This window comes from Duganella rivi, assembly GCF_009857435.1.
Taxonomy (GTDB): domain Bacteria; phylum Pseudomonadota; class Gammaproteobacteria; order Burkholderiales; family Burkholderiaceae_D; genus Rugamonas; species Rugamonas rivi.
The window spans coordinates 401,400-455,055 of the sequence record NZ_WWCK01000003.1; the positions used below are offsets into that span (position 1 = coordinate 401,400).

The 53,656-nt window shown below is 62.7% G+C and carries 66 protein-coding genes (2 of these 66 only partly in view); 18 read left to right on the forward strand and 48 right to left on the reverse strand.

The annotated features are described in order from the left end of the window. Positions 1-154: the 5' portion of an L-aspartate oxidase gene (gene nadB, locus GTP45_RS10440; protein WP_161013804.1), read on the reverse strand. Its footprint begins 1,460 nt before the window's first position; the window shows 154 of its 1,614 coding nt (coding positions 1-154); its start codon is at positions 152-154; its stop codon lies off the left edge, out of view. Between the two features lie 196 nt (positions 155-350). Here nadB and GTP45_RS10445 point away from each other — a divergent pair, with 196 nt between their 5' ends. From GTP45_RS10445 to prsR, 3 genes are read left to right on the forward strand one after another with little or no spacing between them, the layout of a single operon-like run. Then, positions 351-1,655: a TIGR03013 family XrtA/PEP-CTERM system glycosyltransferase gene (locus GTP45_RS10445; RefSeq protein WP_166454584.1), complete on the forward strand. Its 1,305-nt coding sequence runs from the start codon at positions 351-353 to the stop codon at positions 1,653-1,655. Next, on the forward strand, positions 1,655-3,634 hold the full coding sequence (gene prsK, locus GTP45_RS10450; RefSeq protein WP_161013806.1) for an XrtA/PEP-CTERM system histidine kinase PrsK: 1,980 nt from the start codon (positions 1,655-1,657) through the stop codon (positions 3,632-3,634). The genes GTP45_RS10445 and prsK overlap by 1 nt, the downstream gene beginning before the upstream one ends. Then, a complete protein-coding gene (gene prsR, locus GTP45_RS10455; RefSeq protein ID WP_161013807.1) occupies positions 3,621-4,961 on the forward strand; it encodes a PEP-CTERM-box response regulator transcription factor in 1,341 nt (446 codons plus the stop codon). Before prsK ends, prsR begins: the two co-directional genes overlap by 14 nt. On the opposite strand, the gene GTP45_RS10460 is transcribed toward prsR, so the two are convergent. The 7 genes from GTP45_RS10460 to GTP45_RS28985 are packed head-to-tail and all read right to left on the reverse strand — an operon-like array spanning position 4,962 to position 9,535. Then, entirely contained in the window at positions 4,962-5,570 is a 609-nt protein-coding gene (locus tag GTP45_RS10460) for a tetratricopeptide repeat protein (protein ID WP_161013808.1), read from the reverse strand. Beyond that, complete coding sequence (locus tag GTP45_RS10465) at positions 5,567-6,799, reverse strand: glycosyltransferase (protein ID WP_161013809.1); 1,233 nt, start codon at positions 6,797-6,799, stop codon at positions 5,567-5,569. The genes GTP45_RS10460 and GTP45_RS10465 overlap by 4 nt, the downstream gene beginning before the upstream one ends. Further along, a complete protein-coding gene (locus tag GTP45_RS10470) occupies positions 6,793-7,620 on the reverse strand; it encodes a hydrolase 1, exosortase A system-associated (protein WP_166454585.1) in 828 nt (275 codons plus the stop codon). The genes GTP45_RS10465 and GTP45_RS10470 overlap by 7 nt, the downstream gene beginning before the upstream one ends. Continuing rightward, positions 7,620-8,450 (reverse strand): hydrolase 2, exosortase A system-associated, encoded by an 831-nt coding sequence (locus GTP45_RS10475; protein WP_371874431.1) that lies wholly within the window; start codon positions 8,448-8,450, stop codon positions 7,620-7,622. Before GTP45_RS10475 ends, GTP45_RS10470 begins: the two co-directional genes overlap by 1 nt. A gap of 2 nt (positions 8,451-8,452) precedes the next feature. Further along, a complete protein-coding gene (locus GTP45_RS10480) occupies positions 8,453-8,695 on the reverse strand; it encodes an acyl carrier protein (RefSeq protein ID WP_161013810.1) in 243 nt (80 codons plus the stop codon). Then, complete coding sequence (locus GTP45_RS10485; RefSeq protein ID WP_161013811.1) at positions 8,662-9,375, reverse strand: GNAT family N-acetyltransferase; 714 nt, start codon at positions 9,373-9,375, stop codon at positions 8,662-8,664. Before GTP45_RS10485 ends, GTP45_RS10480 begins: the two co-directional genes overlap by 34 nt. 31 nt (positions 9,376-9,406) lie before the next feature. After that, on the reverse strand, positions 9,407-9,535 hold the full coding sequence (locus tag GTP45_RS28985; protein WP_267876190.1) for a hypothetical protein: 129 nt from the start codon (positions 9,533-9,535) through the stop codon (positions 9,407-9,409). Here GTP45_RS28985 and GTP45_RS10490 point away from each other — a divergent pair. Genes GTP45_RS10490 through GTP45_RS10515 form a run of 6 tightly spaced genes read left to right on the forward strand, consistent with a single transcriptional unit; the run spans position 9,534 to position 15,855 of the window. Further along, positions 9,534-11,096 (forward strand): acyl-CoA ligase (AMP-forming), exosortase A system-associated, encoded by a 1,563-nt coding sequence (locus GTP45_RS10490; RefSeq protein ID WP_161013812.1) that lies wholly within the window; start codon positions 9,534-9,536, stop codon positions 11,094-11,096. The genes GTP45_RS28985 and GTP45_RS10490 overlap by 2 nt on opposite strands. After that, positions 11,093-12,319: a pyridoxal-dependent decarboxylase, exosortase A system-associated gene (locus GTP45_RS10495; RefSeq protein WP_161013813.1), complete on the forward strand. Its 1,227-nt coding sequence runs from the start codon at positions 11,093-11,095 to the stop codon at positions 12,317-12,319. Before GTP45_RS10490 ends, GTP45_RS10495 begins: the two co-directional genes overlap by 4 nt. Further along, positions 12,316-14,082, forward strand: a complete 1,767-nt coding sequence (locus GTP45_RS10500; RefSeq protein WP_161013814.1) for an asparagine synthetase B family protein — start codon at positions 12,316-12,318, stop codon at positions 14,080-14,082. Before GTP45_RS10495 ends, GTP45_RS10500 begins: the two co-directional genes overlap by 4 nt. A gap of 29 nt (positions 14,083-14,111) precedes the next feature. Continuing rightward, positions 14,112-14,402: a DUF1330 domain-containing protein gene (locus GTP45_RS10505; protein WP_161013815.1), complete on the forward strand. Its 291-nt coding sequence runs from the start codon at positions 14,112-14,114 to the stop codon at positions 14,400-14,402. A 14-nt stretch (positions 14,403-14,416) separates the two neighbouring features. Next, positions 14,417-15,091, forward strand: coding sequence for a type 1 glutamine amidotransferase domain-containing protein (locus GTP45_RS10510; protein WP_161013816.1), 675 nt, complete (start codon positions 14,417-14,419; stop codon positions 15,089-15,091). A gap of 26 nt (positions 15,092-15,117) precedes the next feature. Then, complete coding sequence (locus GTP45_RS10515) at positions 15,118-15,855, forward strand: alpha/beta fold hydrolase (RefSeq protein WP_161013817.1); 738 nt, start codon at positions 15,118-15,120, stop codon at positions 15,853-15,855. On the opposite strand, the gene GTP45_RS10520 is transcribed toward GTP45_RS10515, so the two are convergent. From GTP45_RS10520 to GTP45_RS29170, 14 genes are all read right to left on the reverse strand, one after another. After that, positions 15,852-17,585 carry an FAD-dependent oxidoreductase gene (locus tag GTP45_RS10520; RefSeq protein WP_161013818.1) on the reverse strand — a complete coding sequence of 578 codons (1,734 nt, stop codon included), beginning with the start codon at positions 17,583-17,585 and terminating at the stop codon, positions 15,852-15,854. The genes GTP45_RS10515 and GTP45_RS10520 overlap by 4 nt on opposite strands. 45 nt (positions 17,586-17,630) lie before the next feature. After that, positions 17,631-18,464: a polysaccharide deacetylase family protein gene (locus GTP45_RS10525; protein WP_161013819.1), complete on the reverse strand. Its 834-nt coding sequence runs from the start codon at positions 18,462-18,464 to the stop codon at positions 17,631-17,633. Then, positions 18,461-19,720, reverse strand: coding sequence for a putative O-glycosylation ligase, exosortase A system-associated (locus GTP45_RS10530; protein ID WP_161013820.1), 1,260 nt, complete (start codon positions 19,718-19,720; stop codon positions 18,461-18,463). Before GTP45_RS10530 ends, GTP45_RS10525 begins: the two co-directional genes overlap by 4 nt. 90 nt (positions 19,721-19,810) lie before the next feature. Then, entirely contained in the window at positions 19,811-20,641 is an 831-nt protein-coding gene (locus GTP45_RS10535) for a P-loop NTPase family protein (protein WP_229258406.1), read from the reverse strand. An 80-nt stretch (positions 20,642-20,721) separates the two neighbouring features. Beyond that, complete coding sequence (locus tag GTP45_RS10540; RefSeq protein ID WP_161013821.1) at positions 20,722-21,630, reverse strand: LysR family transcriptional regulator; 909 nt, start codon at positions 21,628-21,630, stop codon at positions 20,722-20,724. 9 nt (positions 21,631-21,639) lie between these two features. After that, positions 21,640-22,074, reverse strand: coding sequence for a hypothetical protein (locus GTP45_RS10545; RefSeq protein ID WP_161013822.1), 435 nt, complete (start codon positions 22,072-22,074; stop codon positions 21,640-21,642). Between the two features lie 298 nt (positions 22,075-22,372). Next, on the reverse strand, positions 22,373-22,768 hold the full coding sequence (locus GTP45_RS10550; protein WP_161013823.1) for an Hpt domain-containing protein: 396 nt from the start codon (positions 22,766-22,768) through the stop codon (positions 22,373-22,375). A gap of 59 nt (positions 22,769-22,827) precedes the next feature. Further along, positions 22,828-23,703 (reverse strand): proteasome-type protease, encoded by an 876-nt coding sequence (locus GTP45_RS10555; RefSeq protein ID WP_161013824.1) that lies wholly within the window; start codon positions 23,701-23,703, stop codon positions 22,828-22,830. 42 nt (positions 23,704-23,745) lie between these two features. Then, a complete protein-coding gene (locus GTP45_RS10560) occupies positions 23,746-24,549 on the reverse strand; it encodes a transglutaminase family protein (RefSeq protein ID WP_161013825.1) in 804 nt (267 codons plus the stop codon). A gap of 16 nt (positions 24,550-24,565) precedes the next feature. Continuing rightward, positions 24,566-25,513, reverse strand: coding sequence for an alpha-E domain-containing protein (locus GTP45_RS10565; RefSeq protein ID WP_161013826.1), 948 nt, complete (start codon positions 25,511-25,513; stop codon positions 24,566-24,568). Positions 25,514-25,522: 9 nt separating this feature from the next. Beyond that, on the reverse strand, positions 25,523-26,953 hold the full coding sequence (locus GTP45_RS10570) for a circularly permuted type 2 ATP-grasp protein (RefSeq protein WP_161013827.1): 1,431 nt from the start codon (positions 26,951-26,953) through the stop codon (positions 25,523-25,525). A gap of 61 nt (positions 26,954-27,014) precedes the next feature. Next, positions 27,015-27,758, reverse strand: a complete 744-nt coding sequence (locus tag GTP45_RS10575) for a hypothetical protein (RefSeq protein ID WP_161013828.1) — start codon at positions 27,756-27,758, stop codon at positions 27,015-27,017. A 138-nt stretch (positions 27,759-27,896) separates the two neighbouring features. Beyond that, entirely contained in the window at positions 27,897-28,406 is a 510-nt protein-coding gene (locus tag GTP45_RS10580; RefSeq protein WP_161013829.1) for a PRC-barrel domain-containing protein, read from the reverse strand. Positions 28,407-28,542: 136 nt separating this feature from the next. Continuing rightward, positions 28,543-30,663, reverse strand: coding sequence for a DUF4214 domain-containing protein (locus tag GTP45_RS29170; protein ID WP_161013830.1), 2,121 nt, complete (start codon positions 30,661-30,663; stop codon positions 28,543-28,545). 177 nt (positions 30,664-30,840) lie between these two features. Between GTP45_RS29170 and GTP45_RS10590 the strand changes: the two genes are divergently transcribed. Beyond that, the gene (locus GTP45_RS10590) at positions 30,841-31,644 is read left to right on the forward strand and encodes a ferritin-like domain-containing protein (protein ID WP_161013831.1); all 804 of its coding nucleotides are present in this window, start codon (positions 30,841-30,843) and stop codon (positions 31,642-31,644) included. Here the strand turns inward: GTP45_RS10590 and GTP45_RS10595 are convergent. Then, positions 31,641-32,798 (reverse strand): 2OG-Fe(II) oxygenase, encoded by a 1,158-nt coding sequence (locus GTP45_RS10595; protein WP_161013832.1) that lies wholly within the window; start codon positions 32,796-32,798, stop codon positions 31,641-31,643. The genes GTP45_RS10590 and GTP45_RS10595 overlap by 4 nt on opposite strands. 139 nt (positions 32,799-32,937) lie before the next feature. Between GTP45_RS10595 and GTP45_RS10600 the strand changes: the two genes are divergently transcribed. Together GTP45_RS10600 and GTP45_RS10605 are read left to right on the forward strand one after the other, a co-directional pair. Then, the gene (locus tag GTP45_RS10600) at positions 32,938-33,777 is read left to right on the forward strand and encodes a VOC family protein (RefSeq protein ID WP_161013833.1); all 840 of its coding nucleotides are present in this window, start codon (positions 32,938-32,940) and stop codon (positions 33,775-33,777) included. A 22-nt stretch (positions 33,778-33,799) separates the two neighbouring features. After that, entirely contained in the window at positions 33,800-34,207 is a 408-nt protein-coding gene (locus GTP45_RS10605) for a putative quinol monooxygenase (RefSeq protein WP_161013834.1), read from the forward strand. Positions 34,208-34,237: 30 nt separating this feature from the next. On the opposite strand, the gene GTP45_RS10610 is transcribed toward GTP45_RS10605, so the two are convergent. After that, positions 34,238-35,128: a glycine betaine ABC transporter substrate-binding protein gene (locus tag GTP45_RS10610; protein WP_161013835.1), complete on the reverse strand. Its 891-nt coding sequence runs from the start codon at positions 35,126-35,128 to the stop codon at positions 34,238-34,240. A 277-nt stretch (positions 35,129-35,405) separates the two neighbouring features. On the opposite strand from GTP45_RS10610, the gene GTP45_RS10615 reads away from it, so the two are divergent. Then, on the forward strand, positions 35,406-35,765 hold the full coding sequence (locus GTP45_RS10615) for a hypothetical protein (RefSeq protein WP_161013836.1): 360 nt from the start codon (positions 35,406-35,408) through the stop codon (positions 35,763-35,765). A gap of 130 nt (positions 35,766-35,895) precedes the next feature. Here GTP45_RS10615 and GTP45_RS10620 read toward each other — a convergent pair whose 3' ends face one another. The 22 genes from GTP45_RS10620 to GTP45_RS10720 all read right to left on the reverse strand — a co-directional run bounded on the left by GTP45_RS10620 (position 35,896) and on the right by GTP45_RS10720 (position 45,939). Continuing rightward, positions 35,896-36,054, reverse strand: a complete 159-nt coding sequence (locus tag GTP45_RS10620) for a hypothetical protein (RefSeq protein ID WP_161013837.1) — start codon at positions 36,052-36,054, stop codon at positions 35,896-35,898. Next, positions 36,054-36,224 carry a hypothetical protein gene (locus GTP45_RS10625; RefSeq protein ID WP_161013838.1) on the reverse strand — a complete coding sequence of 57 codons (171 nt, stop codon included), beginning with the start codon at positions 36,222-36,224 and terminating at the stop codon, positions 36,054-36,056. Before GTP45_RS10625 ends, GTP45_RS10620 begins: the two co-directional genes overlap by 1 nt. 15 nt (positions 36,225-36,239) lie before the next feature. Then, complete coding sequence (locus GTP45_RS27945; protein WP_174821650.1) at positions 36,240-36,413, reverse strand: hypothetical protein; 174 nt, start codon at positions 36,411-36,413, stop codon at positions 36,240-36,242. A gap of 3 nt (positions 36,414-36,416) precedes the next feature. Continuing rightward, on the reverse strand, positions 36,417-36,701 hold the full coding sequence (locus tag GTP45_RS10630; protein WP_161013839.1) for a hypothetical protein: 285 nt from the start codon (positions 36,699-36,701) through the stop codon (positions 36,417-36,419). Then, the gene (locus tag GTP45_RS10635; RefSeq protein WP_161013840.1) at positions 36,698-37,138 is read right to left on the reverse strand and encodes a hypothetical protein; all 441 of its coding nucleotides are present in this window, start codon (positions 37,136-37,138) and stop codon (positions 36,698-36,700) included. Before GTP45_RS10635 ends, GTP45_RS10630 begins: the two co-directional genes overlap by 4 nt. Further along, on the reverse strand, positions 37,135-37,782 hold the full coding sequence (locus GTP45_RS10640; protein WP_229258407.1) for a glycoside hydrolase family 24 protein: 648 nt from the start codon (positions 37,780-37,782) through the stop codon (positions 37,135-37,137). The genes GTP45_RS10635 and GTP45_RS10640 overlap by 4 nt, the downstream gene beginning before the upstream one ends. After that, on the reverse strand, positions 37,782-38,516 hold the full coding sequence (locus GTP45_RS10645) for a hypothetical protein (protein WP_161013841.1): 735 nt from the start codon (positions 38,514-38,516) through the stop codon (positions 37,782-37,784). The genes GTP45_RS10640 and GTP45_RS10645 overlap by 1 nt, the downstream gene beginning before the upstream one ends. Before the next feature lies 1 nt (position 38,517). Then, positions 38,518-39,054 carry a hypothetical protein gene (locus GTP45_RS10650; protein ID WP_161013842.1) on the reverse strand — a complete coding sequence of 179 codons (537 nt, stop codon included), beginning with the start codon at positions 39,052-39,054 and terminating at the stop codon, positions 38,518-38,520. 9 nt (positions 39,055-39,063) lie between these two features. Beyond that, complete coding sequence (locus tag GTP45_RS10655) at positions 39,064-39,354, reverse strand: hypothetical protein (protein WP_161013843.1); 291 nt, start codon at positions 39,352-39,354, stop codon at positions 39,064-39,066. After that, on the reverse strand, positions 39,354-39,647 hold the full coding sequence (locus GTP45_RS10660) for a hypothetical protein (protein ID WP_161013844.1): 294 nt from the start codon (positions 39,645-39,647) through the stop codon (positions 39,354-39,356). The genes GTP45_RS10655 and GTP45_RS10660 overlap by 1 nt, the downstream gene beginning before the upstream one ends. Before the next feature lie 9 nt (positions 39,648-39,656). Further along, entirely contained in the window at positions 39,657-40,481 is an 825-nt protein-coding gene (locus GTP45_RS10665; RefSeq protein WP_161013845.1) for a major capsid protein P2, read from the reverse strand. A gap of 10 nt (positions 40,482-40,491) precedes the next feature. Continuing rightward, positions 40,492-40,653 (reverse strand): hypothetical protein, encoded by a 162-nt coding sequence (locus tag GTP45_RS10670; RefSeq protein ID WP_161013846.1) that lies wholly within the window; start codon positions 40,651-40,653, stop codon positions 40,492-40,494. Between the two features lie 102 nt (positions 40,654-40,755). Then, positions 40,756-41,376, reverse strand: a complete 621-nt coding sequence (locus GTP45_RS10675; protein WP_161013847.1) for a hypothetical protein — start codon at positions 41,374-41,376, stop codon at positions 40,756-40,758. Then, positions 41,376-41,870 (reverse strand): hypothetical protein, encoded by a 495-nt coding sequence (locus tag GTP45_RS10680; protein ID WP_161013848.1) that lies wholly within the window; start codon positions 41,868-41,870, stop codon positions 41,376-41,378. The genes GTP45_RS10675 and GTP45_RS10680 overlap by 1 nt, the downstream gene beginning before the upstream one ends. A gap of 349 nt (positions 41,871-42,219) precedes the next feature. Further along, on the reverse strand, positions 42,220-42,414 hold the full coding sequence (locus GTP45_RS10685) for a hypothetical protein (RefSeq protein WP_161013849.1): 195 nt from the start codon (positions 42,412-42,414) through the stop codon (positions 42,220-42,222). 6 nt (positions 42,415-42,420) lie between these two features. Then, complete coding sequence (locus GTP45_RS10690) at positions 42,421-42,564, reverse strand: hypothetical protein (RefSeq protein WP_161013850.1); 144 nt, start codon at positions 42,562-42,564, stop codon at positions 42,421-42,423. A gap of 2 nt (positions 42,565-42,566) precedes the next feature. Further along, positions 42,567-44,372, reverse strand: coding sequence for a replication endonuclease (locus GTP45_RS10695; protein WP_161013851.1), 1,806 nt, complete (start codon positions 44,370-44,372; stop codon positions 42,567-42,569). Further along, on the reverse strand, positions 44,372-44,848 hold the full coding sequence (locus GTP45_RS10700; protein WP_161013852.1) for a hypothetical protein: 477 nt from the start codon (positions 44,846-44,848) through the stop codon (positions 44,372-44,374). The genes GTP45_RS10695 and GTP45_RS10700 overlap by 1 nt, the downstream gene beginning before the upstream one ends. Then, positions 44,845-45,075, reverse strand: a complete 231-nt coding sequence (locus GTP45_RS10705) for a hypothetical protein (protein WP_161013853.1) — start codon at positions 45,073-45,075, stop codon at positions 44,845-44,847. Before GTP45_RS10705 ends, GTP45_RS10700 begins: the two co-directional genes overlap by 4 nt. Positions 45,076-45,077: 2 nt before the next feature. Next, on the reverse strand, positions 45,078-45,332 hold the full coding sequence (locus GTP45_RS10710) for a hypothetical protein (protein ID WP_161013854.1): 255 nt from the start codon (positions 45,330-45,332) through the stop codon (positions 45,078-45,080). After that, the gene (locus GTP45_RS10715) at positions 45,329-45,526 is read right to left on the reverse strand and encodes a hypothetical protein (protein ID WP_161013855.1); all 198 of its coding nucleotides are present in this window, start codon (positions 45,524-45,526) and stop codon (positions 45,329-45,331) included. The genes GTP45_RS10710 and GTP45_RS10715 overlap by 4 nt, the downstream gene beginning before the upstream one ends. Positions 45,527-45,528: 2 nt before the next feature. After that, complete coding sequence (locus GTP45_RS10720; protein WP_161013856.1) at positions 45,529-45,939, reverse strand: hypothetical protein; 411 nt, start codon at positions 45,937-45,939, stop codon at positions 45,529-45,531. A 248-nt stretch (positions 45,940-46,187) separates the two neighbouring features. Between GTP45_RS10720 and GTP45_RS10725 the strand changes: the two genes are divergently transcribed. Continuing rightward, positions 46,188-46,499 (forward strand): hypothetical protein, encoded by a 312-nt coding sequence (locus GTP45_RS10725; RefSeq protein WP_161013857.1) that lies wholly within the window; start codon positions 46,188-46,190, stop codon positions 46,497-46,499. Between the two features lie 59 nt (positions 46,500-46,558). Here the strand turns inward: GTP45_RS10725 and GTP45_RS10730 are convergent, their stop codons facing one another. Then, on the reverse strand, positions 46,559-47,734 hold the full coding sequence (locus GTP45_RS10730; RefSeq protein ID WP_161013858.1) for a tyrosine-type recombinase/integrase: 1,176 nt from the start codon (positions 47,732-47,734) through the stop codon (positions 46,559-46,561). A gap of 293 nt (positions 47,735-48,027) precedes the next feature. Between GTP45_RS10730 and GTP45_RS10735 the strand changes: the two genes are divergently transcribed. Genes GTP45_RS10735 through GTP45_RS10745 form a run of 3 tightly spaced genes read left to right on the forward strand, consistent with a single transcriptional unit; the run spans position 48,028 to position 52,732 of the window. Continuing rightward, positions 48,028-48,795, forward strand: a complete 768-nt coding sequence (locus tag GTP45_RS10735) for an NF038120 family PEP-CTERM protein (protein ID WP_217363341.1) — start codon at positions 48,028-48,030, stop codon at positions 48,793-48,795. After that, positions 48,792-51,947: a S8 family serine peptidase gene (locus GTP45_RS10740; protein ID WP_161013859.1), complete on the forward strand. Its 3,156-nt coding sequence runs from the start codon at positions 48,792-48,794 to the stop codon at positions 51,945-51,947. Before GTP45_RS10735 ends, GTP45_RS10740 begins: the two co-directional genes overlap by 4 nt. A 26-nt stretch (positions 51,948-51,973) precedes the next feature. Next, positions 51,974-52,732: a PEP-CTERM sorting domain-containing protein gene (locus GTP45_RS10745; RefSeq protein ID WP_229258408.1), complete on the forward strand. Its 759-nt coding sequence runs from the start codon at positions 51,974-51,976 to the stop codon at positions 52,730-52,732. On the opposite strand, the gene GTP45_RS10750 is transcribed toward GTP45_RS10745, so the two are convergent. Then, a complete protein-coding gene (locus tag GTP45_RS10750) occupies positions 52,729-53,211 on the reverse strand; it encodes an RrF2 family transcriptional regulator (protein WP_161014192.1) in 483 nt (160 codons plus the stop codon). The two genes, GTP45_RS10745 and GTP45_RS10750, sit on opposite strands and share 4 nt — an antisense overlap. 261 nt (positions 53,212-53,472) lie before the next feature. Between GTP45_RS10750 and GTP45_RS10755 the strand changes: the two genes are divergently transcribed. Next, positions 53,473-53,656 carry the start of a multicopper oxidase domain-containing protein gene (locus GTP45_RS10755; RefSeq protein WP_161013860.1) on the forward strand. The gene runs 863 nt beyond the window's last position, so 184 of the gene's 1,047 nt are visible here — the first part of the coding sequence; it begins with the start codon at positions 53,473-53,475; its stop codon lies off the right edge, out of view.

Genomic DNA, 53,656 nt, shown 5'->3' on the forward strand with positions numbered 1-53,656 from the left:
CCAGCACGGCAGCGATGCCGCCCTGGGCCCAATTGCTGGCGCCATCCTTGAGGGCACGCTTGGAAATAATCGCGACGGTTCGGGTCTCGGCCAGGTGCAGGGCGACCGACAGGCCGGCCAATCCGCTGCCGACAATTGCAACATCAAATTTCATGATTACGTGGATGGAAAGACACTAAAGAAACATGACTATAGACCATTTGTCATAGGTTCGTCATAAATAGCCCTTTTGACGACGGGGATTGCGGGGCCTCAAGACGGTTTTCCACGGTGTTCCTCATGATGAAAGCTCTGACGAGGAGCTTATCGTGATCAGGATCTTTCATCATTACGTGTCCAGGGTAGCCTTGATGCTGCTGTTACTTGAGTTGTCGATTTTGCTCGCAGCAGCTGTCGCCAGCGCGCCTTTGTGGCCGGCCCTGACGTTCGCGCTGGTGATGGTGCTCAGCATGGGCACCTTGGGCATGTACCAGCATGACCAGTCGCGCGAGGATATCAAAAGTACACTGCTGCGGATCATGCCGTCGTTTGTGCTGGGCTTTTGCCTGATGCGGCTATTGGCCGGGCTGGATCCGGCGATGCAGCTCGGGCCTTTGGGCAGCACGGTGTTCCTGCTGGGCGGCGGCGCGGTGCTGCTGGCGCGGATGGTGGTGTTCACGTCGGCGCAATCGAGCATGCTGGAACAGCGCCTGATTATCGTCGGCGATGGCGCGATAGCGCGCGAATGCCTGGATTTGGCGGCGGGCAGCATGGGCTTCCATCCGTTTAGGGTGGTGGGCTTTGTACCGGTGTCCGGCGAATTGCGCGCTGTGCCGCCGGCCATGCTGCTGCCGGCCGATCTGCCGTTACTGACGCTGGCACGCCGCTACGCCGCCGATGAAATCGTGGTGACGGTCGGCGATAGGCGCAATGGCGCCTTCCCGGTGCGGCAGTTGCTGGAGTGCGCACTGGGCGGCGTGCCTGTCACCGACGCCGCGACCTTTTTTGAGCGCGAGGCGAGCCAGATTCGCGTCGATTCGCTGCAACCGAGTTACTTGATTTTCGGCGGCGGCTTCGATCAGAGCATGATGCGGGCGACGGTGAAGCGGGTGTTTGATTTGCTGGCTAGCGCTGCTATCGGCTTGCTGACCATGCCGGTGATGCTGGGCGCCGCGCTGGCAATCAAGATCGAGGACGGTGGGCCGGTGTTTTATCGGCAGGAGCGGGTGGGGCGCGATAACCGCGTCTTCAAGGTACTGAAGTTTCGGAGCATGCGGCAAGACGCGGAGCGCGACGGCCAGCCGCAGTGGGCGGAGCAGGACGATCCGCGCGTGACGGCGGTGGGCCACTGGATACGCAAGCTGCGCATCGACGAACTGCCGCAGATGCTCAATGTGTTCAAGGGCGAGATGAGTTTTGTCGGCCCTCGGCCAGAGCGGGCGTATTTTGTGGAGCAGTTGTGCGAGCAGATCGCCTACTACAACGTTCGCCACGGGATCAAGCCGGGTATCACCGGACTGGCGCAAGTACGCTATCGCTACGGCGCGTCGGTGGAAGACGCGCTGCAAAAGCTGCAATACGATTTGTACTACGTGAAGAACAACAGCCTGTTTTTGGATTTGCTGATATTGATCGACACGGTGCAGGTGGTCTTGTTCGGCAAAGGCGGGCGCTGATGGAATGGGATGGCGCATCAGCGGTCGCGGTGTTTAGCCACGCTGTGGCGGTACTGGCCTTTGCCACACTGGCCGCATGGCTGCTGCGGCGCGGCCGGCCCGCCGTATTCATGGCCGTTGCCGCCGTCGCCACGGCGCTTTGGGCGTTGCTGGCGATCATAGCGCTGCTGTTCGCCGCTGAACCGCTGATGCTGCTGGACGCCCCCGAGGCCTTGCGCAGCGCAAGCTGGCTGCTCCTGCTGCTGCATTTTTCCGGCGCGGGAAAGCGCGCGATGGCTGCCGCGTTGCTGTTGCCCGTTGCCTGCCTGGCGGCTGCCGCCTTGCCGGATGCGCCGCCATTGCTGCTGGCCGCATTGCATCTCGCCCTTGCGGTGCTGGGCATGCTGTTGGTGGAACACGTCTACCGCGCCGCGCCGCAGAAAGCGCGCTGGGGCATCAAATTCGCCTGTCTTGGCGTCGGCGCATTGTTCGCGTTCGACTTCTACCTGTACAGCGACGCCATGCTGTTTCGCCGCGTCCATCCCGACATATGGGCCGCACGCGGCATTGTCAATGCCTTGAGCGCGCCTTTGTTGGCCTTATCGATGTCGCGCAATCCCACATGGACGCCCGGACTGCAAATCTCGCGCCAAATCATGTTCCATTCGGCGGCGCTGCTGGGCTCCGCGTTTTATCTCGTGGCGATGGCGATCAGCGCATGGTATCTGCGCTACGTCGGCGGCGCCTGGGGCGCGCTGATGCAAGCGGCCTGCCTGTGCGGCGCGGCCTTGCTGCTGGCCGCTGTACTATTCTCGGGGGCCATGCGCGCGCGGCTCAAACTCTTCATCAGCAAACACTTCTACCAGGGCCGCTACGACTATCGCGAAGAATGGCAGCGCTTCACGCGTGCGCTCGCCGACGACGCCGACGGCCTGCCCGAACGCGCCATTCAGGCGATAGCCGGGCTGGTGGAAAGTCCGGCCGGCCTGTTATGGCTGCGGCATGACGACAACGGCTACCATGCCGCCGGCCGCTGGAACACGCCGCTGGCATCGTCCGGCGAGCGCGCTGACAGCGCCTTGTGCCAACTACTGGCACAGCGAAACTGGGTAGTCGAACTGTCGTCATGCCCGGAGCGGCCTACATGGTCGGCAGACTTTTGGCTGGCCGTGCCGCTGATGCTGGAGCGCCGGCTGTATGGTTTCATCGCACTTGCGCCGCCGCGCACACCGCTGCAACTGAACTGGGAGGTACGCGACGTGCTGAAAATCGCAGGCTGCCAAGCCGCCAGCTATCTCGCCCATCGCGCCTCGGCGGACAGCCTTGCCGTGGCGCGCCAATTCGAATCCTTCAACCGCATGTCGACCTTCGTCGTGCACGACTTGAAGAACCTGGTCTCGCAACTCTCGCTGCTGCTGGTGAATGCAGAAAAACACAAAGCCAATCCGGCATTTCAGGACGATATGCTGCAAACACTGGCGAACTCGCTGGCCAAGATGAGACACATGCTGCTTAAACTAGGCCGCAATCAGGCGCCGGAAGCAGCCGCGCCGCTGCAACTGGATCAACTGCTGATGCGCGCCGTGCAAGCGCATGCCGGTAGCGAGCCGCGTCCTGCGCTGCAGCTGCGGGCTGCCGGCATGACTGTGCTGGCCGACAGCCAGCGCCTTGAACGCGTGATCGGCCACCTGATTCAAAACGCCATCGAAGCCACGCCGCGCACCGGCAGCGTGCTAGCCCGCCTGCACGCGGCAAATGGCGCCGCCTTGATCGACATCTCCGACAACGGCCACGGAATGAGCGAGCAATTCATCCGCGAGCGCTTGTTCCAGCCATTTGTCTCCACCAAGACCGCCGGCATGGGCATCGGCGTCTTCGAAAGCCGCGAGTACCTGCGCGAGATCGGCGGCCAACTAGAGGTCACCAGCGCGCCGTCCATCGGAACCACGTTCCGCGTAACGCTGCCGTTAATCGAGGAGTCAGAACATGGGCAAGAATAAACTGCTGGTGGTCGAAGACGACACCGGCCTGCAAACGCAATTGCGCTGGAGCCTTGATGATTACGACGTGATTATCGCCGGCGACCGTGAATCGGCGCTGTCGCAACTGCGCCGCCATCAGCCCGCGGTCATCACCATGGATCTTGGCTTGCCGCCGGATCCCGATGGCGCGGGCGAAGGCTTGGCGCTGCTGTCGCAGATCCTCACCAGCGCGCCGGACACCAAGGTGATTATCCTGTCCGGCAACCAGGAACGCGCCTTTGCGCTGAAAGCCGTCGCCATGGGCGCTTATGATTTTCATCAAAAACCGCTGGATGCCGACACGCTGTCGCTGGTGATCGCGCGCGCCTTCCACCTGCACGCCATGCAGCAGGAAAACCGCCGCATGCTGCAAATTCAATCCGACTCGCCGCTGGCCGGCATCATCAGCCGCGATCCGGTCATGCTGAAGCTGTGCCGCAGCGTGGAGAAGGTGGCGCCATCATCGGCTACCGTGATGCTGCTCGGCGATTCCGGCAGCGGCAAGGAATTGATCGCGCGCGGGCTGCACCAACTCAGCGCGCGGCAGCAGAAACGCTTCGTCGCCATCAATTGCGCGGCCATCCCGGAGCATTTGCTGGAGAGCGAATTATTCGGCTACGAAAAAGGCGCGTTCACCGGCGCGCAGCGGCAAACACAGGGCAAGCTGGAACTGGCGCATGGCGGCACCCTGTTCCTTGACGAGATAGGCGACATGGCGCTGGCCCTGCAATCCAAGCTGCTGCGCTTCCTGCAAGAGCGCGTGATCGAGCGCGTCGGCGGCCGCAATGAAATCCGCATTGATGTACGCGTGGTCTGCGCTACGCATCGCAACCTGAAAGCGCTGGCGGCGGAAGGCGGCTTCCGCGAAGACCTTTACTACCGCTTGAGCGAAATTGTGCTGATTATTCCGCCCTTGCGCGAGCGGGCCGGCGACCGCGCGCTGCTCGCACATCACTTCCGCAATAAATTCTGCGCTGTTGAATCGCGGTCGGTACTGGCCTTCAGCGCCGAGGCCATGGCGGCGATTGAAGCCTACCCATGGCCCGGCAATGTACGCGAGATGGAAAACTGCATCCGCCGCGCCGTCATCATGTCGGATGGGCCGCAGATCATGCCGGCGGATCTGGGGCTGCCCGATGGCGTGGAAGAAAACATCAATCTGCGCGCGGTGCGCGAGGCAGCCGAGTATCGCGTGATGGTGCAGGCGCTGGCGCGGGCGGATGGCAATATCGTCAAGGCGGCGGAGCTGCTGGGCGTTAGCCGTCCCACCTTGTACGATTTGATGAGCCACCACGGTTTGAAGTAGTCACTCGCGCCATTCACCGGCGGCTACCAGCTTGTGCTTCAATCCCGGCAGCGGGAAGCCCATGCCGTAGGTTTTCTGTGCGCTGGCGCGGGCCTTGTCATAGTCTTTGTTCTTCACGTACAGCAGGCCGAGATTGTAATGGGCGGTGGCATTGTTCGGCTCCAGCCGCGCCGAGTGCTCCAGCTGTTCCAGCGCGCTGTCGGTTTGTCCGAGTGCCAGCAGATAGCTTCCGTACAGTGCATGCACGCGCGCGTCGTCGGGCCGGTAGCGCAGGGCGCGGTCAAAAAAACATTCAATCGTGTAGCGCGCGCCATGCGGCTTGCGATTTCTGTCGCGCAGCGCAAGGCGCGACATGGCGGACAGCGCGCGGTGGTGATTGGGGAAGTGTTCCAGCGTGTAGCTGATGTCGGCGCCCAGCGCGCCGGTGGCGCCGCGCACCAGCCGCTCGACATTCGGCGTGAAGTGGAAATTTTCAACCACGGCCAGCCCTTGGCGATCATCGGCGCTGGTGTAGTCGCCGCCCGGATCGTGCTTGACGTAAGCTGGGCAATCGTCGGCGGCACCGGCGGCCGCGCAGATCAGCAGCAGGGCAAAAGCATATGGCTTCATGGAGACTCCTTGCGTTGAACGCGATCCAGCAGCGCGGCCAGTTCGCGCGTGCGGTCGGCGCGCGAATGGCGCGCCACCACGACCGGGGCGGCGATCGGCGCGCGCTGCGCGCGGCATAGTTGTAAAAAGTGCGCGAGAGCGGCGCCGATGTCGTTGGCGGAATCCAGCCGAGCGATGGTGTCGATGCCGGCGCGGCGCAAGGCGGCTGCGGTATCGCCATCCGGGTGGGTGAGCGCCAGCAGCGGACGGCGGGCGCGCAGGTATTCATACAGCTTGGCCGGGATTTGATGATTGCAGTTGGCGGCTTGAAGCAGCAGCAGGGCGTCGGCGTCGAGCATTTCGGCCAGGCTTTCCCGGTACGGCAGCGGCGGCGCCAGTTCGATGATGTCTTCCAGGCCGCAGATCAGGCCTCGCAGGTAGTCGTCATGGCCGCTGGCGCGCAGCACCAGCCGGAAGTTGGCGGCATGGATGACGCCAGCATCGCGCAGGCCAGCCAACGCCGCAAATAGCGCGCGGGGATCGCGTTCCGATGGGTAGATTACGCCGCTGTGCAGCAGGCGAAATGGCGCGCGGGCCGGGCGCAAGGGCGGAGCCGCGAGTTCCGCGCCGATGAAACTCGCCTCGTCGTAGCCGTTTTCGATCAATGCGATGCGGCCTGCGGCCGGCTGCGCAAAGCGCGAACCGAGATCGCGCACCGCACCGGGCGTGGTGCAGACCACCGCCGCGCTGCGCTGCATGGCTTGCTGTTCTATCCAGCGGTGGATACGGTGGCGGTACGGGTCGGGCGGATAATCGTGGTCGATCATGGGATCGCGCTGGTCGGCGATCCACGGCAGGCCGGTCAGCCGGTGCAGCGTGAGACCGATTAAGTGCGCGGTGGCGATAGGGTAGCTAGACCAGATGGCGCTCGGGCGGTGCTGGCGTATCAGGCGCAGGCCTGCGGGAACGGCGCTCAGCCACCATGAGCTCCATCGATCCGGCTGCGCCAGCAGGCCGGGATAGCGGCCGCGCACGGACAGATGGCGCGCGGCGTCGAGCGCGAAGCTGCGGTGCGCCGGTGCGGCGGCCTGGGCGTCGGCATCCTGATAGGCATGCGGACTGACGCTCAGCACCAGCGGCTCCCAGCCGCAGCGCGGCAGGTGCTGCGTGAAGGCCAGCGTGCGCTGAAAGCCGCTGCCGCCGCGCATCGGCGGGTAGTGAAAGGCGATCATGAGGACGCGCTTTACCATGCCCGTATCCATTTCGCGCAGATGTCGGCCACTTCGTCGCGCCAGGCCTGGCGGGCGAAGGTGTGATTGGCATTGGGGATGATGGTTTGCTGGACGCGCGGCATCGCCAGCAGCTTGCGCCAATGCGGGTGTTGACCCGGTAGCGCCATGAATTCGCGCGCGCCGAGATCCGCGCCGCTGAGGATAATCAGGACTTGGCCGCGAAAGCGCCGCAAGGCTAGATACAAGCGCTCCGGCAGCGTTTCAACTTGCGCCGTGGGTTGGCGCGCTGCGGTCAGCACGCGTCGGAAGGAATCGAATGCAGGCCGCAGTCCAAAGCGGCCTTGCCGGAGCTTGCGCCAGAAGTCGCGGTCGCGCAGGCGATGCAGGTAGTAGTGGCGCAGCGTTGTGCGGGCTTCGCCTTGCGCGGTGCGCACCCAAGGATTGGCCAGCACCAGCCCTGTGATGCGCGGGTCGCTCCACGCATGGAAGGCTGCGGCGGTAGCGCCGTCGCACAGCCCCCACAGCACCAGCTCTTTCATGGCGGGCATGGTGGTGAAAAACTCGCCGATGGCGGCTTCCAAATCGTCCTGGATGTTTTCAAAGTCGCGCATATCGCCTTCGCTATCGCCCATGCCGCGATAGTCGAAGCGCATCACTGGCACATGGTGTTCGGCCAGGTGGCGCGCCAGCAGGACGAACTGGCGATGGCTGCCGACGCGGTATTGCGGCCCGCCGGTGACGATCAGCACGCCGCGCGACAGCGGTTCGTCCGGCACGTGCAGAATGCCGATTAGCCAGCAGCCCTGGCACCGGAAGCGCAGCACGCGTTGATGGGCCATTATGCGATCTCCAGTGCGGCGCTGCTTGCTTCCAGCAGCGAGGGGACAACGCCGATGTCGGTACTGATCCAGAACGGTTCGCCGTGCAGCGGGACAGCGTGGACTACCGCGCCGTCGCTGCGCCAACGGTCGATCAGGAGCGCGGATGCGGGTTGCAGCGCGGCTTGGGCTTCGGCAGATGCGCCATAATCGGTGCCGGCGTCCAGCGGCGGCAGATTGAGTTCCAGCCACTGCACCGGGCAGCGCGGCGTCAGCGCGCCGGCGTCCAGCTGGTTGATGGCGGCCGATAGCGCCGGCGGCATCAGGTAGCCGGCAATCTCCGTGCCTTGCTCCACCGCTGGTGCGCCGGCAAATAGCCGCGCCGCGCTTTGCAGGCGCGCGAATTGGTTCAAGTGCGCGCGTCCGCTTAGCGCTGGCTGCCACAAAATCAAGGCTTGCGGCCGCGCGCCGACCGCAAAATCGAGCGCCAGCAAGGCGCCCAGGCGCAGGCCCCACAAGTAGCGCGGGCCGAGATGACGCTCCGCCAGCCATTGCCATGCGCGCGCCAAATCCGCCAGCCAGATATCCCAGCGCGCCTTCGACAACTCGCCGCTGCTGTCGCCGCAGCCGTACAAGTCGATTTGCAGCACGCCGTATCCGGCCTGGGCATAGGCGCGCGCCTGCAAGGACACCATGCGGCGGCTCTTGTTCAATTCCTCGGCAAACGGATGAACGTAAAGGATCGCGCCGCGCGGCGCTACGCCCGGTTCCGGCTCATGGTACAGGCAAAAGCGCTCGCCCTCGTCGGCGCTGAGGAAGAATGGCAGGGCGCTCAAGGATGCGGCGTCCACGATCAGCCCATTTTATCGGCAACGAAGCGCGCCAGCGAACCGGCCGTGGCGAAGTGGCGCGCGCTGATTTCATCATCACGCACCTCGAAACCGTAGTGCTGTTCAAGCGCGACAATCAGGCTGGCGACCGCCATCGAATCCAGCTCCGGCATGGCGCCCAGCAGCGGCGTGTCTTCGTTGAGCGGCTGCCGGCCCAGTCCCAGCGTGGCCCTCAGGATTTGGCAGACTTCTTGAAGTTGTGGCATGGCGGCTCCTGTGTTGGAGGGTTGAATGTCAATTCGGGGAAGGAAGTGGCACTGCGCGATAGATGAACATACGGCCACAGGCTGGCGATCATCCACTGCCACGCGCCACAGCGGAGAAACACGGCGTGGCCGAGCCGCACGGTGCCGATTTGCGCATGTGCGCGCAGCGAGGCGGCGTTGAAGGCGGAGATCCGGCTGCACGTCCAGCGCACGCCGCGCCGGCGCAAGTGCTGGCGCGCCGCTTCCCACAAACGGCGGAACACCCAGCCGAGACGTTCCTCCGGCCGCACCCACACATCAAAATCCCAGCCGAGGCGCGAAGACGCCAACCGGTAGCGGACGCGCACTTCATCCTCGTCGTAAGCTTCGGCAATCAGCCACAGAAACCCTGCCAGTCCGCCGTTGCGCCAGGCGCACAAGGTCTGTGCGCCTTGTGCATAGCGTGCGCGCACCACTTGCGGCGGACGTGGATAGCCGGCCGGCAGCGCGGCGTCGGCGCCGGGCATGCGGATCTCGATATCGGCGCCGCGCATCGGCAGCAGTGGCGCGTCGCTCACGTATTGCGCGACAAATACGTAGCGCAGCAGCGTCCAGCGTCCGCCGCTCGCGCGCTCCAGCAGCCGCGCCACCAGGTACAGCGCGGTGTTGAGCAATCCCAGTTGTGCAAAGGTACGGCGCATGGCATTGAATTCATCGAGGGCGGGATTCCGATTAGACTATGGCCGCCAGGCGCACGGTTTGCGCCAGCACAAGCGCGCGCAGAGTTTGATCGGCATCAACAACGGCTGAGCCGATTCTCCCGATGATGGAAGACCCGTCCATCTTGAAGGCGATCGCCATGGCGCAGCTCATCCACGATTTCATTTTTGCCTCCGCGCGCGCGATGCCGGAGCGGCAAGCCTTGTCGTATCAAGGCGTGGGCCTGAATTACGCCGCGCTGGCGCAGATGGTGCGGCAGGCCGCCGACGCGTGGCTGGAGCACGGGCTGGCGCGCGGCGCGCGGCTGGCGGTGTTCCTAGAAAAGCGCGAAGAGGCGGTGGCGGCGATGTTCGGTGCCGCCGCCGCTGGCGGCGTGTTCGTGCCGGTCAATCCGGTGCTGAAGCCGGAGCAGGTGGCCTACATTCTGGCCGACTGCAAGGTGCGCATCCTGGTGACCTCGCGCGAACGACTGAACCAACTGGCCGGCGCGCTCAGTGCTTGCCCTGATTTGCGCGTGGTCATCGTGATCGGTTCGATGGCGGGATTGGCGCCGCTGCAAGGCGTGCAGCTGCTGTCCTGGCGCGAGTGCATGGCTGGCGCGCCGCCGCGTTCCTCACATGCCTGCATCGATAGCGATATGGCCGCCATCTTGTACACCTCCGGCAGCACGGGCCAGCCCAAGGGCGTGATACTGTCGCACCGGAATTTGGTGGCGGGCGCAACCAGCGTCGCCAGCTACCTCAACAACATGCCGGAAGACCGCATCCTGTGCGTGCTGCCGCTCAGTTTTGATTATGGCTTGAGCCAGTTGACGACGGCGTTCTCGGTCGGCGCCTGCGCTGTATTGCTGAATCACTTGCTGCTGCGCGACGTGCTGGACGCCATCGACCGCGACCGCATCACCGGCATGGCCGGGGTGCCGCCGCTGTGGATCCAGCTGGCCGATCTCAGTTGGCACCACGCGCGGCGGCTGCGCTATATCACCAATTCCGGCGGCGTGATGCCGCAGCACACCATCAAAGCGCTGCGCCGCGCTTTGCCGCATGTGCAGATTTACCTGATGTACGGCCTGACCGAAGCCTTCCGCTCCACCTATCTGGCGCCGGAGCAGCTGGATCTGCGGCCGGACTCGATCGGCAAGGCCATTCCCAACGCCGAGATACTGGTGCTGCGGCAAGACGGCTCGCCATGCGCAGCGAACGAGCCAGGCGAGCTGGTGCATCGCGGCGCGCTGGTGGCGATGGGCTACTGGAACGATGTCGCCCGCACCGCCGAGCGCTTCCGGCCACTGCCAGCGCGAGCGGATGGCTTGCCGCTGGCGGAACTGGCGGTCTGGTCTGGGGACACGGTGCGTGCCGATGACGAAGGTTATCTCTACTTCATCGGCCGCAGCGACGACATGATCAAGACCTCCGGCTACCGGGTCAGTCCGGCGGAGGTGGAGGAAGTGGTCTACGCGACCGGCCTGGTGACGGAGGTGGCGGCGTTTGGCTACGCCCATCCAGCGCTGGGGCAGGCGATTGCGCTGGTGGCGGTCGGCGCCACGCTCGATGGCGATGCGCTGCTGGCCGCCTGCAAGCGCGCCTTGCCCGCCTACATGGTGCCGTCACGCATCGAATTGCGCGAGCAGCCGCTGCCGCGCAATCCCAACGGCAAGATCGACCGCAAGCTGCTGGCGCAGGCGCTGGAGGCACGCACATGAACCCGACCCACGCTGAGCAGCGCCAATTCCCGGTGCTGGACGATTGCTTGCAACTGGGCGGCATCACGCTGCCGCGACTGGCGGAGCGGGTAGGCCGGACGCCGTTTTATGCCTACGAGCGCGAACACATCCAAACAAGGATTGAGCTGCTGCGCAATACCTTGCCGCCGGCGCTGCATGTGCACTATGCCATCAAGGCCAATCCCATGCCGGCGTTGGTACAAATGATGGGCTTGCTAGTCGATGGTTTCGACGTCGCTTCCGGCGGCGAGTTGAAAACGGCGCTTGATGCCGGCATGCCGCCGTCGCGCATCAGCTTTGCCGGGCCGGGCAAGAGCAACGCCGAGCTGCGCAGCGCGATTGCGGCAGGCGTGCTGCTGCACCTGGAATCGGAAGAGGAAATGGAACGCGCCGCCCGCATCGGCGATCTGCTCGGACTCACGCCGCGCGTCGCGGTGCGCGTCAATCCCGAGTTTGAATTGAAGTACGCCGGCATGAAAATGGGTGGCGGCGCGCGACAGTTCGGCGTCGATGCCGAGCGCGTGCCGGCCATGTTGCGCAAGCTGGGCGCGCTGGGACTGGATTTCCAGGGCTTCCACCTGTTCTGCGGAGCACAGAATTTGTCGGCGACGGCGATTTGCGAGGCGCAGCGCTTATGCCTGCATCTGGCGCTGCGGCTGGCCGATAACGCGCCGGCGCCGCTGCGCGTGCTGAATATCGGCGGCGGCTTTGGCGTGCCGTACTTTCCCGGCGAGCGGGCGCTGGATTTGTCGGCAGTGGCGTCGGGGCTGCACGAGTTGATGCAGACGCTGGACGCGGCCTCGCCGCAAACGCGGCTGGTGCTGGAGCTGGGCCGCTACCTGGTGGCGGAGGCCGGCGTCTACGTCTGCCGAGTGCTGGAGCGCAAGCTGTCGCACGGGCAGGTGTTTGTGATTACGGATGGCGGCATGCACCACCATCTGGCCGCGTCCGGCAATTTTGGGCAGGTGATCCGCAAGAATTATCCGGTGGCGATCGGCAATCGCATGCAGGCCGGGCCGCGCGAGGTGGCCAGCGTGGTTGGCCCGCTGTGCACGCCGCTCGATACCTTGGCCGACAGCCTGGAGCTGGCGCGCGCGGAGCCGGGCGATTACGTGGTGGTATTCCAGTCCGGCGCCTATGGGCTGACCGCCAGTCCGATTGCCTTCCTTGGCCATCCGCCGCCGCTGGAGGTGCTGGTATGAGCGGCCTGCGCGGCCACCTGAATATGCCGCACGACTGCGAGCTTTTGGTCACCGCGCCCGGCGGCAGCGTCAGCCAGCATTCGGAGCCCGGCTTGCAGGCGGCGGTGTACGGGCGCGCGCTGATGGCCGGCAGCCGGGATCAGTTGGCAGCGCGGCTGGCCGCAGCTTGGCGGGTACGCGGTGCGCAGGCTTGCGCCGAATTGTCCGGCCACTTCGCGGCCTGCATTATCGATAGCAGCAAGGGCGAGGTATTGCTGGCAGTGGATCGCAGCGGCGTGCACGCCATGCACTACGAGGGCAACGCGCAAGGGCTGCAGTTCGCCAGTTCGGCGGCGGACTTACCGGCCGGCGAGCTTGATCCGCAGGCGCTCTATAACTACCTGTATTTTCACGTGATTCCCGCGCCGCGCAGCGTGTATCGCAACCGGCACCGCTTGCTGCCGGGCGAATATCTGCTGTACCGGCGCGGCCGCATGGAGCGAGGCGCCTACTGGCGCATCCGCTTTCACGAGGAGCGCAGCTTGCCGTTTGCCGTGATGAAGCGGCAGTTTCTCGGCATTTTGCAGGATTCGGTGCGGCAGGCGGCGGACGGCCAGATCGGTGCTTTCCTCAGCGGCGGCACCGACAGTTCCACGCTGGCCGGCATGCTGGGCAAGATCAACGGCCAGGCGCCGCGCACCTATTCCATCGGTTTCGACGTCGATGGCTACGATGAAATGGCCTACGCCCGCATCGCAGCCCGCCACTTCGGCGCGCAACATCACGAGTTTTACCTGGCCGCAGGGGATGTGGCCGACGCCGTCCCACGCATAGCCGCCGCCTGCGACCAGCCGTTCGGCAATTCCTCCATCGTGCCGGCCTATTTTTGCGCCCGGATGGCACGCGCGGACGGCGTCACCCGCTTGATCGGCGGCGATGGCGGCGACGAACTATTCGGCGGCAACGAGCGCTACGCCCGCCAAGCCGTGTTCGCGCGCTACGAGCGCTTGCCGTCGGGCTTGCGTCAACTGGCGCTGGAGCCGATGCTGTTTGGCCTGGCGGGCCAGGTGAACTGGCCGCCGCTGCGCAAGGCCCGCAGCTACGTCGAACAAGCGCTGGTGCCGATGCCGGCGCGGCTGGAAACCTACAATCTGCTGGGGCGTTACGGGCCGGCGCAGGTACTGCACGCGGACTTCCTGGCAACAGTGGACGAGGGCGGGCCGCTGGGACAGTTGAACGCCTGCTACTGGGAGTCCCACGGGCTCAGCCAGATCAACCGCATGCAGGCGCTGGACTTGCGCTACACGCTGGCCGATAACGATCTGCGCAAGGTGACGACGGCGTGTGAACTGGCCGGCTTGGAGGCGGCGTTCCCATTTCTGAGCGACGAGATGCTGGCTTTCTCGGCGCGCCTGCCGCCGGACGACAAGCTGCACGGCACGCGGCTGCGCTATTTCTTCAAGCAGGCGCTGCGCGAGCATCTGCCGCGCGCCATCGTGCACAAGAAAAAACACGGCTTCGGCATGCCGTTCGGGGCGTGGCTGATGCAGGATGCCCGCTTGCGGGCACTGGCCTACGATAGTTTGCACGACCTGAAAGCGCGCCGCCTGGTGCGCGCCGACTTCATCGATCAATTGACGGGCAAGCTGGTGCACGAGCATCCGGCCTACCACGGCACCATGGTGTGGGTGCTGATGATGCTGGAACGCTGGCTGCAAACCCACATTCAGGCCTCGGCATCCCCCAAAACGGGGTATGAAACTGAGCAGAGTGGACTACAATAAACCTCCTGCTCTGCAAAAAAGAGGCGGCAATGTCTGCATACGTGATCTTCATCCGCGAGTCCACCACGGACGCCGCCGAAATGGAACAATACGCGCAAACCGCGCCTGCCGCCCGCACCGGCCACGATATTACTCGCCTGGCATTCTACGGCAAGCTCGATGTCCTAGAAGGGGAGGCGCCGGAAGGCGTCGCCATCCTGCGCTTCCCGGACATGGCCGCCGCCCGCGCCTGGTACGAGAGCCCGCTTTATCAAGCAGCGCGCCAGCATCGGCTGAAGGGCGCGCAATACCGTTTGCTCCTGGTAGAAGGCAGCGACTAGCGAAGGAGAGGGAAATGAGCATGAAGCACATCCTGTTTATTGTCACCAACACGCATGTGATTGGCCCCAACAAGCGTCCCACCGGTTTCTTTTTCCCCGAGATTGCACACCCGCTGGAGGTGTTTGAAAAACACGGCATCGCGGTCGAATACGCCTCGCCGCTGGGCGGCGCTCCCACCGAGGACGGCTATGACGAGAAAGATCCGGTGCAAGTGGCCTTCCGCAACAGCAAGTCGCTGCGCCGCCTTGGCAAGAGCCGCAAATTATCCGAGGTGGACGTGCTCGACTACGATGCCATCTTCGTTCCCGGCGGCCTGGGCCCGATGGCCGACATCGCCACCGATGCCGGCGTCAAGGCCGCCGTTGCGCGTGCCTGGGACGCCGGCCGCATCGTGTCGGCGGTGTGCCACGGCCCTTGCGCTTTCCTTGGTGTCAAGCTGGGCGATGGCAGCGCGCTGGTCAATGGTCGCAAGCTGACCTCGTTCTCGAACCAGGAGGAATTCGGCTATGCCAAGGACGACGTGCCGTTCTTGCTGGAGGATGCGCTGGTGAAGGAGGGCGCCCAGTTCTCCTCGGCCGAGCCGTGGCAGCCGAAGGTGATTGTGGACGGCCGCCTGTTCACCGGTCAGAATCCTGCCTCGGGCGGCCCGCTGGCGGAGGAAATCGTCAAGGCGCTGCGGAGCAATTAATGAACCTGGCCGGGGAGGTGTAGATCATGAATCGTTTCATCGCCGTCGCAGCGATTGCCGTTGCGTTGATGCAGGCCGTCCCGGCAAGCGCCGCCAAGAATGTGGTGCTGGTTCACGGCGCCTTCGCCGATGGTTCAGGCTGGCGCGAAGTGGCGGAAATTCTGGAGGACAAGGGCTACCGCGTATCAGTGGTGCAGCATCCCGAGACCTCGCTTGACGAGGACGTGCTGGCGGTGAAGCGCGTGCTGGCCGCGCAGGACGGCCCCGTGGTGCTGGTCGGGCACAGCTACGGCGGCATCGTCATCACCCAGGCTGGCGGCGATCCGAAGGTGACGGCGCTGGTGTACGTGGCGGCCTACGCGCCGGAAGACGGCGAATCGGCCGCCGACCTGCGGCAAAAAATGCCGCCGGCGTCGACCGCGTCCAAGCGCACGCCGGACGGCTACATTCAACTCGATCCGGCCCAGTTCCACCAGGACTTTGCAGCCGACTTGCCGGCCAAGACGGCGCGCTTCATGGCGATCTCGCAGGTATTGCCCAACGCTTCGGTGTTTTCCACCAAGGTCAGCAACCCGGCGTGGAAGAACAAGCCCAGCTGGGGCATCGTCGCCAGCGAGGATCGCGCCATCAATCCCGCGTTGGAGCGCTTTATGTACCAGCGCGGCGGCTTTGCCGTGACGGAGGTCAAGGCCAGCCACGCGGTGTATATCTCGCGGCCCAAGGAGGTGGCCGCGGTGATAGTCGAGGCCGCGTCCAGGAATTAGTCTGGCCGGGGGGCGGTGGCCAGGAAGGCGTGGATTTGCGCCACCACCGCCGCGCCTTCACCCACGGCCGCCGCTACCCGCTTGGTCGAACCGGCACGGACGTCGCCGATGGCAAATACGCCCGGGACGCTGGTCATCAGCGTCGATTGCGCGCGGACGCTGCGCACGTAGTCTTGCTCGGCGTCGCCGGCCTCGCAGGGCGGAGCGCCGTCGACGTCGTCGCCGGTAACGATGAAGCCGTTGCGGTCGACAGCAACGCCGCAGCCTTCCAGCCAGCCGGTATTCGGGTCGGCGCCGATAAAGAGAAACAAGCGGCGCGTCTGGCAAGTGGATTCTTCGTTGCTGCGGGCGTCGCGGATACGCACTTGTTTCAACCCATCGTCATCCCCCGCGAGCCCGACGATCTCGGAATGGGTGTGCAATTCGATATTTGGATGGGCAGCGATCCGTTCAATGAGATAGTTGGACATGGTTGATGACAGGCTGCCCTTGCGGATCAGGATATGCACCTTGGCCGCGTGCGCTGCGAGAAAGACCGCGGCCTGGCCTGCCGAGTTGCCGCCGCCGACCAGCACCACCTCTTCCTGTTTGCACAGCTGCGCCTCGACCGAGGAGGCCCAGAAGTACACGCCGCGCCCTTCAAATTGCTTGAGGCAATCGAGGGCAGGACGGCGGTAGCGGGCGCCGCACGACAGCACCACCGCGCGTGCTTTCAGCATGGTCAGGCTGCCGCACATTTCCACCTTTAAGGGATAGCTGTCGCAGATCAGCCTTCCGGCCGGGGCCGGGATGGCGATCTCGACGCCGAACTTTTCGGCTTGCACGTAAGCGCGGCCGGTCAGGCCGGCGCCGGAAATGCCGGTCGGGAAGCCCAGGTAGTTTTCGATGCGCGCGCTGGCGCCGGCCTGGCCGCCGTAGGCGCGCGTTTCCAGCACCAGCACCGACAGGCCCTCGGAACCGGCATACACGGCGGCGGCCAGCCCGGCCGGCCCGCCGCCGACGATAATCAAATCCCACACGGTGTCTTCGCTCATGTGCCTGAGCATGCCGATGCAACGGCCGAGTTCCGGCACCGATGGATTTTTCCTGAGGCCGACGCCCGGGCAGATTACCAGCGGCCAGTCATCGGCGCCGGGCTTTTCGGCCGCGACCAGCGCTGCGGCTCGCTCGTCGGTCTGCGGATCAAGCACGGTGTAGGGATGGGAATTGGCGGTCAAGAAGCTTTGCAGTGCGTGGCTGCGCGCATGGCCGGGCGGCCCGATGAGGACTGGGCCGCCTGAATTTTGCTCCATCAGCGCAACACTGCGCAGGATGAGCGAGCGTATCAACAGCGCGCCGAGGTCGGCGTGGGCGACCAGCAAGCCGCGCAGCGCTTCGGCCGACAACACGATAGCAGTCACGCGCCCGACAGCGACGCCGTCCGCCATCGATGGCCGATCCGACAGTTGACCAACCTCGCCGGTGTACTGGCCTTTTTGCAAGGTCACGATCAAGCCATCGGTGCTAAAACCATCGTTGCGGTAGACCGCGATGCGGCCTTCGACGATGAACAGTGTGCCGGGCGGCACTTGGCCGGCCAGATAGATCCGCTCACCCGCCTCAAAGTGACGCTCTTGGCCAAAGCGGCGCACGTGGCGCATATCGGTTTCGCTGAGCACGGGATAGATCTGGGCACGGCGTTTTTCCAGCGCCTCGGTCGGGAGCGGGGGCTGCTCGGCAGGGTTGGTCATGACGGGATACGCCTTATGCAAGGTTTCCGGTGGTTCAGGCCTCGATCAGCGCGCAACTCTGCGCTGCAATAGCAAGCGTACCAGAAAGCGCAGGCGATCTGGCTCCCAAGGCGTGAAACGCGGCAATTGATGCACATCGCTGCCCGCGTAGGCGACGCCGGGGACGGTGCTGAAGGCGGCCTCGAAGCCGGCCTCGCGCACCATCTCGACGTGGCGCTGGCGGTAGTCGGCGCCCGGCCGCCCGTTGGGATAGGCAAAGGTGGTGACAGGTGCTTGAATCAGGGCTTCCAGCACGGCCTTGCCTTGCCTGATGTCGGCCAGCGCCTCGTCGTCCGGCACGGCGGCCAGGATCGGGTGGCGATGCGTGTGCGCGCCGATGGTCATGCCGGCGGCGGCCAATGCCTGCACCTGGGCAGTGGTCATCATCAGGTCGCCATTGCGCGGCGGCGCCAGGGCGCGGGCGGCGCGCAGGCGGACTTCAAACGGCAGGTATTTGAGTTGCAGCAGCAACTGATCCAGGGCCTGCGGCGGCATGCCGCCGCGGCGGGCGTGGGCGATGACGTCGTCGTTCCACATTTGGCCGCCGTCGAGGTAGCCGCTGGCGATAAAAAAGGTGGCGTGCAAGCCGTGTTGTTGCAGGATGGGCAGGGCGCACGTGGCGTTGTCGGCATAGCCGTCGTCAAAGGTGATGATGGCGGCGCGCGGCGGCAGGCATTGCTGTTGCAGGCCGCGCAGCGCCGCGGCCATCGGCAGCACGTTAAAGCAGCGCTGGAGGATCGCCATGTGGCGGTCGAAGCGGCGCGCGTCCGGCAGGCTGGGCAGCAAGGGATCGGGCCGCGGCAGCACGCGGTGGTAGATCAGGATCGATAGCCGGTTCATGGCGGCGCCTCGGCGGTGCGGCGCGCCATTCGCTGCTCGGTCAGTGCGCGCAGGGCGACGACGGCGGCCATCAGGTAGTAGGGAACATCGAAATACAGCAAGCTCAAGAACGCGCCGCCGACCGCAAAGCCGATCAAGCTGGCCTGGATCATCTTGGCCAGATTGCTGGCCCATTGCAGTTCCGCGTCGTCGCGGCTGTGGCGCACCACGTAGGCGGCGGAGCGCCAGGTCAGCACGCCGACCAGCAGGTACAGGCCGAGGCCGACAAAGCCGTGCTCGCCCAGCGCCTGGAAGTAGATGCTGTGCGCGGCGTGCACGTCGGCGGGATTCGGCGCGTACAAATAGAACACGGACGGCTCGGCAATCTCGAAGCCGCCGCCGAAGAAGCGGTCGCGCGCCAGGTTGTAAGCCATGTTCCAGGCGTTGATGCGGCCCATGGCCGAGTTGTCGGCTTGGTAGTCGGCGATGCTGTCCATGCGCTCAGTCCAGCGTTCCGGCATGAAGAACAGGGCGAACGGAGCGAAGACGGCAATCAGCAAGGCGCCCAGCATTTTCTTGTGGCTCTTGAGCCACATCAGCGCCATCATGGCGGCAATCGCCAGCAGCGCGCCGCGCGAGTAGGAGCCGAGCGCGGCCATGGCCGACAACAGCATCGCCACCGTCCAGCCGCGCTTGACCCAGCGCTTGTCGCTGCTCAGCTGCAGGTAGCGCATCAGCGGGATGGCGATGATGAGCGCCAGCGCGATCTCGTTATTGCCGCCGATGAAGGTGCCGGTCGGCCCCCACACCCGGTAGTTGCCGCCTTCGCGCACGGTGAAGATGCCGCCTTTCACGCCGTAAAAGCCAAGCGATAAGGCCAGCACCCAGATCATGCGGTGCACGTCCTCGCGGCTGCGGATCACCACCATGGTCACCAAGCTCATCAGCATGATTTTCATGACTTTGCCCAGCTGGATCTGCGACGCGGCCGGGAAGATCGCAAACAAGGTGGTGACGTTCATCCACAACACCATGGCCAGCAAGGCGAAGGTGATGCCGCTGGCGGGCAAGGACTTGGGCGCGCGCGAGGTGGCCAAGCTGAAGATGGTGACCACGGCAATGATCTGGGCGAATGGGAAGGTGGTGGCGAAGCCCCAGCCTTGGGTATGCGGATTCATGACGCTGATCCAGATCCACATCAACACGCCGTTGACGGGGTTCTTGACGATCAGCGGCAGGCTGGCAAAGACAATCAGGGTAATCAGTAGGTCGCGCATGGCAGTCGTTGATTTGGCTCAAGGATGCGTTTGAGCCCGTTAGTACACTGGCTTTTTGCTCCAACGATCTTAGACCAGGGGAGAGCGCGCCTACAAAAACTCGCGCTTCACCTTGAGGATTTCGATCATCTCCAGCACGCCGCGGCTGGCCGCGTACACCGTGCCAGACCACGACCACGCGCGCGGATCGCCTTCGTCGCCAAACTCGGCCACGCGCGCCAAGTCCACCGAGCCCACCAGGTCGGCAATATCGGCGGTGTTGGGATCGTGCGGCGCGTAGGTGCCGATGGCGCTGCGGCCGGCCTCCGAGATGAAGATGCGCTCCACCGGCATGCGCAGGAAATCGCCGCCCAGCTCATGCTCCAGCCGCGCGCGGCAGTGCGGGCACAGTTCGCCGCTGGCATCCACCCCGTAGCTCTCGCGGAAGCCGGCGCGCAGCGTGTGCGGCACCAGGTGCAGCGGCGACTCGCGCAACGGGCAGCCAGCGATGCCGTACATGGCGCCGGCGTCGGTGTAGCTGTATTCCTCCAGCCCGCGCTTGAGCCGGATTACCAGCGTCGACTTGCCGCCCGACGGCGGCCCCAGCAGCAACAGCAGGCGCCGCCCAACCTCGGAACCGGCCGCAGCCGCCTTGAAATAGTCAGCCACGCGGGCGAGGGCGTCGTCGATACCGAATAATTCGTCGGCAAACAGGCTGCAGCGCAGCTTGCCGTCGTCGCCATCGTTGCCGCTCCAGCGCAGCATGTCCCAGATGTATTGATGCGAACTGCGCGCCAGTTGCGCGGGCGCGGCGGGCAGTACTTGATCCATGAATTCGGCAAAACTGCCGCTCCAGTGCCCGGCGCTGTGCCGCTGCGTGAATGCGCGCAACTGGTCGCGGAACTGTCCCTGTGATGCTGCCTGCTGCGCGCTATCGATCATTACCGGTCCTCCGAAAGATAGGAGTATCGGCGCTAGCGCAGCATGTTCAGATGATCTGCCTCAAACGAAAATGGGGAACTTTATGGTGCGTCGTCCCACGGCGTGCCGGCCAGCTCCTGAACGAGGAAATCGATCATCACCCGTACCTTGGCGCTCAGGTGGCGACGGCTCGGGTAGACGGCCAGCACGTCCATGTCCGGCATGTGATAGTCGGGCAACACGCGCTGCAGGCGGCCGGCGCGCAGGTCGGCGCCAACCAGGAAGGTCGGTTGCCAGATCACGCCCAAGCCACCGAGCGCGGCGGCCACCGCCGTGTCGCCGTTGTTGGTGCGCATGGTGTAGTTGACTTTGACCGCATGCGGCTGGCCGCTGGCGTCCAGCATCTGCCATTCATCGGCGGTGGCGGCGTAGCTGTAGCCGATGCAGGCGTGTTGCAGCAAATCGGCCGGCGTCAACGGCATGCCGTGCTGCTGGATGTAGTCGGGCGAGGCGCACAGCACGTTGCGCGAGGTGGCCAGCTTGCGCGCCACGTTGGCGGCCGAACCGGCGCGCGAAATACGCACCGCCATGTCGTAACCTTCCTCCACGATGTCGACCACGCGGTCGATCAGTGAAACATCTAGTTGCACTTCCGGGTAAAGCCGCATGAACTTGGCCCACAGCGGCGCCAGGTGGAGCACGCCAAAACTGAGCGGCGCATTGATGCGCAGCAGTCCGTGCGGTTGCAAGGTGGCGGTGGAAACGATGGCCTCGGCCTCCGCCACGTCGGCCAGGATCGACTTGGCGCGCTCATACAGCGCTTCGCCGCTGGACGTCAGCGACATCTTGCGCGAGCTGCGGTTGAGCAAGCGGGTTTGCAGGTGAGCTTCGAGATCGCTGATGTAGCGGGTGACATTGGCCGGCGAGGTATCCAGCGCCTCGGCGGCACGGGCGAAACCGTCGCGCTTGACGACTTCTACGAACACTTCCAGCGCGCGTAGACGGTCCATTGCGCGGGCTTAGTGAGCGATGTAATTGGCGGTCGCAGCTTCTTTGATGACGCGGCCAGCGCTGATCGCGGCGCCGGAACTGCCGGCGCTGCTGGAAACACCACTCACGGCGCTGTCATGCGCCATGCCGACCAGGCCGACAGCCGCCTGGGCGTCACCGGCGCTCGCTGCGCGCTCAAACAATTCCATGGCTTCGCGGCGCTTGGCCGGATTGGAGAGGTAGCGCAGCGCCAATTCGCGCTGGGCCACTGGCGAGCCTTGATCGGCCCATTCCTGCAGGCGGCGTTCGGCCGCAGGCTGGCCGGTCGGGCCGATTTGCATGGCGGCGGCTTCAATCACAGTCGGGGACGGAATTGCATCTTCCTGGGCCTGGCAGGCAATCAGGGCGCCGACGAGCACCAGCACCGACGATACCAATACACCAGACTTGTTGAATAATTCCATAAATTAAATACCCTTGATTGAAGCCATACGCCGACCACGATGCGTTGCACCATTATACTTGCGTTTCGGCAAATTGTCGAATACGCAATAACGTGCAATTTGAAACCAGCAACTCTTGAAGCAAAGCTCAAGTGCTGGCGATATTAGCACGAAGAATTTATCTGTCCCGTATGGTAAGCGCTCATGGGGGTAACAATTGTAACCATTCGTTAATGAATAAAAAGCCATGGCGAGGCGGCGCCGGCTGTGCAATGCAGCAAAGTCAGCACTTCATAAAACGTGAATGATGGGGAGAGGCTTACGCGCCTTGTGGAGCGTTGCGCTGCAGCCAGTCGCCGGCATCGCGCAATACCAGTTGGTACTCGGATTCCAGCGCGGCAAACAGGGAGGGGATGGTATCGGTGCTTTGCTCAGCAATGGCTTGTTCCAGCTTGAGGGACGCTGTCACCAGCCGCTTGGCGCCCAGCGTGCCGATCGAACCGCGCAGGCTATGGAAGATTTTTCCGGCGTCCGCGAGGCGGTGCTCACGCAGCGCGGTGCTGGCCTGTTCAAACGGCGCCATGCCCGGCGCGCAAGCGTCGCGCACGATCTTGGAGATGATTTCCAGCGCCTTATCGTCGTTCCCCATGTATTTCAGCAGGGGGGCGACCGAGAAAATATTCTCGTCGGCAGGCATTGGGATAGCGTCAGTCATGCGTAGCTCCGGGGCAGGTTGTCTTTATCCTATCATACGCCGCCGCAGCGCCAGGCTGATTACTGTTGTCCGTCGTGAAATTGTTGCGACAGCGTTTGTAACGGCGAGCGCGATACCGCTGGTATAGCGACCCTGGGCGGTGGCGCCACTTTTACCGGCTTGCTGCCAGTGTTGGTGGAATGCAACACATTGCCGGCCACTTCGGGGGCGGCGTTCCATACCGGCGCATCCAGCCCCTCAAATACACTCTTGAGCTGGTGGCCCCAGGTGTTGCGGATCATCTGGAAGTACTCGTTGCGCTCATCGATGGTGACGAAGTGGGTGACAGCGAGGCTGTCGGCCTCGTACACCAGCAGATCGAGCGGCAGGCCGACCGAGACGTTGGAGCGCAGCGTCGAATCCATGGATATCAGCGCGCACTTGGCGGCGTCATCGAGCGAGGTGGCGGGCGTCACCACGCGGTCGATGATGGGTTTGCCGTACTTGGCCTCGCCGATCTGGAAATAGGTGTTCTCGTCGTGCGATTCGATGAAATTGCCGGCCGAGTAAATCTGGAACAGGCGGCAGCGCTCGCCATTGATCTGGCCGCCGAAGATGATGCTGACGTTGAATTCAATCCCAAACGCCGACAGCGACGCCGCATCGCGCTCGTGCACCTGCCGCACCGCTTCGCCCAAGAGCCGCGCCGCCTCGTACATATTGGGCGCGTTCCAGATGCTGTGGCCGTCCTCGGTTTTCAGTTCGGACACCAGCTGGCGAATCGATTGCGAAATCGACAGGTTGCCGGCAGTCATCATCACCATCATGCGGTCGCCGGGGATTTCAAACACGCTCAGCTTGCGGAACGTGCCGACCTGATCCACGCCCGCATTGGTGCGCGAATCCGATAAAAACACCAGCCCGGCATTCAGGCGCATGCCTACACAATAGGTCATCGTTGTTCAGTATTGATTGAAAGTATCGTTATTTTACACGCGTCATTGCGGCACGATCTGTACGTCAACGCTCAGAGACTCGGTGCCGCCGCCGCGCCGCATGCCGCGCACCGGCGCCGCGCTGTCGTAATCGCGGCCGATGGCGATGCGGCAGTAGGCGTCGGTCATCAGCCGGGCGTGGGTGACATCGATGCTGACCCAGCCGGTGTAATCCTTGTCTTGCACCCATGCATCCACCCAAGCGTGGCTGGCGGCGTGGTCGGAGGTTTCCGGGTCGATGTAGCCGGACACGTAGCGCGCCGGAATGCCGTGCGCGTGGCAGCAAGCCAGGAACAGGTGCGCATGATCCTGGCAAACCCCTTGCCCCAGCGCCAGCGCGGCGCTGGCCGTGGTATCGACGGCGGTCGCACCGCTTTGATACCGAACCGCACCAAAGATGTGCTCGGCCAAGCACATCAACTCGTGCGTTGTGGCTTTGCCGTCCGGCAGGCAGGAGGCGGCCAGTTCCAGGATGCCGGGCGTGGCGGCCGTCAGCCGGGTTGGCACCGTGAAGATCAGCGGCGACAGGGTATCGCCGTTCTGCACGCGGCCGCGATCCGGCGTAGTGGTCTCCACCACGCCGTAGGCGACGATGGACAGCGCCTGGTGCGGTACGTCCATGGTCATCATGTGCGACAGGTTGCCGTAGGCGTCCGTGTAGGCGTGCACGTGGCCGGGCGTGGAAAGCTGCCAGGACAAGACGTGCTGCTGCGATTCCACGCGCGGCGTCAGGTGCAGTTGCTGGATGGTGTAGGCCAGCGGCAAGGTGTAGGTGTAGCGTGTTTCGTGCCGTATGGTCAGATGCATTTGCGTCGCCTTTCGCTTACGCTGCCAGCGGCACGAGGAAATCGCGGCTGACACGGTTGCCCAGTTCGTAGATATCGGCCAGGAAGCGGGTGAGGGTGTCGTGCAGGCCTTCCGCGAGGATATCTTCAATCTTGCCGAACTGGAGTTCTGCACGCAGGCGGCCGGCGAAGCGTTCGGTATCGGCGGAAACGTCGTTGCGTACCTCGTGCAGATTCTGAACCACTTCGTCCATGCAAGCCAGCAAAGAGCGTGGCATGTCGCCGCGCAACATCAACAGCTCGGCGATGCGGGCCGGAGTGATCACGTCGCGGTAGACCTTGCGGTAGATTTCGAAGCCGGACACCGAGCGCAGCATCGCGCCCCAGTAGTAGAAGTCGCGCTGGGTCATGTTCTCGCCGGTTTCCTTGGCGCCGCCGTGGTATTTCACGTCGAGGATACGCGCCGTGTTGTCGGCCCGCTCCAGGAAAGTGCCGAGGCGGATGAAATGCACGGCCTCGTCGCGCAGCATGGTGCCCAGCGTGACGCCGCGCGACAGGTGCGAGCGGTATTTGACCCATTCGAAGAACTTGCTGGGGTCGGTTTCCAGCAAGTCGCTCTTCAGGCGGCGCTGCATGTCCAGCCAGGTTTGATTCTGGATTTCCCACACCTCGGTGGTCAGCGTGCCGCGCACGGCGCGGGCGTTCTCGCGGGCCGCCGTCAGGCAGGCCACGATCGACGATGAGTTGCCGGGATCGCGCACCATGAAATCGATGACCTCGCGGCCCTCCAGCGACTGATATTTCTGATTGAACAGGTGTTGCAGCTCGGAGATGCCAAGCAGGGCGCGCCAGCCCTGGGCGTTTTCCTCGTCCGATTGCGGCAGCATCGAGGTTTGCACGTTGACGTCCAGCATGCGGGCGGTGTTTTCGGCGCGCTCGGTGTAGCGGGCCATCCAGAATAAGTGGTCAGCGGTACGGCTCAGCATGATGTCTCCTTATTTCTCGAGTATCCAGGTATCCTTGGTGCCGCCGCCCTGCGACGAGTTCACCACCAGCGAACCTTCTTGCAGCGCCACGCGGGTCAGGCCGCCCGGCACCATGGAGATGGTCTTGCCGGACAGGACGAACGGCCGCAAGTCGATGTGGCGCGGCGCGATGCCGTTTTCCACGTAGGTGGGGCAGGCCGACAGGGCCAGCGTCGGCTGGGCGATGTAGCCGTCCGGCTTGGCGATCAGGCGCTGGCGGAAGTCTTCGATCTGCGCCTTGGTCGAGGCCGGCCCGACCAGCATGCCGTAGCCGCCGGCGCCGTGCACTTCCTTCACCACCAGATCCGGCAAGTTGGCCAGGGTGTAGGCCAGGTCTTCCTTGCGGCGGCACTGGTAGGTCGGTACGTTGTTCAGCACCGGCTCTTCCGACAAATAGAACTTGATCATGTCCGGCACGTAGGGATAGATCGACTTGTCGTCGGCCACACCGGTGCCGATGGCGTTGGCTAGCGTGACGCGGCCGGCGCGGTACACCGACAGCAAGCCCGGCACACCGAGCGAGGAATCCGGGCGGAAGGCCAGCGGATCGAGGAAATCGTCGTCCAGGCGGCGATAAATGACGTCCACCCGCTTCGGCCCGCGCGTGGTGCGCATGAACACGGTGTTGTCGCTGACGAACAAGTCCTTGCCCTCGACCAGTTCCACCCCCATTTGCTGGGCCAGGAAGGCGTGCTCGAAGTAGGCGGAGTTGTACATGCCCGGCGTCATCACCACCACGGTCGGGTCGTTGATGCCCATCGGCGCCACCGAGCGCAGGTTATCGAGCAGCATGTCCGGGTAGTGGTCGACCGGCGCGATCTTGTTGCGGGCGAACAGTTCGGGGAACAGCCGCATCATCATCTTGCGGTCTTCCAGCATGTAGGAGACACCGGACGGTACCCGCAGGTTATCTTCCAGCACGTAGAACTCGCCTTGGCCGGCGCGCACGATGTCCACGCCGGCAATGTGGGCGTAGATGTCCGATACCACGTTGATGCCCTGCATCTCGGGCCGGTACTGGGCGTTCTTGTAGATTTGCTCGGCCGGAATGATGCCGGCCTTGATGATGTTCTGGTCGTGGTAGATATCGTGAATGAACATATTCAGCGCCTTGACGCGCTGAACCAGCCCGGTTTGCAGCTGCTTCCACTCGGCCGCCGGGATAATGCGCGGGATGGTATCGAAAGGAATCAGCCGTTCGGTGCCGGCATCGTCGCCATAGACGGCAAAGGTGATGCCGACGCGGCGGAAGGTCAAATCCGCTTCGGCGCGCTTGCGTTCTATGGTTTCTGCCGACTGGCGCTGCAGCCAGCCGCAGAACTCGCGGTAGTGTTCACGTACTTCAGCACTGGCAGTGTGCGCCAGGCCGTCAGCGGTCATTTCATTGAAGAATTTTGCCATATCGAACATTCCCTGTTGAGCACGTTTATTCTTCTATCAAGAAGTGTGCCAATGGAAATGCTCATTTTTGGTGCAAGGCTTGCTGGCGATAGCGTTCGATCTGGCCGCTCTCGCGCATTTTTTTGATGATGACAGCAAGGCGCGGCACCAGCAGGGCGTGGCGCCGGCTCAGGTAGGCATGGATGGCGCCGCGATCCAATACCGCTACCCTGCGCAGGCCGGTATCGCGGAACTCTGGACGCAGCAGTAGCGGCTCCACCGTGTCTTCGACGTCCACGTACAGATCGGAGCGGCCAAGCACGAGCTTGCGCAGGCCGGTCTCGGCATTGCGCACCTCGCCCAGGTTGGCTGGGGACACCACTGCCGCCAGCTTGCGACTGATGATTGGGTAGCCGAGCCGGTGCTCAACCCGATACGCCGTGTCGCGCAGGCTTTCGTAGCCCGGTTCCAGCTTGATGTCGGCGCGGCTGGCGTACGCGATGGTATTGGCGAAGAAGGTCGGCTCCGGCACGCGGATCAGGTTCGGATGGGTGTCTTCATACTCGAAACTGCGGGCCAGTTCGCCGTCGACGTTGTCGGCAGCCGATTCGGCGGCGGCGCGGGCGGCCGGAAAGGCGCGGATTTCCAGCTCGATGCCCAGTTGCTGGAAAGCGTCCTGGTAAATCAGCGCCAGCCAGCGGGCGGCAAAGCCGTCCGCATTGGAGACGATGCTGGCCATGACCATGCGGCGCGCTTCCTCGGCCCCAGCCAATCCGCCGGTCAGCGCGGCAAGGGTAATGCCGGTGACGAATTGCCTACGCTGCATGGCGGATCCAGTCGGAGTCGATGACAGATCCAGTATAACAACTTTGTTTATGACCTCGAGCAATGCAGCGGCCCGCCCGGGCATACGTGTTATCGCATGCCCGGGCGGGCCGCTGCGCGCTCGGGTAAGCCAGTGCTTTTAGATGTTGCCGCGATCCGTGCCGCTGCTGCTGCCGTAAGTCGGGTCGCTTTGCAGGCTGCCGCTGCCCGTGCCCATCACGCTGCCGCTGGAGGTAACGCCGCCGGCCAGATTCTGGCGCGTGCCATAGAAGCTGTGCAGTTCGCTGTTGAATTCGGTGCTGGCCATGTCGGGCCAATCGTCCTTGTCGAAGCCAGGGGCATTTTTCAGGTGCTCTTTCGAGACGTCCAGCAGGAAGCGCTTGTTGGCGGTGTCCAGTTGCAGCGCCTGCCATGGCACGGCAAACAGCTTGTCGCCCATGCCCAGCCAGCCGCCGAACGACAGCACGGCGTAGGCCACTTGGCCGCTGCGCATGTCCAGCATGATTTCCTTGATGTCGCCGAGGTCTTCGTCCTGGCGGTTGTAGACATCTTCGCCGATCAGCGTGTCAGCGCCCATCAGGCGTGGGCCGGGGCCGCTTTCGTCGTCGCTGCGGTAGATGCCATAGGTGTCGCGGTCTAGATAGCTCATGATGGTCTCCATGTGGTGGGTAAAAGTCCCGCGCCGGAAAGCGCGGTGACGTCCCACATCATGCTGGCGACGCGACGGCAGAGGTATAGGTGCGCGTGCGGTGTGGCTGTAGGACAGGGCTTAGTTCTTCAGGAACCTAGCCGACCCACGGGGCGTAGCTGAAACCGTTGGCCAGCGTGCCGGTCAGTTGAGCCACGTTTTCGTTGCTTTCGCTGAAGTCCACCAGTACCGATTCGCGCGTGACGCCGGCGCCCAATGCGCCGAGCCAGTAGTCGAGGCCGGCTTTATCAGCGGTGCGGTGCAGCACGTTATGGTAGAGCTGGTTGACGTAGGCGCTGTCGCTCAGGTTGCTGCCATAGAGGGCGCTGAACTCGGCGCTGTTCTTGAACTGGCTGGCCATGCCCAGCAGCGACTCGCCCTTGTCCATTTGCGCGATCCAGTAGCCGAGGCCTGCACTGTCCGGCTTGCGGTCGAAGGCGGCTTGGTACATGCGGTAGACCTCGCCGCCAATCTGGCCTTTGAAGACGTCCAGCGCGACCATGCCATCGTTGAAGCGGATGCGTTCGATGTCCGAAAGCACTTTGACGCCGTCATCGCCGACCTGGTCGGTCAAGGTGTAGTATGCGCCCGAGGAGTTGGCCACGACGCCGTACTCGGCAGACTTGGCGTCGACATACACCGTATCCAGCGCGGTGCTTTTGGTGCCAGTGATGCTGGTATGCTTGGCATCGCCGGGGATGAAGGTGTGGCCATCGACAGAGACCAGTGTCATCTGGTTTTGGTAGCCAATGTCTTTCAGGATGGCGAGATCCAGCGAGGAGTATGGCGCCGAGACGCGGTCGCTGGAGAAATAATTGACGAAGTAACTGTGGTACGGAGAAATGAGATCGCTAGACTCATCCACGTGCGCTTTATCCGCCGACAACAGCACCGGGCCACCGTTGATTGCCATCGCATTGGTGCCCAGGAAGTAGTCTTTGCCATCAACGGTTTTCTGTGCCAGCGAAAGTATGCCATTGTGGATTCCCAGTACGTGCAGCACTTCATGAGCAAGCACTTCAACCGCATAAGAACCGACCGAGTACGAGTCATTGAGGTATTGGGCAAACGCAGGGGACAGATTGAGGTTCGCCTTCGTTACCAATGGCATGATGTCATCCGCAGCTGGCAACTTGACATAGCCGACGGCCGACGCAATGGCGGTGTTGGAAAATTCCATGACCTTGACGTTGAGTGCAATCTGCTGCAATCCGCCCAGTGCGCTACTGACCAATGCCGAAACGGCGTCGAGCGCCATCGTCAATTTGGCCTGATCCAGCACTTGCGAGGTCTCGTTGCTGAACGAGCCGATTGTAAACACGACGCCATGGTCGGCCGTAGCAGGCGTGAATGACAGCGCGTTGCTGGCCGGCGAGACCCATCCCTGGAAGTCGGTAACGGTAGCGGTAAGCTTGTGCTGCGCGCCCGCGCTGAAATTGCCAGGCACCACGCCCCACCAGCCCGTCTCATCGACCTTCACCGTAGCGATCAGCTGCCCGTTGTCATAAAGGTGGACAGTGTCCCCTGAAAAGGCCCCGCCCCAGATTAGCGCTTTCGAATAGGCGAGCTTGCCATCTTCGCCTTTCGCAACGTTGATGCTGGGCGCGACCGGTGCACCGCGCACTTCAAAGCTGACTGGATTGCTGTAGGTCGAGGCGTAGCCGCCCTTGTTAGTTGCAATTGCCACGACTTGCGAATAGACGCCGTCGAGCAAGGATTCAGAAGTCAGCTTCCATGCACCGCTGGCGTCGGCGGTGGTCGTGCCCAAGGTATGAACCGTACCCTTTTCGTCCTTGTAGGTGATCTTGATCGAGTCGCCCGCGCCCGCAGTACCATTGAGGAACGCAACATTGCCTGGCAGTCGGCCATCCTCGCCCACATTGACTTTCTCAGTCGGCGTGGCCGGCGCCAGCTTGTCGATCACGGTAAAGTGATTCGGCAGCCCCAGGGCCGCCAAGTCTGCGGCGCTGTAGTTTTGCACATGGCCCACGTCATCCCAGACGTAAAGCGTGCTAATGGTGTACTCGCCGGCCGGATAGCCGCGCCAGAATTCGTAAGTACTGCTAGCGTAATTGGGCGTGCCGTCGGTGAAGGTATCGTTGCTCTTGCCGCTGACGCCAAGCCGGAAATCGAAGGGAATGTAGTCAAAGCTCATCTGCACCTTGGCGCCGGTGCCCAGTGCACCGGGAACCAGCTCCACGGAGAAGACAGTGGGCACAGTGCCATTGCTAACATCGATAACCGAAGGAAAATTCAGCTTGGAAATCAGGACCGGCTTCGCCAACGCACACCTCATAGACAATTAATCAACACATTATGTCATGTAAATTTACGTAAAGAAAGACCGGCTTTAGATTTGCTACACTAACGGCCTCGTGAAATTGGAAGGAACTGTATGGCAGCACCCGATGAACTCCGCGCCCGCGCACTGGCATGCCTGATCGAGCCCGATCCGGCGATCAAGGTGGCGGCGGTGTATGCGATGGCGACCGCATCGCAGGAGGGCGCTTGTCTGCCGGATCCGCAAGCTGCGCTGGCGTCGTCGGCCGCGATTCCGGGCCGCCCGGAGAAGCCGGATCTGGTGCCGCCGCTGCAAGTTGGCCGCCGTGCGATGAACACGCCGGAAGGCCGCGCCATGCTGATCCATGCGCTGGCACACATTGAATTCAACGCCATCAATCTGGCGCTCGATGCGATTTGGCGTTTTCCCGGCCTGCCAGCCGAGTACTACACGGATTGGCTGCAAGTGGCGCGCGAAGAGGCTTACCATTTCTCGCTGCTGCAAGCGCATCTGCAACGGCTGGGCTACAGCTACGGCGAATTTCTGGCCCATGACAGTCTGTGGGAGATGGTCGAAAAGACCAGCGACGACGTGCTGGCCCGCATGGCGCTGGTGCCGCGCACCTTGGAAGCGCGCGGTCTGGACGCCAATCCGCCACTGCGCGCCAAGCTGGCGCAGGCTGGCGACAAGGAAGCCGCGACGATTCTGGACATCATCCTGCGCGACGAAATCGGCCACGTGGAAATCGGCAATCGCTGGTATGGCTTCTTATGCCGCCAGCGCGGACTGGAGCTGATTCCCGCCTACGCCGAATTGGCGCGCCAGTACAACGCGCCGACGCCGCGCGGCCCGTTCAACCTCGAAGCCCGCCGCCAAGCCGGCTTCACCGAGGAAGAACTGCTGGCGCTTCAGGGCTAAGTATCTATCAGGCCTGTGTATTCGTTCTCGCCTTTGGCACGGTCAAATACCTGCCCGGTGAGCGAATGCGCGTTGGCCTGGCGCAGCTGGGCGGCCGCCTCGTCATAGAAGAACGGCAGGAAGGCGTAGCGCTCGCCCTTGGTCACCGGCATGGCCTCGTGCAGCAGCGAGCAGGAAAACACCACCGCGCCGCCGGTCGGCGCGCGGTAGGTGCGCTGGCCGAATTCAGGGAAACGCAATTCGCCGCCTTCGTACTCTTCGGCATTGAGGTTGATGGTGCAGGCGAAGCGGCGGTGCGCGGTGCCGGGGGTGGTGTTGTCCTTATGCGGGCGGAAGAAGCCACCGCTATCGCCATCGTAACGGGCGACGATGTAGCGCTCCATGCGCGTGACGTCAAACTGGAACGCCCGCTTAATCTCGGGCACCAGGCGTCTTACCAGCCGCTGCTGAATGGCTTGACGCAGCACGGCCAGGTCGGGACGGTGGTCAAACTCAAAATCGCTGCGGCGCTTGAAGCCGTGCTCAATCACCGCCACAGTCTTGCCGTTGACCTCGCGCATGAAGCCGGAGTCGGAGCCGCCGTGCTGCTGGTACAAGCCGATCAGTTGCTTGCACAGTGCCGGCTCAAACACGCGCGGCAGGATGAGTACTGGCGCGTTTAAGGTAGTGCCAGCGTGATCGGCGACGGAGGGCAGGGAAGCGAGTACTGCATCCAGCGCCTGATTGTGACGCTCGGCAGGGATCAGCGGAATGTGGGCGCAGACCCGCAGCATCGGATCGAGCACCAGGGTGAACGGCTGGTACGTGGTGCGGTCGGCCGGATCGGCGGAAGTCGCACCGAACAGCGTGCTGACCTTGCGGTCGAAATCCCAGAAGTAGCGGATGCCGGGAATCTGGTCGCGCAAGCGCCCTTGCGCCTCGTCGGACGGATCAATCGACACGCCGAAAAAGCACAGGCGCTCATCGTCCAGCAAGTGGCGGCGGCTGTTGATGTGGCTCACGACTTGGGCACTGTTGTCCTGTGCCGCGCTGCCCAGAAAACTCAAGACAACGTAGCGGCCTGCAATCGTGTGAAAGGTGTAGCGCGGATTGTCGCCTGCGCGCGCATGAAAATCAGGCGTCGGATCGCCTGGCAGCCAAAGACGTTGGTTCATAAAACAGGCTTGGTTCAATATCAAGAAGGTTATTTTACTGGGTATTTCGATAATGCCGACAGCCTACCTATTACTAGGGTTGCCGCACTCGCCTGAAACGGCCGAGAATGAATCCTCACATCACCACCGAGGAGACGAAATGGAACCGTTGGAAGACCAGACAACCAGTCAGGAACGCCGTGGCGCATTGCAGGCCCTCGGCGCAGTTATGGTAGCGGGCATGGTAGCCTCGCCAGGGCCCGCAGCCGCGCAAGGCAACCAAAGGATGAGCGCCGGCGCGCGTGACAACGCCGCACTCGGCTTGCGTTTGCAGGGCGTCCAGCACTTCGGCCTGACCGTGCAGAATATGGAGCGCGCTTACGAGTTCTACACGCAGGTTCTTGGCGGCACCGAAGTGTTCCGCCATGGTGACTTTCAAGGCGATGTCGTGCAAAACACGCTGCTTGCTGACCAGGAGATTCTCGCCAATGAACTCGGTGTAAATCCGCGCACCATCGGCGTGCCGGATCTGCGCAGCGGCGCACAACGGCTGGACGTGCGCTTCATCCAGTTCGACAACGTGGTGATCGAGTTGCTGCAATATCGGGATGCAGACCAGCCCATGGGCGGCCCGAAAGCATTTGCCGAGCCGGTACAGCACATGAGCCCGGCGTTCCCGCGCATGATGCACATCTGCTTCCACATCCAGGACGACGTCGACTTCAACAAATTCATCACCGATCTGGAAGCCGAATCGGCGCGGCGCGGCATGCCGCAAGTGCGCGCCAACCGCATCGTCCGGGTGGCAACGGAGGCTGCGCGCCGCTCGGCGCCGCAGAGCGCCAACACCAACAAGGTCACTGTGGCGCCATCGGATGGCTGGGAACTCATTTACTGCAAAGGGCCGGAGGGCGAACAGCTGGAGTTCGTCAAAGCCATCGGGCCAGTCAAGCAACGCTTTGCCAAGACCTTGAGCGAGCGCCAAAAGGCGCGCTCTTAACACCAGACCAAGGAGAACCAGCATGTTCAAGCAATGCAAGGCAGCACTGATCGGCGGTATGGCGGCGGCACTGGCGGTGGCCGCTGCGCCGGCGGCGGCGGAAAGCGCCAACGCCGTCAACTACAAGGCAGTTCCCGCCGGCGCCTATTCGATAGTCGCGCAGATCAAGGCCAAACCGGGCAAGGAAGCGGCGCTGCGCCAGATTACACTGCCGCTCATCAAGCAGGTGCGCAGCGATCCGAAAAACATCGTCTACTTCCTGCAAGAGAACCGGGAAAAGCCGGGCCACTTTATCTTCTACGAGATCTTCGCCACCAAGGCGGACTTCGAGGCGCATAACGCCATGCCTTATGTTAAGGACTGGTTTGCCAAACTGCCTGAGCTGGCAGATGGCGGGGTGGAAGTGATGCGCATGGAAGTGCTGAAGTAGCGTCATGCGAAGGAGGGCGCTCGGCCCTCCTCAAGCAAACCAGCTATCGACTTGATTGGCGTTGCGCTGAATCCAGCGGCGTGCGGCCTCAGATGCCGTGAGCTTGTCTACATTGACGAGGTAATCCATCTCCGTGACTGCTTGAATCCCGAGATGCACCTTGCTCAGAACAGCACGGGTTCTATCTGGAAGCATCTGCCATTTACCCTGAGGCGCAACGAGCGCCGCATAATTCATGCTGCCTAAAACACCCTTGGGATCCGCCAAGGGGCGCAGGCCGCCATCCTTGTTCAGAAATTGCGGCGCCCATGTTGGAAAAATCATCCAGCGCCGCTCTTGCTTGGCTGCCTGGTAGGTGGCAATCCACTCCGCCGCGCTGCCGGGGCGGAAACTGTAGCCGAGGGCATCGAGGCCATAATCGGCCAGCGCTCGCTGCGATAGGGTGCTGATGGCAGCGCCGGCGCCTATGCCTTGAATCTGCCGATCAATGCGCGCAACAACGCCGGGCTTGGCCAGATCCGCGATCGACGCAAGCTCGTTGGCAGGGACATAGTCAGGCACCGCCCAAAAGAAGTGCGCGCCATCATACAGCTTGGTTACGACATGCGCCCCAGTGCCGTATTGCTTCCAATAAGCGGCATGACCTTCAGGCAGCCAAGCGGCGGCCATCAAATCAATGGCGCCGCTCGCCAACAGGGGAAACATCTCTTCATGCGGCCCTGACCGCACGGTCACGTCGTGTCCCAGGCGCGCCAGCACCTCCTGAATTACCGCGCCAGTCACCGCGTAAAAGCTCAGCGACACTTGGCCGAGAACGATGGGGCGCTTGTCGGACGCCAGCACAGTGGCAGGCAACGGCACGGCCATGCCGGCCGCAGCGAACAACAGCGCGCGCCGGCGAGATTGGATATCAGGATTCATGATCACCTCATTGATTGCGTTATTCTGCGGTGACCCCGGCACAAATGCATCCCTCGTTGTAGGGGAGTTCGGACGCCTTCCAGCGAAAGGATGCCGATGCGTGACGCCAATATCAACTGGATTTCGATTAGCCCGGGATTTTACATAATATAAATTATGCGAAATCTGAACCGGCCTCAACAGTAACAAGTTACCTATATCGGCTTCTCCTCGGCGTTTTGATTTTGACAAGCCCGCGTTATCGTGGGCTTTTCTTTTTTCTTATCAAGGAGCTAACTTGCGTTACCCGAATTTAAGATATGGAAATCCCACCGAGTTTGCCTACTACGTCATGTGTTACGGCGACGATATCCCGGCCGTGGCGCGCCTCCTGCGCCGCGATGAGCGCACCGTCAGGGACTGGCTGTCAGGCCGCCAGCGCGTGCCGTTTTGGGTTCCCGAACTCATGCGCCTTCGCCGTTTTGAAACGGACGTATACATGCGCCAGAACAGCCACAGGCGCGCGCCGGCGCTGGGCGTGGTCACTCATGAGGCCCAACTGGAAATTCGCCGGCCGGACGTGAAAAAGCCGCAGTCCGTGACGGCACTGCGGCTTGACGACTTCGACCAGGTCGACCGATCTACGCTGGCTGTTTAGCCTTCGCCATGTAGAACTTGATCGCGTACAGGACGGCGGCCAGCATCGCTACCTCTTTGAAGTGAATTTTCATCGTTACTTCTTGCGCTTCTTGAAGCGGCCATTCGCATTGCGCGGCGGCGTTTTGCGCTTAGTCTTTGCCATGATCTTGCTCCTTTTCCAGTTTGTCCAGTCGCATTTCGACGCGCGCGACCCAGCGCATGGCACCCAAACCCTGTGCCAACACGCCACCACTCAGCAGCACCGGAACAACCGCATTCCAGTCAATCGCCGCGATGATGGCACCCATTACTTGCCGGCCTCGGTCGGGGCGCCCTTGTCAGGCACCACGGCGGCGACGGTGCCGGCGATGGCGGTCAAGCCGTCCAACACCACCGCGTGCTGCGGCACCACGGTTTTCAGTGCTTGCAGGATGGCGGCCAAGCCAGCCCACGTCGATGCTTCTTTCAGTCGTTTCATGCTGTTCCCCTTGTTTTAGAAAAGTACGTTGTTACGGCTATCCTTGACCGTGATCGACTGCGCCGCCACGAAGTCCCGAATTTTTGGAAAGCGTGACAGGATCAGCGCCGCCAGCAGCACGCCGGCCAGCACCGTCAATGTCTCCCGTGCCACGGCCGGCCCGGTTGGAATGATCTTTTCGATGTTCACGCGCTACTCCCACGTGGACGGATCGATGACGCCGAAGTCTGGCGGAATCTGGTAGTTGTACTGAGGACTGTGGCCGTTCTGGTTTGTCCAGCCGGCATCACCAGTAACCCACTGGCCCGCCGCGTTGATCCAGCCGTCCACCGCACCGGCCGCGCCGTTGAAGGTTCCCTTCACGGCGTCCCCGACACCCGCAACCGCACCCGTCACCTTTTTTTTTGCGTACCACGCCGCGCCGAGCAGCACGGCCCCGGCAAGCGTGACCGCCAGAATGTCCGATTTCAGGCTCATACCAGCCCCCGGATATCGTCCCAGCTCAATCCGTCATCGCCCGAGGTCGCGCCCCAGTCAAACAGGGTGTCCACGCCGGACGGCAGCGAGCCGCCGCCGATCACGTTCTCAGGCAGGTCCACCACGTCGCCGGCTTGTAGCTGGTAGTAAAAATCAGTGCTGGAAATCGGCTTGCCGTCACTACTGGTCGCTTGGCCAAAGATGTTGCGGCCAATGAAGGCGCTGCCGGCCGCTAGGTCGGTCCACTTCGCGCCGAGCAAGCGCGTCCACATATCGCTGTTGACGTTTGCGGTCGGCATGTTGGTGTTGCGCGGCTGCTGGGCGGTGAAGCTAACCGGCGCACCGGGTTGCTGTACCGTCGCCGCCTTTGCTTGCTTGCGCACCACGAGAAATACGGCGGCACCGATCAGGCCCGCCAACAGTAGATTGTTACTCATGCGAGTACACCCCCCGATTGTACGAATACGTTGTTGAACGCGGTCAGCGACACTTCGTGCTGTCCGTATCCGGCACCCGGCAACGATGCCCAAATCTTGCGCACCTTGGCGACTGCCTCTGCTGTGCGGCCGGCCAGCACATCGGCTGCCGCGCCCTTCTCTTCGATCAAGAACCAGGCGGCGGCGTCTTGGCTTTCCGGCGTGAAGTCCGCCAAGCCCAGCTTGGCCGCCACGCGGTTCCACGTTGGCTTGTTGATTTGGTAGGCACCGGCCGCCGTCGATACGCATCCCGGACCGAAGCTAGCGTTTGCGCACATGGCATCCGATAGCGGCGTGCCGCGCCAGCCGGCGAGCGCCGGGTGCGTGGCGAAGTTATCGAACTGGCCGCCGCCCATCAACGTGCTGTAGCCCGTCTCCGGTAACGTCCCCTCGCCCAGTCGAATCCCCATCAGGAAAGCCGCCTTGTTGTTGTCCATGCTGTACTCATCCGTATATGCATCGGCCAGCGCGATGACTTGCTGGCCGTAGTCTTCCAAGTCCGGTGCCGCGTCCGACTCCCCATCGATCACACGCGGCCCCGGCCGCATGAAGTAGGCCACCGCCAGCGCAACCATGGCCGCCCCGATGATCAGCACCGGTCGCATTACAGCGGGTCCTCGCGGAATTCCCAGTTCACCGACATACCCGCCGCCAGCGTGTTGTTGGCGATAACGAGCGCCATCCCCGGTGGGATAATCAGCGGCTCGGCTGGCTTGAAATCACGCGGCTGGTTGCCAGCGATGTATTCTCGGCGCACCGCTACATTGAGCGCATTCAGGTCTGTGGTGATGTTCGACTCGATAAAGGCTTTTGACGCCACCTCCCCCGCAATCTTTGCGTACTTGTTTTGCGCGTGATTGTTGGCCGCCGGCGAAATACCTACGCGATGGAAAGACACTGCGGCTGCGGAGTTCAGCGCAATCGAGACGGACTCAACGATGACATTTTTCCCGCTACTGGAATCGTTGATCAGGCAGGCCAAGTTGTAGTTGCTCGCCACCGTCCCCGTGGTGGTGTTGCCCAAGAAGCAGCTCTGCGAGAGCGTGTTGTTCTTGCCGCCGTCCACGATGGACACGACGCCGACAATCGTGTCGTCCTGAAATTCAACATCGCCAATCACCAGCACGCCCTGGTTGGCGTTGCCGCTTTTATCGGTCAGGTTCAGGCTGTTGAATTCCTGCTTTTTCAGCCGGATCCCTTGCCCCGGCGTCAGGTCCACATAGCCGCCCGTGCTGAACTTGACGCGGATCGCGCCCAGCCCGGACTTGTATTTGACGTACGCCCCGGTTGCATCGATGTTCTGGCCGCCGTTCGCGTTCAAGCTGAAATCGTATTGCATATCAACCCACTTTCTTTTGCATGAGCGCCAGCGCCATCAGCGCGGCCACGGCCAGCACGCCCATGATGATGGACTTCTGTGCATTGGTAGTTCCCTTGGCGTCAGCGTAGGCGGACCCCATCGCCTCGGCCGCCGTGGCGTACGCGGTCTTGGTGCTGGTGTCCGAATTTTTATACGCATCGGCCGCCGCCTTCGTTGCCGAGGCGAACGCACTTTGCGCGCCGGTCAGCGCATCTTTCTGAAAACCCGCAGCCGCGTCGAATGCGTTTTGCGTCGATGTCAGCGCGTTGTTGACGGTCAGGGTCACCCGGTCAAACAGGTGGTCGCCGTAATCGAACGCGCCGAGCGCGACATCTTTCATCGCGCCAATCGCACCGCCGTCCAGATTGTTGATCGTGGTGTTGTAGCTATCCGTATTGGTGCTTTTGTTCGCCAGATCGAGGTTGCTGGTGGTGTTGGTTATTACCGAGCGATTGTCGTAATTGTTGTTGGTGGTGTTGTTGGTGCTGCTGCTGTTACCACCGCTCAAGATACCCATTGGCTACCCCTATTTGTGTTTCAGAGCGAGGAACAAGGCGACCCCCACGCCGATAATGAATACCGGATTGGATAGGAGACTGCCGGCCGACGCCGCCACCGCGCCGACCACCTGCGAGGCGGCCGGCATGCCGGTCTTGGTGTTTGACGCTTGACCGCCGCCGATCACCACGTTCCAGTTGCTGTTGTCGAAAGTGGCCGTGCTTTGCTGGTTAGCCGAAGTCGGCGCGGCCTTGCCGGCGTTGGCAATGCTGCCAAGCGCCATCAGGCCGGCCGACCACGGATCAGTTGCCGCCGCCATTACTTCGACGCCACGAGGACAATAGCGCCAACGATCAGCAGCAGCATCAGCGGGCTGATTTGCTGGCTGTTCGGCTGTACTTGGCCGACGACCTGCCCGGTCGGCTTGCCGAGCGGGTACAGGTTGCCGTACTGGTCTTGGCCGAACTGCTGTGCGCCACCGTTCAGGTATTGCGGCCCGAGGATGGCGCGATCAACGTAGGCGTCAATCGCGTTACCGAAACGCGACAGCGCCCATGCGGACCACCGGCCGGTGTCTTCTACTACGCTTGGCGAGTTGTAATCATCATCCATGGGGCCACCTTAGAACGCGCCCACCGGCTCCAGCACTTCGGACTCGATGATGATGGTCTCGCCGGCCGAGAACGTGCCCAAAATTTCCAGCGTTTGGGCGTCGCGGCCGTTGAAGACCTGCGACTGGTTATCGTCGATGATGAAGTCCATCATGTACACGCCAGCTTGCGGCACCTTGCGGTACTCGTTCTGCTGGTAGTCGTTCATCGCCTTGGTGCTGTCCTCGTAGATCACACCGTTTTTCTTGATCAACAGGGCGTTCATGTTGGCCGAGAAGATCGCAATGCGCTTGAAGATCGAGCCGCCGTCCGACACCGAGAAATGCGGCACGGTCAGCGCGAACTGGCCCGCCGCGCCGATGGTCTGGCTGGCCGAGTGCACGCGGGCGATCAGGCCACGGGTTTGCACGTTGACCTGGTCGAGTTGCGGCGGGCTGACTTCCGCCCAGCCTTGCAGCGTTGGCGCGGTCGCGCCGGTGATCTGTACTTCCAGCTTCAGGCTGGAAATGCCGGCCGTGGTGTCGATTGCACCGATGCTCTGGCCGTTTTCGGTCTTCGCACGGATTTCCGAGAAGTCGATCGTCAGGAAATTGGCGTTGGCAGTGATGCCGCGATATTGCATGCGGGTGTCGATGCGCGCGCCGGTGGTATCGAAGATCACCTTGCCGTTTGCCTTCAACTGGATGCCGGTCAGCATCGACTTGGTGAAGGTGGTGCCGCCCAGTTGCAGCACAATGCGCTCGATGGTGGTGCCTTTCAGGCCGTCTAGATCGACGTTTGCCAAGCCCGTGGCTTGCACGTTGTTGAAGGACAGGAGTTTGTAGCGTGCGCCCATGCCGTTCTCCTTACAGTGCAGCCGAGACGTACGGGACTTTTTTGGCGACTACTACCGCGCCGACAGCCAGACCGGCCGCCTTGATGGCATCGTTAGGGCCGAACTTGTACAGGGCGAAGCAGATGCCCAGCGCAATGCCGAGCTTGGTCATATCAGCGGAAGTCAGGTTCATTTTGTCAGGTTCCCAAAAGTAAAAAAGTGGACTCGTTCAGAGACGTGCCCACTTTCTTTTTTTTCCGCTGACAAAGCGAATTTCCCGCCTTAGGAACAGTTCCTAAGGAACCTTGACGAAGCCCCTTTTTATTTCTTTCGTCCGCACGTTTTTGTGGATATATTCCAACGGCTTAAGGGACTTCACCTCGTCCATTGTTACGCCTAGCACCTTTGCCATCACCTTTTGGTCTTCTTCGTAGTTCAGGAAGCCGCAGTGAATTTCGGTGCAGTTCGACCAGAAAGCTTTGTCGACCTGCGCCGGCCGCTGACTGGCACCGACCACGCGCAAGCCCTTGTGACGCCCGACGCTTGACACCATCTTCCAGCCGGCCGGCGCGAACGATGGAGAGGTAACAAAGGACAGTTCCTCTACAATGAGCGCGACGTTGCCGGCGTGGACGGCCGCCTTGCAAAAGATGTCGAACTGCTGCTTGCGCGTCTTGTCATCGAATGACGGCTGGAACGCGGTCTTGAACTGCTTGCCCTTCACCGAGGCGATTACCGGCGCAAGCTGCTCCGTGGCGAGTCCCACGAACGCGCCATACTCGCGCATGTAGTCCCAGATCAGCAGCCGCTTATCCGATTTCCTGAGCCAGTAGTTTTTGATGTATACGCCCTTGCCGCTACCAGTCGCGCCGATAACGGCTACCACGTCCGCATTGTTTGACTGGTTAGTTTGCATCAGCCGCTCATGCCTTCCACGTAGCCGAAATCACCCGGCTTCAGTCCGGTCTGTAGCTTCGGATCGGCCACCGCCTCGGCCAGCGCTGGCGCAACCGGGTGTGCTTTCTGGTTTTCTGCCACATCTTCTTTGAGCGCCTTGACGGTCGCCATGGCGATGGGCACGCACACGAAAGCGGCCTTGAGTTCTTCCTTGTACTTGCCGCCCCACTCGCCCAGGTCGACGTTGTACTTCGCCAGCAATGGCCCCAGCGCCATGCCGACGCTTTGACACACCTCCGGCGTGTAGACGGCGGCCACGCGCGGATACAGTGGCCCGATCATCGTCGCGCCCATTTGCAGCACGCCGGCCACGGTCTGGCCGTTCGTCTCGATCAGCGACGCCGCTTGCGCTTCCGCTTGCGCCGCCGCCATGCCTTCCGGCGTGCTGGCCGCCGCTTGGCCGTCCAGCATGCCGGCTTGCATTTCCAGTCCGTCCAGTTCGGTGCTCATCATGCCCCCTTATTCGACAGGAAAGCGAACGGACCGGCCGCCTTAGGCTTCGCCACAGGCGGCACTGGCGCTGGCGCTTTTGCCCGCGCTGGGACTGGTGCCGGTGCCGTCGCTGGCGGCGTGCTGGTAGCCTCTTGGGACTCTTCCTTAGGAACTGGTGCCGGCAACGCGGCGCGCCACTTGCTGGCGGCCTCTGTCCCCTTCTTTGCGAAGGCGGAGATATCGCATCCGTCACACGCTATGGTCAGCGTGCCGGCTTCGTTTTCACGTACTGCGACGGGATGGCCGCAGCAAGGGCATGGAATAAATCCAAGACGTTTTTTCACTACGGCCATTTTCCGCTCCCTTCCGGTTAAACCAGCGCTTCCAGATCGCCCAGGGCGAACTGGTAGATTTCGTTGTCCACGTCCATCTTGACGCCCACCTCGCCGTCATCGGTCTTGGCTGGCTCTACTACGTAGCCAGCTTGACCGTGCAGGTCCAGCTTTTCGTTGATGACCTTGACCGGCGTCATGACGCCGGTATACTTCGTTACAGGTTGACCCATAGCTTGTTACTCCTTTTCGATTTTCGACCGCAGTTCATTTACCTCAGCGCGCAGGCGGTCCAACTCCGCGCCAATTTCCAACAGCAAGTCCTTGACCGACTTCGGCAAGAACGGCGCGAGCACCAGCGCCCGCTTGATTTTTTCGTGCATTGTTACTCCTTGGATGGGTACTTTTTGAGCAGGTACTCCAGATGCGCCGATGGCGCGCCTTCCAAACGCCGCCGATATCGACGGTACATTTGTAAAATTTCTGGCTCCGGCCTGATCGGCCTGTTTTTCTGGTACTCCCAGTTCACGCGCAAATCGCTTGATCCGCGCTCGGCACCCTCCCAGAACGGCTTCTCTGCCGCGCGCCGCGTACAGTTATTTACACCAGTCCGAGGAAGGTCAAAGGCAACCCCGGCCGACTCTCCCGGCCGCGTGATCGTCCAGCGGTAGTGCACGCCCTCATACACCGCGTGCGGCTGGCTCACGCAGTACACGCCGACCGGTTTAGCGGCCGTGTAGACGCCGTAGCGCCCCTCTACCGTTACTTCCCTTGCCGCGATCTGGATAGCGGCTCTACGACCCACCGTAGGCCCGCCTTGGGCCTCCAAGTAAGCCGCGAAGCTGGCTTGCTTTGCGACTGCTGGATTAGGCGATTCAATTTTCTGACACGCTGCCCAAGCCGCTTGTAGCGCTTCCGGCGCTTGCGCCACGGCCCCTTGTTCAATCCGGCGTAGCTCACGCCATACGCCAACAGGCGCGCCTCCGATTTGCTGAAACTGGCGGATTCCCCATACCTGAGACCAGTAGGTGACTCGCTGTGACGCAGTAATTTCCAGATCGCCAAAAATATCGTTCGCCACCACATAGGTACTCCCGTTTTCAAATGCCTTGTGATCGCCCACGCCGTGGCCGTCGATGTTCTTCGCCACGTACTTGGCGATGTAGCCGGCGGCGGTGCCCTTGCCCGCTTCGATTGCCACCAGCTTGGCGCGGTTCTTCTGCGCGCCGGCCTCGTCGCCATCCTCTTCCAGCGCGTAGGTGCGGATGATGTCGTTCATCTGGTCGGCGTGCTCGCGCGCCACGAACAGGAGCATGTGCCAGTGGGGGCAACCGTCGCTGTGCGGCTCGGCGATGCGGAAGCCGTAGGGCTGGATGCCGGCGCGGTGCAGCGCGGCGCGCATCTTGGCCCACACGCCGACCAGGTACTTTTGCGCATCGCGTGGCGTGGGCGCGCCGGCCTTCTGGTACTTCTCGTTGGTGCCGCCCACGCTGTGGAACTTCGACGGGCAGGTGATCGTCCAGAACATGCCAACGTGGCGCAGGCCGTCCGCGATCTCTTCGAAGCCGCGAATGCGCAGCATCAATTCGCCGCGGCGAAGCGTTTTGTTGCCCATGCCGGTGGCGGCCAGTTCGGCCAGCGTGTAGGACTGGCCGTGCTCGTTGACGGCCGTGCAGTTCTCCAGCAACTTGGCGTTCTCGCGGTTGCGGGCCTCCTGCACGATTGCCATTTCCCGGCTGATGTAGGGATCGGTCTTGACGTAGGTCAGGCCCAGCGCGATGGATATGTGCTCAAATCGTCGCGTCCATTCCTTGCGGACTTGGCGCAGCCACCAGCCCTTGTCCACGGCGCGGGCGATGACGCTCGCCAACGTGTCGCCGCGCGGCACCGGCACGCCACGGCGGCGGCAGACCATGCCAATGGCGATCAGGATCGCATCGGCCGTTTGCACGCGATGACAGATCGCGTAGCACTCGCGCGCGGCCGCTTCGGCGGCATGGTGGAAAGCGCCCTCGCCTACCTGCACGCCATCCACGGCCAGCGGCACGCGTTGATCGTCCCACGCCAGCGCCTCTATGGTTTCTTCCTTCTTTCGGTCGCCCGCGAACAGCTTGCCCACGGCACCAGCCATCCGGCGCGGGATGCCGCGCTTCGGCGCGCTGGCCGGCTCCACCCAGTCATGCGGGATCATCAGTGCGCGGTCCAGTGGTTGCCGGTGTCAGCGAGGCCGGCCGTGTGATCCATCACGCCAGCGGCACGGCCGGCCGGCATCTTGCCGCCAGCCATGCAGCGCTGTACCTGCGTCAGCCCGAGCATCAGCTTTTGCAGTGCCACGTTGATGCGGCCGCGCTCCAGCGCGTTGAACTTGTTCAGGTTGTCGCCTGCGCGCTTGGCATCCATCCCTACCGACATCACCGCCACCTCGCGCACCAGCATGGGGGCCTTGCTCCAGAACGCGGCGCGCACCGCCTCGATATCGGCCAGCGTTGCCACGGCCGCGACAGCATCCGCGCCGCGCTCAACGCGCACGTCCTTCGGCACGGTCTTGATGTGCGCCGTAGTGGCCGCCAGCGCGTCGCACAGCGCCTTGGTTTCCAGTTCGGCGCGGTTGAGCACCGGGCCGTTGACGGCGGCAATGGCCGCGAGTTCGGGAGCAAAGGATTTCACAGGCTGATTCCTTTCAGGCTGCATAGCAACAGCAAGTTCTTCCGCGACTGCTCAAACACGAGCATGTAGTTTCCGTAGATGCGGACGCGACTCCTATTTCGATCAACAACGATTTCCCAGCGCACCTCAGGGTTAGCAACCACGAACTGATAGCCCGTGCCGTCCCGCGATAGCAGCAGCCAAGCTAGAGCGCTCATTTGCTTTTTGGTGATCTTCCGCGCATCCATGTTCAGCGCTTCCGCAGGAGTTGAGTGCGCAACAGCTTGACGACGGTCTCGCTGATGCCCTTGCCGCTCTTTTTCAGCGCCGCTTGCAGCGCCTCGTCAACCTCGGCCGGTATGCTGATCGTCCGCATCACCAGATGGTTGCGCGCGCGGTACGCTGCCTGTTTTTCGGCGTCGTTGGCGTACTTTCTTTCGCGTGGTTTCGGCAGCGGCTTGACTCCGGGAATTTCGGCCGTGACTTGGTCTTTGTGGTCTCTCATACGCGTACCTTGTTACGGATAGCGCCGATCATTTCAAGCGAGTTGGTGTACGCAGCTTTGAGCGCATCGTATGCGCGCGGGTTCTTGTCGGCCGCGATGACGGCCAACGCCTTGCGGATAGCGCCCTCGCGCCCATCCAGCGCGGCGCGCACTTCGACCTTTTCCGGCTTAGTCAGTTTGATGGGGGCGTTCATGGTCAGCCTTTCAGCACGCCGAACGCAGACAGGATCGGGCCGCTCATGAGTAGCAAGCATCCGGCCACGACGCACGCGGCATTCTTGAGTGCTGCTAAACTACTAACTTTTTTATCGGAGGGAATGTGAGTACAAAGAGCGATGCGATCATTGCGGGCCTGAGCCATGTCGGCTTTCAACTTGGCGAACTTATCGCCGTCCATGCGACGGATGACGAAGTGGCTCATGGGCTGGCCTTGGAGATTATGGACATCATCAACGGTCTTCCCGCTGACCAGCGCCGCCCGGAGTTCCTTGCGGTGCTGGATGGCGCGCTTCGCGCTCTCGGCTTCGAATCCACCGATGCGACGAAGAACTCGCCACGTTGAAGGTGCGAGCGAGTTCTCTTTTTTGTAATCTTGTGTAACAGACATTGCAGCCTCCTCAGGCAGTTTTGCGTAGCTTGTTACCTCAGGCGAGAAAGTCGGGCGGGCGGGCAGAGCCGCTCTATGCCTGAGGAGGGACGGAGATTTCCGCCCGACAAGCGGAGAATACGTCAAGGCCAATCAACGCGTCAAGCGATCTGTACGTTCAGGGCGCACACCGTTGCAGTCCTGTTGACGTTGACCTATCATGACGTCATACCGTAACCGGTTACGGTCTAGCCCTGAGGAGAGCTATCTTGAACACCATCGAATATTTGAAAGCGGTCAAGGCCGCTACTGGCATTACTTCGGACTACGCGCTTGCTGCGCGTCTCGGCGTTACCCGTAGCGCGGTCAGTCGCCTTCAACAAGGTGGCGTAACTTTCAGCGATGACGTTGCGCTCACCGTTGCCGAAATTCTCAAACTTCACCCATTGAGCGTGATCGCCCAAGCGAATGCAGAACGCGCAAAGACCCCGGAACAACGTGAGCGCTGGTCCGGTGTTATGGAAAAATTTTCCGAGTCTTTTCGTAACCTCCTATTGGGCTGCGGCCCGCGCCCAGCCTAGGTTTGCGGCGCGCCAATAGGCAGTAAAGGCCGGTTTAGACTTCTATAAATTATGCGAAATTACGTAGATTCCTTGGCGGCGTTCACAGAGGCCAAAATCTCATCATGGCGTTCGTTATCTGTCTTGTGCAGATACGCCGCGGTTGTGGCGATGCTGGCGTGGCCGGCGGTCTCTTGCAGCGTTTTTAGTTGCACGCCGTTGTTCGCATGATTCGTCAGCATGCTGTGCCTTAACCAATGCGCTGACGCCTGTCGCAACGTCGCCGCCATGTCTGCATCGCCCAAACCATCCGCTGCGCTCGCTGCTGCCGCAAAGATGGTTTTAATCGCGTCGGACGCCGCTTCATCGGTGATGCGCACCAGCGCGCCGCCGCGGCTCGACAATACCAGCGGCGTATCGTCGCTGCGCACGGTTTGCGGCAGCATGCCGAACGCCGCGCGGTATTGGCGGTACGCGGCCAGCATCGCCGGCGGCACCGGCAAGCGGCGCGGCTTGTTGCCTTTGCCGAGCACGTCCAGCCACCAGCGGCCGTTGCCTTCGGTGTACAGCGCGCCCATGTTGGCGCTGACGATTTCGTTCAGCCGCGCGCCGGTGTGGATGTACGCGCTCAAAAGGAAATGATCGCGCTCGCGGCGGCGTACGGCGGCCGGCGTCTCGGCCACGCGCCCGGCAGCCGTGGCCAGCGCCAGTTCCAGCGCGTCGGACGTCAAATAGCGCGTGATGCGGCTGGCATTGGCGGTTTTAACGTGCTTGACCAGCGCCGCCGGATCTCGCCGCAAATAACCGGTGTGCGCTGCGTACGCAAACAAACCTTTGACCGCAATCATGGCCTGGCGCCGGCTGGCGTCCGACAACGGCCCGCTGAACGGCCGGTAGCGTGGATCGTCTCGTGGCCATTTCGTCGTCGAAATCCAGTCCTGTGGCGGCGATTTCAGGAATTCTTTGTAGCCATTGAGATCGGCGACGTTCAATTGTCGCAGGGTTTTGCCTGTCTCCTCCCGGCACCACGTCAAAAACCTGAACAGCTCTTTTTGGGTATTGGCGATGGATTTTGGGCCTAATTCGCCATGACTGATGAACTCCCTTGCAATTTCACTATCGGTGCGAGCATCGGTCATGGCGTCTTCGGCAATGGTGCGCAAGGCGTCCGGGTCGCGCCAACGGCGTTGTTCAGCGCCGTCACTGTGGGCAGGGAATGGATCCAGGTTGATGAGGTCGAATTTCTTTGGTGGCATTCCTGCATTATACAGTATTTCATACAGTGGTTTTAATCGACAATATAAGTAGTAATGTCGATTAAATGCCACGACCGAAGATTGTCGACGTGGCAATTGCGCAACAAGAAAAAACCGTGCCGCCTCTCAGCAAGCCTATCGTAACAATTGTTACTCAACCATTACAATTAATCGATGGTTAAGTAAATATGTTATTTGCTACCTTTTTTTGCAACCCATAGAGCATGGGCCAGAGATTGCCGGCTGTCACAAGCGGCTGGCAGTGGGATAAAAAACGTTAAAGAAGGTCGATAATGAAACAATTCAGTCGTAGCCGAACATCCCTCAATACCCTGGTTGGCATGGCCTGCATGGCCGCCCTGCCCGCCATGGCCGACAAGCTGGCGTTTGAAGACGCCAACGGCAATCCCCTGTCGGGCATCATCAAGGACGCCGAGGGCTTTGCCCAAGGCGATTACGTGGTACATGGCTATGCCCTCGATCCCGCACCGGGATCGCTGGTCGGCGCCATCATCGACGGCGCCAGCAACAGCGGCGCCTGCGTCGCGCTGGCCTGCGGCGTCGGCAATCCGAGCAGCTACTACGCCGCCCTCAACGACGGCATCATCGAGATCGAGCACAGCAAGGCCGGCCAGGCCTTCTCGCTGCAATCGTTCGACGCCAGCTTCATCGGCGGCATCTACGAAGGCCTGGGCCAGCCAGTGGCCGGCGTGCTGCGGGTGCAGGGCTTCCGCGCCGACAACAGCACCATCTGGCAGGATTTCGAGCTGCAAGGACGTGATTTCAATACCACCGGCTTCGATTTCGCCCACTTCGTTACCAGCCAGGAGTTCGGCTCGCAGCAGTTCGTAGCCATCGATTTCTTCGGCTTCTCGTGCAATTTCGATGGCGATTGCACCGCGTTTGAAAATCTCAAGGGCCAGTTCGGCATCGACAATATCGAGGTTTCGGCCGTCCCTGAGCCCTCGTCCTGGCTGATGCTGGGGTCGGGCTTGCTGGGACTGGGCTGGCTGTCACGCCGCCGCCAGGTTGCCGCCTCCGCCCAAGGAGCCGCAGCATGAGCGCGCCCCGCATCCCCCACTTTGCCCTGCGCCTGGGCGTGGCCAGCGTCATGCTGGTATTGGCCACCCTGCCCGCCCGCGCCGACGACGTCCGCCGCGCCTACCTGGTGCAGCTGGGCGACAAGCCGATCTCGTCCTACTCGGGCGGTGTCGCCGGCATGCAAGCGACGCAGCCGGCCAACGGCAAGCGGCTTAACCTGTCGGCGCCGGCCGTGCAGCAGTACAGCGCCTACCTGCAAGGCAAACAGGCCAGCGTGACCGCACTGGTCGCGGCCGCGCCGGTGCTGCACAAGTACAGCGTGGTGCTGAATGGTTTCAGCGCCCTGCTGACCGATGCCGAGGTGCGCGCGCTGCGCGCCAATAGCGGCGTGCTCAGCGTGACGCCCGACGAGCCGCGCCACCTGGTCACCAGCTACACGCCAACCTTCCTCGGGCTGGATCAGCCGGATGGCCTGTGGAGCAAGGCCGGCGGCGTGACCAGCGCCGGCGAGGATATTATCGTGGGCGTAATTGATAGCGGTATCTGGCCGGAGAATCTGGCCTTTACCGACCGCGCGGACGGCAGCGGCGTCCCCACGCTCGACCGCAGCGCGAGCGTGGTTTACGGCGCGCCGCCAGCCGGCTGGAGCGGCACCTGCCAGCCCGGCGAAGGCTTCGACGCCGCGCTGTGCAACAACAAGCTGATCGGCGCCCGCTACTTCAACGAGGGCTTCCTGGCGCAGAACAACGTGCTGCACTGGAGCGATTTCAACTCGGCGCGCGATGGCCTGGGCGGCAACGCCGGCCACGGCGGCCATGGCACCCACACCTCATCCACGGCGGCCGGCAATCACGGCGTCGCCACCACCGTGGATGGCCTGCCGATGGGCAAGGCCGGCGGCATCGCGCCGCGCGCCCGCGTCGCCATGTACAAGGTGTGCTGGAACGCCGAGGCCTGGGACGATCCGCGCGGCTTCAACAGCTGCTGGGTGACCGACAGCGTGGCAGCCATCGAGCAAGCGGTGACCGACGGCGTGCACGTGCTGAACTACTCGATCAGCGGCGGGGCCAGCATCGAAGACCCGGTGGCACTGGCCTTCCTCAATGCCGCCAACGCCGGCGTGTTCGTGGCGGCGGCGGCCGGCAACGAGGGGCCGGACAATGGCACGCTGTCGCACGTCAGCCCGTGGTTGACCACGGTCGCGGCATCGACCCACGACCGCCAGCTGCAATCGACGCTGACGCTGGCCGATGGCCGCAGCTTCAAGGGGGCCTCGCTGAACAAGGACGGTTTGCCCAAGACCGCCATGATCCGCGCGCAGGACGCCGTGCTGCCCAACACCGATCCGCTGGCCGCGCCGCTGTGCCCGAGCGCCGATTGGAATCTCGGCGCGCCGATCCTGGACGCCGCCAAAGTGGCGGGCAAGATCGTCGTCTGCGAGCGCGGCATCAACGACCGGGTCGACAAGAGCAAGGCGGTCAAGGAAGCCGGCGGGGTCGGCATGGTGCTGGTCGATAACGGCGGCGGCCTGGTGGCCGAGATTCATTCGGTGCCAACGGTGCACGTCAGCAACGCCGACGGCCTGAAGATCGCCGATTACGCGGCCACCGGCAGCGGCAGCGCCGCGCTGTCGGCCTTCATCATCACCACCGTGCCGGGCTCGGCGCCGGTAATCGCCGGCTTCTCGTCGCGCGGCCCGAGCGGCGACGACACCAACGTCATGAAGCCCGACCTGGCCGCACCCGGCGTCAGCATCCTGGCCGGCGTGTCGCCAGAACTGACGCCGGAGCAGCGCAGCGAGATCATCGCCGGCACCCTGCCGGCGCAGCAAGTGTGGGCCTTCATGGACGGCACCTCGATGGCGACGCCGCATGTGGCCGGCCTCGCCGCACTGTTGCGCCAGCAGCATCCGGGCTGGAGCCCGGCGGCCATCAAGTCGGCCTTGATGACCAGCGCCCGCAACACCCTGCCAGATGGCCTGACGGACAGCACTGCCGGCACCCTGCCCTGGGGCCAGGGCGCCGGCAATGTGCTGCCCAACCGCGCCAACGATCCCGGCCTCGTCTACGACGCCGGCGCCATCGACTACAAGAAGTACCTGTGCGGGCGCGGCAACGCCGACCAATGCGGCTACGGCGCCAGCGCGGCGGCGGATCTGAACCAGGCCGCGATCGCGGTCGGCAACGTGCTGACCGCCGCCACCGTGAAGCGCACCGTCACCAACGTCGGCAGCCAGACCGCGACCTACAACGCCAGCATCAGCATGCAAGGCTACGAGGCCACGGTGCAGCCTGCCAGCCTGACCATCGCGCCGGGCGCCACGGCCAGCTTCACGGTCACCCTGAAGCGCACCACCGCCCCGGATCGGACTTGGCAGTTTGGTTCGCTGAGCTGGAGCGATGGCACGCATACGGTGCGCAGTCCCATTGTGGCCATATCCGCCACCTCGCTGACGGCCCCGCCGACGGTGCGCAGCACCCGCGTCACCGACACCAAGCTGCTGTCGATCGGCACCGACTACAGCGGCAAGCTGGGCGTGGTTGCGGGTGGCCTGAAGCCGGTCACCAAGACCACGCTGACGGTGTATCAGGCCGGCGAAGACAGCGTCGACACCGCGCTGCAAGTGGCTGCTGCCTGCAACAGCAGCAGCCAAGGGGTGTCGGTCACGCCATACGTGATCCCGGCCGACACGCTGGCGGCGCGCTTCGAGCTGTTCGACCGCGACACCAGCGGCAACGGCAAGGACGACCTCGACCTGGCCGTGCTGGACAGCAGCGGCAAGATTGCCGGCATCGCGCTGCATGACGGCTCCAACGAGACCGTGCTGCTGCGCGACCCAGCTGCCGGCACCTACCGCGTGTGCGTGCTCGGTTACAAGCTGAAAAACGGCGTCTCCAGCGAGTTCCAGCTATCGACCGCGCACGTCACCGCCAATGACCGCGGCGGCAATCTGGAGGCGGCGGTGCCGACCACGGTCAAGAACCGCAGTAGCGCCACGGCGGCCCTGACCTGGTCCGGCCTGCAACCAGGCACGCGCTACCTGGGCGCCATGGACTTGCTGGAGCTTGGCGTGCGCCGCGCCACCAGCACCGTGATCCACGTCGATACCGGCGACACCGTGCCGCAGCCCGCCATGCTGGCCCGCGCGCCGAAACGCGATAGCCGCAAATAACCCGACCTTTTATGAAAGCCAAACACATGAAAACCATGAATACCTTGTTGGCAGTATTGCTGGGTACGGCGTGCAGCACCGCGCTGGCCGATCCCAAGAACACCACCGTCGACTTCTCCGGCAATCTACATGGCTGGGTAGGCCCGCAAGCGTCGAACGGCGCCGGCGGCACCAAGTTTGACGACCTGATCAGCCCGACCAAGGCCATGCATACCAAGATCGAAGACCAGGTGATCACCTTCGCCACCAAGGACGCCAACTTCACTGGCAACTACGGGACGAGCAAGACCGTGACCATCAGCCTGGATGTCTACACCAAGGATGTCAGCTACTTCGGCTTCGGCCAGACCACCCGGCCACTGATCGTGGAGATGCGCGACTACGACACGCCGCCGGCGGGATTGAACTATTCAAGCGTCTGGTACTACCTGGGCGACTTCGATCCCAACAAGCCGCTGCAGCACTTCTCGGTAACGATCGCCGACACCAAGTCCAAGGGCTTGCCGGCGGGCTGGGGCGGTTACGGCGCGATCTCGGAAGACATGCATCCCGAACTGCCGAGCGACCGCACCTTCAAGAACATCCTGGCCTCGGTCGATCAGTTGGTGTTCTCGACGGCCATGCCGGGTGTGGTGTCCGACTTCGTCAATTTCGACGTCGCGCTCGACAACATCAGCATTAGCGCAGTGCCGGAGCCGAGCGAAACGCTGATGCTCGGCGCCGGCCTGGGTTTGCTGGGATTGGTGGCACGCCGCCGCAAACGTAACGGCCAAGTCGTCAACTAGCCGGTAGTGAAGCCCGCTGGGGCGGCCTTGCGCTCCAGCGGGTGAAAATGCAGCGGCGCCTGACCCGCCGGCGGCGCAGGTTCTGGCAGCAAAGTCGCCAGCGTTTGCTGGTCGAGCGTGGCGAGAAAGGCCGAGGCGGCCATGCCCAGCGCATTCTTCAAGCGGCAAGCGCTGGACAGCGGGCAGCTGGTATTCCCGGCAGCGAAGCACTCGGCCATGTGGAAGTCGGTTTCAGTCTCGCGCACCACTTTGCCGAGGTTGATCTCGCCCGGCTCCTGCTTGAGGCGCAGGCCGCCATGGCGCCCTCTTACGGTCTCCACGTAGCCGTGCACGCCGAGCTGGTACACCACTTTCATCAAGTGGTTCTTGGAGATACTGTGGGTGTCCGCAATGTCCTGGATCGTGACCAGTTGATCGCGGTGCATTGCCAGATACAGCAGTGTTCTCAGGCTGTATTCGGTAAAAGAAGTGAGTCGCATGGCCGGGCCGGTGAGATAAAGATTCATTCAAAATACTTCAATAACCACTGCTCGTCAACCGCTTTCTCCAGAGCCCCCTCAAGTTGCAAGGATAATTGCAAATAAGAAAAATTAGCCCTTGCGCACGGCTTTAAACATGTATACCATTTACATCATTAAACCTTCTTCAGGTTCAGCAGGCCGGCCGTCCGGCCTTTTTAGCGGACTTAAAGATGTATTTTGAATGCACGTTATTGTGCACTTGTCCACACAGGAGTTCTCATGACATCGCGTTTTTCCAGCTTCCGCAGGCTGGCCGCACTGGCCGCTTTCTGCACCGCCGGCGTTTTGCTCTCGTCCACTGCCGCGGCCGCCGTGCGCAAGTACGATATGAATATCGAAGACACCCGCATCACGCTGGTGGAAAAGCAGCAGTACCATACCTTCGCTTTTTCCGGCCAGGTAC

Coding starts and splice junctions, on each gene's coding strand:
- GTP45_RS10445 (WP_166454584.1), top strand. CDS start 351: ATGCTGCTGTTACTTGAGTTGTCGATTTTGCTCGCAGCAGCTGTCGCC.
- prsK (WP_161013806.1), top strand. CDS start 1,655: ATGGAATGGGATGGCGCATCAGCGGTCGCGGTGTTTAGCCACGCTGTG.
- prsR (WP_161013807.1), top strand. CDS start 3,621: ATGGGCAAGAATAAACTGCTGGTGGTCGAAGACGACACCGGCCTGCAA.
- GTP45_RS10460 (WP_161013808.1), bottom strand. CDS start 5,570: ATGAAGCCATATGCTTTTGCCCTGCTGCTGATCTGCGCGGCCGCCGGT.
- GTP45_RS10465 (WP_161013809.1), bottom strand. CDS start 6,799: ATGGTAAAGCGCGTCCTCATGATCGCCTTTCACTACCCGCCGATGCGC.
- GTP45_RS10470 (WP_166454585.1), bottom strand. CDS start 7,620: ATGGCCCATCAACGCGTGCTGCGCTTCCGGTGCCAGGGCTGCTGGCTA.
- GTP45_RS10480 (WP_161013810.1), bottom strand. CDS start 8,695: ATGCCACAACTTCAAGAAGTCTGCCAAATCCTGAGGGCCACGCTGGGA.
- GTP45_RS10485 (WP_161013811.1), bottom strand. CDS start 9,375: ATGCGCCGTACCTTTGCACAACTGGGATTGCTCAACACCGCGCTGTAC.
- GTP45_RS10490 (WP_161013812.1), top strand. CDS start 9,534: ATGGCGCAGCTCATCCACGATTTCATTTTTGCCTCCGCGCGCGCGATG.
- GTP45_RS28985 (WP_267876190.1), bottom strand. CDS start 9,535: ATGGCGATCGCCTTCAAGATGGACGGGTCTTCCATCATCGGGAGAATC.
- GTP45_RS10495 (WP_161013813.1), top strand. CDS start 11,093: ATGAACCCGACCCACGCTGAGCAGCGCCAATTCCCGGTGCTGGACGAT.
- GTP45_RS10500 (WP_161013814.1), top strand. CDS start 12,316: ATGAGCGGCCTGCGCGGCCACCTGAATATGCCGCACGACTGCGAGCTT.
- GTP45_RS10505 (WP_161013815.1), top strand. CDS start 14,112: ATGTCTGCATACGTGATCTTCATCCGCGAGTCCACCACGGACGCCGCC.
- GTP45_RS10510 (WP_161013816.1), top strand. CDS start 14,417: ATGAGCATGAAGCACATCCTGTTTATTGTCACCAACACGCATGTGATT.
- GTP45_RS10515 (WP_161013817.1), top strand. CDS start 15,118: ATGAATCGTTTCATCGCCGTCGCAGCGATTGCCGTTGCGTTGATGCAG.
- GTP45_RS10520 (WP_161013818.1), bottom strand. CDS start 17,585: ATGACCAACCCTGCCGAGCAGCCCCCGCTCCCGACCGAGGCGCTGGAA.
- GTP45_RS10525 (WP_161013819.1), bottom strand. CDS start 18,464: ATGAACCGGCTATCGATCCTGATCTACCACCGCGTGCTGCCGCGGCCC.
- GTP45_RS10530 (WP_161013820.1), bottom strand. CDS start 19,720: ATGCGCGACCTACTGATTACCCTGATTGTCTTTGCCAGCCTGCCGCTG.
- GTP45_RS10535 (WP_229258406.1), bottom strand. CDS start 20,641: ATGATCGATAGCGCGCAGCAGGCAGCATCACAGGGACAGTTCCGCGAC.
- GTP45_RS10540 (WP_161013821.1), bottom strand. CDS start 21,630: ATGGACCGTCTACGCGCGCTGGAAGTGTTCGTAGAAGTCGTCAAGCGC.
- GTP45_RS10545 (WP_161013822.1), bottom strand. CDS start 22,074: ATGGAATTATTCAACAAGTCTGGTGTATTGGTATCGTCGGTGCTGGTG.
- GTP45_RS10550 (WP_161013823.1), bottom strand. CDS start 22,768: ATGACTGACGCTATCCCAATGCCTGCCGACGAGAATATTTTCTCGGTC.
- GTP45_RS10555 (WP_161013824.1), bottom strand. CDS start 23,703: ATGACCTATTGTGTAGGCATGCGCCTGAATGCCGGGCTGGTGTTTTTA.
- GTP45_RS10560 (WP_161013825.1), bottom strand. CDS start 24,549: ATGCATCTGACCATACGGCACGAAACACGCTACACCTACACCTTGCCG.
- GTP45_RS10565 (WP_161013826.1), bottom strand. CDS start 25,513: ATGCTGAGCCGTACCGCTGACCACTTATTCTGGATGGCCCGCTACACC.
- GTP45_RS10570 (WP_161013827.1), bottom strand. CDS start 26,953: ATGGCAAAATTCTTCAATGAAATGACCGCTGACGGCCTGGCGCACACT.
- GTP45_RS10575 (WP_161013828.1), bottom strand. CDS start 27,758: ATGCAGCGTAGGCAATTCGTCACCGGCATTACCCTTGCCGCGCTGACC.
- GTP45_RS10580 (WP_161013829.1), bottom strand. CDS start 28,406: ATGAGCTATCTAGACCGCGACACCTATGGCATCTACCGCAGCGACGAC.
- GTP45_RS10590 (WP_161013831.1), top strand. CDS start 30,841: ATGGCAGCACCCGATGAACTCCGCGCCCGCGCACTGGCATGCCTGATC.
- GTP45_RS10595 (WP_161013832.1), bottom strand. CDS start 32,798: ATGAACCAACGTCTTTGGCTGCCAGGCGATCCGACGCCTGATTTTCAT.
- GTP45_RS10600 (WP_161013833.1), top strand. CDS start 32,938: ATGGAACCGTTGGAAGACCAGACAACCAGTCAGGAACGCCGTGGCGCA.
- GTP45_RS10605 (WP_161013834.1), top strand. CDS start 33,800: ATGTTCAAGCAATGCAAGGCAGCACTGATCGGCGGTATGGCGGCGGCA.
- GTP45_RS10610 (WP_161013835.1), bottom strand. CDS start 35,128: ATGAATCCTGATATCCAATCTCGCCGGCGCGCGCTGTTGTTCGCTGCG.
- GTP45_RS10620 (WP_161013837.1), bottom strand. CDS start 36,054: ATGGGTGCCATCATCGCGGCGATTGACTGGAATGCGGTTGTTCCGGTG.
- GTP45_RS10625 (WP_161013838.1), bottom strand. CDS start 36,224: ATGAAACGACTGAAAGAAGCATCGACGTGGGCTGGCTTGGCCGCCATC.
- GTP45_RS10630 (WP_161013839.1), bottom strand. CDS start 36,701: ATGAGCCTGAAATCGGACATTCTGGCGGTCACGCTTGCCGGGGCCGTG.
- GTP45_RS10635 (WP_161013840.1), bottom strand. CDS start 37,138: ATGAGTAACAATCTACTGTTGGCGGGCCTGATCGGTGCCGCCGTATTT.
- GTP45_RS10640 (WP_229258407.1), bottom strand. CDS start 37,782: ATGCGACCGGTGCTGATCATCGGGGCGGCCATGGTTGCGCTGGCGGTG.
- GTP45_RS10645 (WP_161013841.1), bottom strand. CDS start 38,516: ATGCAATACGATTTCAGCTTGAACGCGAACGGCGGCCAGAACATCGAT.
- GTP45_RS10650 (WP_161013842.1), bottom strand. CDS start 39,054: ATGGGTATCTTGAGCGGTGGTAACAGCAGCAGCACCAACAACACCACC.
- GTP45_RS10655 (WP_161013843.1), bottom strand. CDS start 39,354: ATGGCGGCGGCAACTGATCCGTGGTCGGCCGGCCTGATGGCGCTTGGC.
- GTP45_RS10660 (WP_161013844.1), bottom strand. CDS start 39,647: ATGGATGATGATTACAACTCGCCAAGCGTAGTAGAAGACACCGGCCGG.
- GTP45_RS10665 (WP_161013845.1), bottom strand. CDS start 40,481: ATGGGCGCACGCTACAAACTCCTGTCCTTCAACAACGTGCAAGCCACG.
- GTP45_RS10670 (WP_161013846.1), bottom strand. CDS start 40,653: ATGAACCTGACTTCCGCTGATATGACCAAGCTCGGCATTGCGCTGGGC.
- GTP45_RS10675 (WP_161013847.1), bottom strand. CDS start 41,376: ATGCAAACTAACCAGTCAAACAATGCGGACGTGGTAGCCGTTATCGGC.
- GTP45_RS10680 (WP_161013848.1), bottom strand. CDS start 41,870: ATGATGAGCACCGAACTGGACGGACTGGAAATGCAAGCCGGCATGCTG.
- GTP45_RS10685 (WP_161013849.1), bottom strand. CDS start 42,414: ATGGGTCAACCTGTAACGAAGTATACCGGCGTCATGACGCCGGTCAAG.
- GTP45_RS10690 (WP_161013850.1), bottom strand. CDS start 42,564: ATGCACGAAAAAATCAAGCGGGCGCTGGTGCTCGCGCCGTTCTTGCCG.
- GTP45_RS10695 (WP_161013851.1), bottom strand. CDS start 44,372: ATGATCCCGCATGACTGGGTGGAGCCGGCCAGCGCGCCGAAGCGCGGC.
- GTP45_RS10705 (WP_161013853.1), bottom strand. CDS start 45,075: ATGGATGCGCGGAAGATCACCAAAAAGCAAATGAGCGCTCTAGCTTGG.
- GTP45_RS10710 (WP_161013854.1), bottom strand. CDS start 45,332: ATGAGAGACCACAAAGACCAAGTCACGGCCGAAATTCCCGGAGTCAAG.
- GTP45_RS10715 (WP_161013855.1), bottom strand. CDS start 45,526: ATGAACGCCCCCATCAAACTGACTAAGCCGGAAAAGGTCGAAGTGCGC.
- GTP45_RS10720 (WP_161013856.1), bottom strand. CDS start 45,939: ATGTCTGTTACACAAGATTACAAAAAAGAGAACTCGCTCGCACCTTCA.
- GTP45_RS10730 (WP_161013858.1), bottom strand. CDS start 47,734: ATGCCACCAAAGAAATTCGACCTCATCAACCTGGATCCATTCCCTGCC.
- GTP45_RS10735 (WP_217363341.1), top strand. CDS start 48,028: ATGAAACAATTCAGTCGTAGCCGAACATCCCTCAATACCCTGGTTGGC.
- GTP45_RS10740 (WP_161013859.1), top strand. CDS start 48,792: ATGAGCGCGCCCCGCATCCCCCACTTTGCCCTGCGCCTGGGCGTGGCC.
- GTP45_RS10745 (WP_229258408.1), top strand. CDS start 51,974: ATGAAAACCATGAATACCTTGTTGGCAGTATTGCTGGGTACGGCGTGC.
- GTP45_RS10750 (WP_161014192.1), bottom strand. CDS start 53,211: ATGCGACTCACTTCTTTTACCGAATACAGCCTGAGAACACTGCTGTAT.